Origin of the sequence: Sphingomonas phyllosphaerae FA2 (assembly GCF_000427645.1) — a bacterium.
GTDB lineage: Bacteria > Pseudomonadota > Alphaproteobacteria > Sphingomonadales > Sphingomonadaceae > Sphingomonas > Sphingomonas phyllosphaerae.
The window spans coordinates 2,566,858-2,621,511 of the sequence record NZ_KE386571.1; the positions used below are offsets into that span (position 1 = coordinate 2,566,858).

At 67.1% G+C, this 54,654-nt stretch carries 61 protein-coding genes (2 of these 61 cut by a window edge); 26 read left to right on the forward strand and 35 right to left on the reverse strand.

What is annotated here, in order from left to right:
• From nuoL to SPHPH_RS0112515, 13 genes are all read right to left on the reverse strand, one after another.
• Window positions 1-1,457, reverse strand: partial view of an NADH-quinone oxidoreductase subunit L gene (nuoL, locus tag SPHPH_RS0112455; protein WP_028966973.1) — the 5' portion only. The gene continues 661 nt to the left of window position 1, outside the view; 1,457 of the gene's 2,118 nt are visible here — the first part of the coding sequence; the start codon lies at window positions 1,455-1,457; its stop codon lies beyond the left edge, outside the window.
• Window positions 1,458-1,463: 6 nt separating this feature from the next.
• Window positions 1,464-1,778: an NADH-quinone oxidoreductase subunit NuoK gene (gene nuoK / locus SPHPH_RS0112460; protein ID WP_037489584.1), complete on the reverse strand. Its 315-nt coding sequence runs from the start codon at window positions 1,776-1,778 to the stop codon at window positions 1,464-1,466.
• An 8-nt stretch (window positions 1,779-1,786) separates the two neighbouring features.
• A complete protein-coding gene (locus SPHPH_RS0112465) occupies window positions 1,787-2,398 on the reverse strand; it encodes an NADH-quinone oxidoreductase subunit J (protein ID WP_028966975.1) in 612 nt (203 codons plus the stop codon).
• A gap of 85 nt (window positions 2,399-2,483) precedes the next feature.
• Window positions 2,484-2,969: an NADH-quinone oxidoreductase subunit NuoI gene (gene nuoI, locus SPHPH_RS0112470; protein WP_028966976.1), complete on the reverse strand. Its 486-nt coding sequence runs from the start codon at window positions 2,967-2,969 to the stop codon at window positions 2,484-2,486.
• Window position 2,970: 1 nt separating this feature from the next.
• Entirely contained in the window at window positions 2,971-4,017 is a 1,047-nt protein-coding gene (gene nuoH, locus SPHPH_RS0112475; protein ID WP_028966977.1) for an NADH-quinone oxidoreductase subunit NuoH, read from the reverse strand.
• On the reverse strand, window positions 4,014-6,008 hold the full coding sequence (gene nuoG, locus SPHPH_RS0112480; RefSeq protein ID WP_028966978.1) for an NADH-quinone oxidoreductase subunit NuoG: 1,995 nt from the start codon (window positions 6,006-6,008) through the stop codon (window positions 4,014-4,016). Before nuoG ends, nuoH begins: the two co-directional genes overlap by 4 nt.
• On the reverse strand, window positions 6,008-7,312 hold the full coding sequence (gene nuoF, locus SPHPH_RS0112485; protein ID WP_028966979.1) for an NADH-quinone oxidoreductase subunit NuoF: 1,305 nt from the start codon (window positions 7,310-7,312) through the stop codon (window positions 6,008-6,010). Before nuoF ends, nuoG begins: the two co-directional genes overlap by 1 nt.
• Window positions 7,309-8,004, reverse strand: a complete 696-nt coding sequence (locus SPHPH_RS0112490; RefSeq protein ID WP_028966980.1) for a complex I 24 kDa subunit family protein — start codon at window positions 8,002-8,004, stop codon at window positions 7,309-7,311. Before SPHPH_RS0112490 ends, nuoF begins: the two co-directional genes overlap by 4 nt.
• Complete coding sequence (locus SPHPH_RS0112495) at window positions 8,004-9,284, reverse strand: NADH-quinone oxidoreductase subunit D (protein WP_051272998.1); 1,281 nt, start codon at window positions 9,282-9,284, stop codon at window positions 8,004-8,006. Before SPHPH_RS0112495 ends, SPHPH_RS0112490 begins: the two co-directional genes overlap by 1 nt.
• Window positions 9,281-10,129, reverse strand: coding sequence for an NADH-quinone oxidoreductase subunit C (locus tag SPHPH_RS0112500; RefSeq protein ID WP_028966982.1), 849 nt, complete (start codon window positions 10,127-10,129; stop codon window positions 9,281-9,283). The genes SPHPH_RS0112495 and SPHPH_RS0112500 overlap by 4 nt, the downstream gene beginning before the upstream one ends.
• A complete protein-coding gene (locus tag SPHPH_RS0112505; RefSeq protein WP_404719691.1) occupies window positions 10,126-10,695 on the reverse strand; it encodes a NuoB/complex I 20 kDa subunit family protein in 570 nt (189 codons plus the stop codon). The genes SPHPH_RS0112500 and SPHPH_RS0112505 overlap by 4 nt, the downstream gene beginning before the upstream one ends.
• Window positions 10,686-11,060, reverse strand: a complete 375-nt coding sequence (gene ndhC / locus SPHPH_RS0112510; RefSeq protein ID WP_028966984.1) for an NADH-quinone oxidoreductase subunit A — start codon at window positions 11,058-11,060, stop codon at window positions 10,686-10,688. The genes SPHPH_RS0112505 and ndhC overlap by 10 nt, the downstream gene beginning before the upstream one ends.
• 105 nt (window positions 11,061-11,165) lie before the next feature.
• Window positions 11,166-11,630, reverse strand: coding sequence for an NUDIX domain-containing protein (locus SPHPH_RS0112515; protein WP_238303074.1), 465 nt, complete (start codon window positions 11,628-11,630; stop codon window positions 11,166-11,168).
• Between the two features lie 100 nt (window positions 11,631-11,730).
• Here SPHPH_RS0112515 and dcd point away from each other — a divergent pair, with 100 nt between their 5' ends.
• Window positions 11,731-12,285 carry a dCTP deaminase gene (gene dcd, locus SPHPH_RS0112520; protein WP_028966986.1) on the forward strand — a complete coding sequence of 185 codons (555 nt, stop codon included), beginning with the start codon at window positions 11,731-11,733 and terminating at the stop codon, window positions 12,283-12,285.
• Between the two features lie 224 nt (window positions 12,286-12,509).
• Here dcd and SPHPH_RS0112525 read toward each other — a convergent pair whose 3' ends face one another.
• The 5 genes from SPHPH_RS0112525 to SPHPH_RS0112545 all read right to left on the reverse strand — a co-directional run bounded on the left by SPHPH_RS0112525 (window position 12,510) and on the right by SPHPH_RS0112545 (window position 15,757).
• Complete coding sequence (locus tag SPHPH_RS0112525; protein ID WP_028966987.1) at window positions 12,510-12,860, reverse strand: hypothetical protein; 351 nt, start codon at window positions 12,858-12,860, stop codon at window positions 12,510-12,512.
• A 327-nt stretch (window positions 12,861-13,187) separates the two neighbouring features.
• Window positions 13,188-13,616 (reverse strand): ExbD/TolR family protein, encoded by a 429-nt coding sequence (locus SPHPH_RS0112530; protein ID WP_037488544.1) that lies wholly within the window; start codon window positions 13,614-13,616, stop codon window positions 13,188-13,190.
• Window positions 13,617-13,632: 16 nt separating this feature from the next.
• On the reverse strand, window positions 13,633-14,103 hold the full coding sequence (locus SPHPH_RS0112535) for an ExbD/TolR family protein (protein ID WP_028966989.1): 471 nt from the start codon (window positions 14,101-14,103) through the stop codon (window positions 13,633-13,635).
• A gap of 111 nt (window positions 14,104-14,214) precedes the next feature.
• Window positions 14,215-15,012 (reverse strand): MotA/TolQ/ExbB proton channel family protein, encoded by a 798-nt coding sequence (locus tag SPHPH_RS0112540; RefSeq protein ID WP_028966990.1) that lies wholly within the window; start codon window positions 15,010-15,012, stop codon window positions 14,215-14,217.
• 70 nt (window positions 15,013-15,082) lie between these two features.
• Window positions 15,083-15,757 carry an energy transducer TonB gene (locus tag SPHPH_RS0112545; protein WP_028966991.1) on the reverse strand — a complete coding sequence of 225 codons (675 nt, stop codon included), beginning with the start codon at window positions 15,755-15,757 and terminating at the stop codon, window positions 15,083-15,085.
• Between the two features lie 224 nt (window positions 15,758-15,981).
• Between SPHPH_RS0112545 and SPHPH_RS19740 the strand changes: the two genes are divergently transcribed.
• Window positions 15,982-16,875 (forward strand): hypothetical protein, encoded by an 894-nt coding sequence (locus SPHPH_RS19740; protein ID WP_051272999.1) that lies wholly within the window; start codon window positions 15,982-15,984, stop codon window positions 16,873-16,875.
• Here the strand turns inward: SPHPH_RS19740 and SPHPH_RS0112555 are convergent.
• Entirely contained in the window at window positions 16,850-17,230 is a 381-nt protein-coding gene (locus SPHPH_RS0112555) for a dihydroneopterin aldolase (protein WP_028966992.1), read from the reverse strand. The two genes, SPHPH_RS19740 and SPHPH_RS0112555, sit on opposite strands and share 26 nt — an antisense overlap.
• Window positions 17,227-17,859 (reverse strand): glutathione S-transferase family protein, encoded by a 633-nt coding sequence (locus tag SPHPH_RS0112560; protein ID WP_028966993.1) that lies wholly within the window; start codon window positions 17,857-17,859, stop codon window positions 17,227-17,229. The genes SPHPH_RS0112555 and SPHPH_RS0112560 overlap by 4 nt, the downstream gene beginning before the upstream one ends.
• 90 nt (window positions 17,860-17,949) lie before the next feature.
• Here SPHPH_RS0112560 and SPHPH_RS0112565 point away from each other — a divergent pair, with 90 nt between their 5' ends.
• From SPHPH_RS0112565 to SPHPH_RS0112580, 4 genes are all read left to right on the forward strand, one after another.
• Window positions 17,950-18,450, forward strand: coding sequence for a GNAT family N-acetyltransferase (locus SPHPH_RS0112565; protein WP_028966994.1), 501 nt, complete (start codon window positions 17,950-17,952; stop codon window positions 18,448-18,450).
• A 344-nt stretch (window positions 18,451-18,794) separates the two neighbouring features.
• Complete coding sequence (locus tag SPHPH_RS0112570; RefSeq protein WP_028966995.1) at window positions 18,795-19,355, forward strand: DUF1285 domain-containing protein; 561 nt, start codon at window positions 18,795-18,797, stop codon at window positions 19,353-19,355.
• Entirely contained in the window at window positions 19,352-19,936 is a 585-nt protein-coding gene (locus tag SPHPH_RS0112575) for a CoA pyrophosphatase (protein ID WP_028966996.1), read from the forward strand. Before SPHPH_RS0112570 ends, SPHPH_RS0112575 begins: the two co-directional genes overlap by 4 nt.
• Window positions 19,924-21,120 (forward strand): CCA tRNA nucleotidyltransferase, encoded by a 1,197-nt coding sequence (locus SPHPH_RS0112580; RefSeq protein WP_028966997.1) that lies wholly within the window; start codon window positions 19,924-19,926, stop codon window positions 21,118-21,120. Before SPHPH_RS0112575 ends, SPHPH_RS0112580 begins: the two co-directional genes overlap by 13 nt.
• On the opposite strand, the gene SPHPH_RS0112585 is transcribed toward SPHPH_RS0112580, so the two are convergent.
• From SPHPH_RS0112585 to gcvA, 3 genes are all read right to left on the reverse strand, one after another.
• On the reverse strand, window positions 21,090-22,757 hold the full coding sequence (locus SPHPH_RS0112585) for an EAL domain-containing protein (RefSeq protein ID WP_028966998.1): 1,668 nt from the start codon (window positions 22,755-22,757) through the stop codon (window positions 21,090-21,092). The two genes, SPHPH_RS0112580 and SPHPH_RS0112585, sit on opposite strands and share 31 nt — an antisense overlap.
• A 129-nt stretch (window positions 22,758-22,886) precedes the next feature.
• Entirely contained in the window at window positions 22,887-25,136 is a 2,250-nt protein-coding gene (gene parC, locus SPHPH_RS0112590) for a DNA topoisomerase IV subunit A (RefSeq protein ID WP_028966999.1), read from the reverse strand.
• 52 nt (window positions 25,137-25,188) lie between these two features.
• Entirely contained in the window at window positions 25,189-26,094 is a 906-nt protein-coding gene (gene gcvA / locus SPHPH_RS0112595) for a transcriptional regulator GcvA (protein ID WP_028967000.1), read from the reverse strand.
• A gap of 84 nt (window positions 26,095-26,178) precedes the next feature.
• Here gcvA and SPHPH_RS0112600 point away from each other — a divergent pair, with 84 nt between their 5' ends.
• The 8 genes from SPHPH_RS0112600 (at window position 26,179) to SPHPH_RS0112635 (ending at window position 32,508) form a co-directional block, all read left to right on the forward strand.
• On the forward strand, window positions 26,179-26,340 hold the full coding sequence (locus SPHPH_RS0112600; RefSeq protein WP_156026009.1) for a hypothetical protein: 162 nt from the start codon (window positions 26,179-26,181) through the stop codon (window positions 26,338-26,340).
• A 280-nt stretch (window positions 26,341-26,620) separates the two neighbouring features.
• The gene (locus SPHPH_RS19745; RefSeq protein WP_051273000.1) at window positions 26,621-27,778 is read left to right on the forward strand and encodes an OpgC family protein; all 1,158 of its coding nucleotides are present in this window, start codon (window positions 26,621-26,623) and stop codon (window positions 27,776-27,778) included.
• A complete protein-coding gene (locus SPHPH_RS0112610; protein WP_238303076.1) occupies window positions 27,757-28,653 on the forward strand; it encodes an alpha/beta hydrolase in 897 nt (298 codons plus the stop codon). The genes SPHPH_RS19745 and SPHPH_RS0112610 overlap by 22 nt, the downstream gene beginning before the upstream one ends.
• 108 nt (window positions 28,654-28,761) lie before the next feature.
• Window positions 28,762-29,541: a phosphoribosylaminoimidazolesuccinocarboxamide synthase gene (gene purC, locus SPHPH_RS0112615; RefSeq protein WP_028967003.1), complete on the forward strand. Its 780-nt coding sequence runs from the start codon at window positions 28,762-28,764 to the stop codon at window positions 29,539-29,541.
• 46 nt (window positions 29,542-29,587) lie between these two features.
• Window positions 29,588-29,818: a phosphoribosylformylglycinamidine synthase subunit PurS gene (gene purS, locus SPHPH_RS0112620; RefSeq protein WP_028967004.1), complete on the forward strand. Its 231-nt coding sequence runs from the start codon at window positions 29,588-29,590 to the stop codon at window positions 29,816-29,818.
• Window positions 29,815-30,483: a phosphoribosylformylglycinamidine synthase subunit PurQ gene (gene purQ / locus SPHPH_RS0112625; protein ID WP_028967005.1), complete on the forward strand. Its 669-nt coding sequence runs from the start codon at window positions 29,815-29,817 to the stop codon at window positions 30,481-30,483. The genes purS and purQ overlap by 4 nt, the downstream gene beginning before the upstream one ends.
• A 165-nt stretch (window positions 30,484-30,648) precedes the next feature.
• The gene (locus tag SPHPH_RS0112630; protein WP_028967006.1) at window positions 30,649-31,656 is read left to right on the forward strand and encodes a glycosyltransferase family 4 protein; all 1,008 of its coding nucleotides are present in this window, start codon (window positions 30,649-30,651) and stop codon (window positions 31,654-31,656) included.
• A gap of 108 nt (window positions 31,657-31,764) precedes the next feature.
• Entirely contained in the window at window positions 31,765-32,508 is a 744-nt protein-coding gene (locus tag SPHPH_RS0112635) for a MauE/DoxX family redox-associated membrane protein (protein WP_028967007.1), read from the forward strand.
• A 135-nt stretch (window positions 32,509-32,643) separates the two neighbouring features.
• Here SPHPH_RS0112635 and SPHPH_RS0112640 read toward each other — a convergent pair whose 3' ends face one another.
• On the reverse strand, window positions 32,644-33,174 hold the full coding sequence (locus SPHPH_RS0112640; protein ID WP_028967008.1) for a response regulator transcription factor: 531 nt from the start codon (window positions 33,172-33,174) through the stop codon (window positions 32,644-32,646).
• Window positions 33,171-34,469: an ATP-binding protein gene (locus SPHPH_RS0112645; protein ID WP_051273001.1), complete on the reverse strand. Its 1,299-nt coding sequence runs from the start codon at window positions 34,467-34,469 to the stop codon at window positions 33,171-33,173. The genes SPHPH_RS0112640 and SPHPH_RS0112645 overlap by 4 nt, the downstream gene beginning before the upstream one ends.
• 116 nt (window positions 34,470-34,585) lie before the next feature.
• Between SPHPH_RS0112645 and SPHPH_RS0112650 the strand changes: the two genes are divergently transcribed.
• On the forward strand, window positions 34,586-35,353 hold the full coding sequence (locus SPHPH_RS0112650) for a helix-turn-helix domain-containing protein (RefSeq protein ID WP_028967010.1): 768 nt from the start codon (window positions 34,586-34,588) through the stop codon (window positions 35,351-35,353).
• 63 nt (window positions 35,354-35,416) lie between these two features.
• Here the strand turns inward: SPHPH_RS0112650 and SPHPH_RS0112655 are convergent, their stop codons facing one another.
• Genes SPHPH_RS0112655 through cyoA form a run of 5 tightly spaced genes read right to left on the reverse strand, consistent with a single transcriptional unit; the run spans window position 35,417 to window position 40,307 of the window.
• A complete protein-coding gene (locus SPHPH_RS0112655; RefSeq protein WP_156026011.1) occupies window positions 35,417-36,106 on the reverse strand; it encodes an SURF1 family protein in 690 nt (229 codons plus the stop codon).
• Window positions 36,106-36,516, reverse strand: coding sequence for a cytochrome o ubiquinol oxidase subunit IV (gene cyoD / locus SPHPH_RS0112660; protein WP_028967012.1), 411 nt, complete (start codon window positions 36,514-36,516; stop codon window positions 36,106-36,108). Before cyoD ends, SPHPH_RS0112655 begins: the two co-directional genes overlap by 1 nt.
• Window positions 36,516-37,148 carry a cytochrome o ubiquinol oxidase subunit III gene (cyoC, locus tag SPHPH_RS0112665; protein WP_028967013.1) on the reverse strand — a complete coding sequence of 211 codons (633 nt, stop codon included), beginning with the start codon at window positions 37,146-37,148 and terminating at the stop codon, window positions 36,516-36,518. Before cyoC ends, cyoD begins: the two co-directional genes overlap by 1 nt.
• A 5-nt stretch (window positions 37,149-37,153) precedes the next feature.
• Window positions 37,154-39,154, reverse strand: a complete 2,001-nt coding sequence (cyoB, locus tag SPHPH_RS0112670) for a cytochrome o ubiquinol oxidase subunit I (RefSeq protein WP_028967014.1) — start codon at window positions 39,152-39,154, stop codon at window positions 37,154-37,156.
• A 7-nt stretch (window positions 39,155-39,161) separates the two neighbouring features.
• Window positions 39,162-40,307, reverse strand: coding sequence for a ubiquinol oxidase subunit II (gene cyoA, locus SPHPH_RS0112675; RefSeq protein WP_051273002.1), 1,146 nt, complete (start codon window positions 40,305-40,307; stop codon window positions 39,162-39,164).
• Window positions 40,308-40,422: 115 nt separating this feature from the next.
• On the opposite strand from cyoA, the gene SPHPH_RS0112680 reads away from it, so the two are divergent.
• Window positions 40,423-41,751, forward strand: a complete 1,329-nt coding sequence (locus tag SPHPH_RS0112680; protein ID WP_028967016.1) for an MFS transporter — start codon at window positions 40,423-40,425, stop codon at window positions 41,749-41,751.
• A 290-nt stretch (window positions 41,752-42,041) separates the two neighbouring features.
• Here the strand turns inward: SPHPH_RS0112680 and grpE are convergent, their stop codons facing one another.
• Window positions 42,042-42,593: a nucleotide exchange factor GrpE gene (gene grpE / locus SPHPH_RS0112685; RefSeq protein WP_028967017.1), complete on the reverse strand. Its 552-nt coding sequence runs from the start codon at window positions 42,591-42,593 to the stop codon at window positions 42,042-42,044.
• Window positions 42,594-42,628: 35 nt separating this feature from the next.
• Window positions 42,629-43,672: a heat-inducible transcriptional repressor HrcA gene (gene hrcA, locus SPHPH_RS0112690; protein ID WP_037489605.1), complete on the reverse strand. Its 1,044-nt coding sequence runs from the start codon at window positions 43,670-43,672 to the stop codon at window positions 42,629-42,631.
• Between the two features lie 114 nt (window positions 43,673-43,786).
• On the opposite strand from hrcA, the gene SPHPH_RS19750 reads away from it, so the two are divergent.
• Window positions 43,787-44,140 carry a hypothetical protein gene (locus SPHPH_RS19750; protein WP_037488557.1) on the forward strand — a complete coding sequence of 118 codons (354 nt, stop codon included), beginning with the start codon at window positions 43,787-43,789 and terminating at the stop codon, window positions 44,138-44,140.
• Between the two features lie 155 nt (window positions 44,141-44,295).
• Here the strand turns inward: SPHPH_RS19750 and SPHPH_RS0112700 are convergent, their stop codons facing one another.
• On the reverse strand, window positions 44,296-44,793 hold the full coding sequence (locus tag SPHPH_RS0112700) for a DUF6438 domain-containing protein (RefSeq protein WP_028967019.1): 498 nt from the start codon (window positions 44,791-44,793) through the stop codon (window positions 44,296-44,298).
• Between the two features lie 79 nt (window positions 44,794-44,872).
• Here SPHPH_RS0112700 and rph point away from each other — a divergent pair, with 79 nt between their 5' ends.
• Entirely contained in the window at window positions 44,873-45,586 is a 714-nt protein-coding gene (gene rph / locus SPHPH_RS0112705) for a ribonuclease PH (RefSeq protein WP_028967020.1), read from the forward strand.
• A complete protein-coding gene (rdgB, locus tag SPHPH_RS0112710) occupies window positions 45,583-46,209 on the forward strand; it encodes an RdgB/HAM1 family non-canonical purine NTP pyrophosphatase (protein ID WP_028967021.1) in 627 nt (208 codons plus the stop codon). The genes rph and rdgB overlap by 4 nt, the downstream gene beginning before the upstream one ends.
• 130 nt (window positions 46,210-46,339) lie before the next feature.
• Here the strand turns inward: rdgB and SPHPH_RS0112715 are convergent, their stop codons facing one another.
• Window positions 46,340-46,891 (reverse strand): CAP domain-containing protein, encoded by a 552-nt coding sequence (locus tag SPHPH_RS0112715; protein ID WP_028967022.1) that lies wholly within the window; start codon window positions 46,889-46,891, stop codon window positions 46,340-46,342.
• A gap of 110 nt (window positions 46,892-47,001) precedes the next feature.
• On the opposite strand from SPHPH_RS0112715, the gene hemW reads away from it, so the two are divergent.
• Window positions 47,002-48,189 carry a radical SAM family heme chaperone HemW gene (hemW, locus tag SPHPH_RS0112720; protein ID WP_037489608.1) on the forward strand — a complete coding sequence of 396 codons (1,188 nt, stop codon included), beginning with the start codon at window positions 47,002-47,004 and terminating at the stop codon, window positions 48,187-48,189.
• 141 nt (window positions 48,190-48,330) lie between these two features.
• Here the strand turns inward: hemW and SPHPH_RS0112725 are convergent, their stop codons facing one another.
• Entirely contained in the window at window positions 48,331-49,491 is a 1,161-nt protein-coding gene (locus tag SPHPH_RS0112725; protein WP_028967024.1) for a Gfo/Idh/MocA family protein, read from the reverse strand.
• 115 nt (window positions 49,492-49,606) lie between these two features.
• Between SPHPH_RS0112725 and SPHPH_RS0112730 the strand changes: the two genes are divergently transcribed.
• The 6 genes from SPHPH_RS0112730 to SPHPH_RS0112755 form a co-directional block, all read left to right on the forward strand.
• The gene (locus SPHPH_RS0112730; RefSeq protein WP_028967025.1) at window positions 49,607-49,987 is read left to right on the forward strand and encodes a c-type cytochrome; all 381 of its coding nucleotides are present in this window, start codon (window positions 49,607-49,609) and stop codon (window positions 49,985-49,987) included.
• Window positions 49,988-50,001: 14 nt separating this feature from the next.
• Window positions 50,002-51,045, forward strand: coding sequence for a sugar phosphate isomerase/epimerase family protein (locus SPHPH_RS0112735; protein ID WP_028967026.1), 1,044 nt, complete (start codon window positions 50,002-50,004; stop codon window positions 51,043-51,045).
• Between the two features lie 101 nt (window positions 51,046-51,146).
• Window positions 51,147-52,412 (forward strand): MFS transporter, encoded by a 1,266-nt coding sequence (locus tag SPHPH_RS0112740; protein ID WP_028967027.1) that lies wholly within the window; start codon window positions 51,147-51,149, stop codon window positions 52,410-52,412.
• Window positions 52,409-53,317 (forward strand): hydroxypyruvate isomerase family protein, encoded by a 909-nt coding sequence (locus tag SPHPH_RS0112745; RefSeq protein ID WP_028967028.1) that lies wholly within the window; start codon window positions 52,409-52,411, stop codon window positions 53,315-53,317. The genes SPHPH_RS0112740 and SPHPH_RS0112745 overlap by 4 nt, the downstream gene beginning before the upstream one ends.
• 34 nt (window positions 53,318-53,351) lie before the next feature.
• Complete coding sequence (locus SPHPH_RS0112750; protein WP_028967029.1) at window positions 53,352-53,927, forward strand: gluconate 2-dehydrogenase subunit 3 family protein; 576 nt, start codon at window positions 53,352-53,354, stop codon at window positions 53,925-53,927.
• Window positions 53,924-54,654 carry the 5' portion of a sugar phosphate isomerase/epimerase family protein gene (locus tag SPHPH_RS0112755; RefSeq protein WP_028967030.1) on the forward strand. Its footprint extends 106 nt past the window's final position, so the window shows 731 of its 837 coding nt (coding positions 1-731); it begins with the start codon at window positions 53,924-53,926; its stop codon lies beyond the right edge, outside the window. Before SPHPH_RS0112750 ends, SPHPH_RS0112755 begins: the two co-directional genes overlap by 4 nt.

The following is a 54,654-nucleotide window of genomic DNA, read 5'->3' on the forward strand; positions in this document are numbered from 1 at the left end:
CCGTGCGCATGCGCGTCGCCATGGTCGTGCGCGTGATCGTCGTGGCCATGTCCGTGCGCGTCATGGAGCGCGTGCTGGATATGCTCCGATGCCGCCCAGCGCGGTTCCCCCCAGAAGGTGAGGAACATCAGACGCCACGAATAGAAACTGGTCAGCAGCGCCGCGAACACGCCGACCATCGACGCGACCGGCGATCCGGCAGCCCATGCCACCTCGATGATCGCATCCTTGGAGTGGTAGCCCGCGAACCCGCCGATACCGTAGAGGCCGACGCCGGTGATCGCGAGCGTCCCCAGCAGCATCGCCCAGAAGGTGACCGGGATCGCCTTCCGCAAGCCGCCGTAGAACCGCATGTCTTGCTCGTGGTGCATCGCATGGATCACCGAGCCGGCACCGAGGAACAGCAGCGCCTTGAAGAAGGCGTGCGTGAACAGGTGGAACATCGCCGCGCCATAGGCGCCGACGCCCGCCGCAAAGAACATATAGCCGAGCTGCGAGCAGGTCGAATAAGCGATCACGCGCTTGATGTCGGTCTGCGTCGTGCCGATCGTCGCCGCGAACAAGCAGGTCGCCGCGCCGATGAAGGTCACGAAGCCCATCGCGGTCGGCGAGGTCTCGAACATCGGAGACAGGCGGCACACCATGAACACGCCCGCGGTCACCATCGTCGCGGCGTGGATCAGCGCCGACACCGGGGTCGGGCCTTCCATCGCGTCGGGCAGCCAGGTGTGCAGCCCGAGCTGCGCCGACTTGCCCATCGCGCCGACGAACAGCAGCAGGCACAGCACCGTCATCGTGTCGGCGCGGAACCACAGGAAGCCGATCGTCGATCCGGCCATCGACGGCGCGGCGGCGAGGATCGCCGGGATCGAAACCGTGTTGAAGACCAGATAGGTGCCGAAGATCCCGAGCATGAAGCCGAGATCGCCGACGCGGTTGACAACGAACGCCTTGATGGCCGCGGCATTGGCGCTCGGCTTGCGAAACCAGAACCCGATCAGCAGATAGCTGGCGAGGCCGACGCCTTCCCAGCCGAAGAACATCTGGATCAGATTGTCGGCGGTCACCAGCATCAGCATCGCGAAGGTGAACAGCGACAGATAGGCGAAGAAGCGCGGCTGATCCGGGTCCTCGCTCATATAGCCCCAGCTATAGAGGTGGACGAGCGCCGAGACGCTGGTGATCACCACCAGCATCACCGCGGTCAGCGCGTCGACGCGCAGCGCCCAGGACACGTCGAACGTGCCCGAGGTCATGAAGTGCAGCACCGGCGTCACCGATGCCTCGCTGCTACCCATCAGGAAGCCGATGAACACCGGCCACGACAAAGCGCACGACAGGAACAGCCCACCGGTGGTGATCGCCTTGGGCAGCGTCGCGCCGAACGACTTGTTCGCGAACCCGGCGACGATCGCCGCGACGAGCGGGACGAAGACGATGAAGAGGATCGAATGCACCGGAATTTACCCCTTCATCCGGCTGGGATCGTCGACCGAGATCGAGCCGCGGCCGCGGAAGAAGATGACGAGAATGGCGAGCCCGATCGCCGCCTCACCGGCGGCGACGGTCAGCACGAACATCGCGAACACCTGCCCGACGAGGTCCTGCAACGCCGCCGAGAAGGCGACGAGGTTGATGTTCACCGCCAGCAGGATCAGCTCGATCGCCATCAGGATGACGATGATGTTCTTGCGGTTGAGGAAGATCCCCAGCACGCCCATCGTGAACAGGATCGCCGCGACGACGAGATAATGGACGAGGCCGACGCCCCCCGACATGGCCGCGTTCACAGCTGCACCCCCTGCCCGATTTCCGGCCGCACGTTGCGCGTCGCGTCCTGCGGACGGCGCGCATTCTGCCGCGCGATATTCTGGTAGCGCGATCCCGACCGCTCGCGGTGGGTCAGCACGATCGCGCCGATCATCGCGACCAGCAGCACCAGCCCCGCGCCCTCGAAGATGAAGAGATAGCGCGTGTAGAGCAGGTTGCCGATCTGGACGATGTTCGGGACAACATGATCGGTCGGCGCCGCACGCCGCGCGAGATCGATCCCGCCCGCGCTCCACGCGCCGACCCCGATCAGGATCTCGGCGACCAGCGCCACCGCGAGCACGAGCCCGATCCCGAAATAACGGACGAACCCGGCGCGCAGCTCCGCGAAGTCGATGTCGAGCATCATGACCACGAACAGGAACAGCACCGCGACCGCGCCGACATAGACGATGACCAGCAGCATCGCGATGAACTCGGCGCCGACCAGCACCATCAGCCCGGCGGCGTTAAAAAACGCGAGGATCAGCCACAGCACCGAATGGACCGGGTTGCGCGACGAAATCGTCATCGCACCGGACACCAGCACGACGAGCGCGAACAGATAGAAGGCGATGGCCTGGATCATAGCGCCTTCCCCGCGTCCGCACGCCCGCGGCGCGCGCTGAATGAAACCGTCAAAATCATCTCGACCCCTGATGTCACGCGAGCGCCTACCGGTACGGCGCGTCGGCGGCAAGGTTCGCCGCGATCGCGCGCTCCCACCGGTCGCCGTTGTCGAGCAGCTTGGCCTTGTCGTAGATCAGTTCCTCGCGCGTCTCGGTCGCGAAATCGAGGTTCGGTCCCTCGACGATCGCATCGACCGGGCACGCTTCCTGACACAGGCCGCAATAGATGCACTTTGTCATGTCGATGTCGTAGCGCGTCGTACGGCGGCTGCCGTCGTCGCGCGGCTCGGCCTCGATCGTGATCGCCTGCGCCGGGCACACCGCCTCGCACAGCTTGCACGCGATGCAGCGCTCTTCCCCGTTGGGATAGCGGCGCAGCGCATGTTCGCCGCGAAAGCGCGGGCTCAGCGGGTTCTTTTCGTACGGATAGTTGATCGTCGCCTTCGGCTTGAAGAAATACTTCAGCGTCAGCGCATGCGCCTTCACGAACTCGTAGAGCGTGAACGCCTTGATCGTCTGCGCGATACCCATCTTACACTCCCACGCGCATGAACATCAGCACGCCCGACACCAGGAACACCCAGAACAGCGACAACGGCAGGAACACCTTCCAGCCCAGCCGCATCAGCTGGTCGTAGCGGTAGCGCGGCACCGTCGCCTTGATCCACGAGAAGACGAAGAAGAAGAACAGGATCTTGGCGAACAGCCAGATGATCCCCGGCACGACGTACAGCGGCGCCCAGTCGAACGGCGGCAGATAGCCACCCCAGAACAAGGTCGCATTCAGCGTACACATCAACAGCACGTTCGCATATTCGCCCAGCCAGTAGAGCGCGAACGCCATCGACGAATATTCGGTCTGATAGCCCGCGACCAGCTCGCTCTCCGCCTCGGTCAGGTCGAACGGCGCGCGCTGCGTCTCCGCCAGCGACGAGATCAGGAACACGACGCTCATCGGGAACAGCAAGGGGTTGAACCCGAAGCCGTTGATGAAGCCGTAGAGCCCCTTCTGCGCCTCGACGATCGTCGTCAGGTTGAACGAGCCCGCCCACATCACCACCGAGATCAGCACGAAGCCGATCGCAACCTCATAGCTGACCATCTGCGCCGCGGCGCGGATCGCCGAGAAGAACGGATATTTGGAGTTCGACGACCAGCCGGCGAGGATGATCCCGTACACGCCCAGCGACGACGCCGCGAGCACGTAGAGCAACCCGACGTTGATGTTCGCGAGCACCACGCCCGGCTGGAACGGCACCACCGCCCAGACGATCAGCGCGACCGTGAAGGTGATGATCGGCGCGAGCAGGAACAGCCCGCGGTTCGCCGCCGACGGAACGATCGTTTCCTGAAGGAAGACCTTCAGCCCGTCCGCGAACGACTGCAACAGCCCGAACGGCCCGACGACGTTCGGCCCGCGCCGCAACGCCATCGCCGCCCAGATCTTGCGGTCGGCATAGATGATCATTGCCACTGACAGCATCAGCGGCAGCGCGATCGCCAGAATGCCGACGATCGTCGCGAGGAACCACGCCCAGCCATAAGGAAGGCCGACGGTATGATTGAAGAAGTCGGTCACTCCGCCGCCTCCGCGAAGCTCTCGCCATGCACCAGTTCGGCCGAGCAGCGCTGCATCGTCGGCGACGCCCGGCAAATGGCGTTGGTGAGATAGAAGTCCTTGATCGGATAGCCTTCGAGCACGCCCTCGGCGACGGTACCGAGCGCCGGCGCGCTCCACGCGAAGGTCTTGAGCCCCAGCGTCGCCAGCTCCGGACAGTCGAGCGCCATCGCCGCGCGCAGCTCGTCGATCGTGTCGAACGGCAGCGTCTGGCCGAGCCGCTCGCTCAGCGCGCGGAAAATCGTCCAGTCCTCGCGCGCGTCACCCGGCGGGAACACCGCGCGCTCGCCGCGCTGGACGCGACCCTCGAGGTTGACGAACGTCCCGGACTTTTCGGCATAGCTCGCGCCCGGCAGGATCACATCCGCATGATGCGCGCCGCGGTCGCCGTGATGGCCGACATAGACCTTGAAGCCGGTGAAGCGCGCATGATCGCACTCGTCGGCACCGAGGAAGAAGGTCAGCTTCGCGTCGTACAGCGCCGAAATACCGGCCGGTTGTGCATAGCCGAGCATCAGCCCGCCCATCCGCGACGCTGCCATGTGGACGACGTTGAAGCCGTTCCACCCGTCCTTCACCAGGCCAAGCGTCTCGACCAACCCGAGCGCCGCGCCATGCGCGCCCTTGAGCGCCGCACCGCCGACGATCACCATCGGCTTCGCGGCCTTGCCGAACGCCTCGGTCACGCGCTCGGGCAAATTGCCGAGCACCGACAGATCCGCGCCGAGCCACTCGACCTTGTAGGTCAGCTCGGTTTCCGGGCCGATCGCGAAGACCTTCGCGCCCTTCTTGATCGCCTTGCGTATGCGCGTGTTCACCAGCGGCGCTTCCCAACGCAGGTTGGTGCCGACCAGCAGGATCGCGTCCGCCTCTTCGGTGCCTGCGATCGTAGTGTTGAAGTTCACTGCGGCGAGGCTGGACGTATCATAGTCCATGCCGGTCTGCCGCCCCTCGAGCAGCGACGAGCCGAGCCCCTTGAGCAGCGCCTTGGCCGCGAACATCGTCTCGCAGTCGACCAGATCGCCCGCGACCGCCGCGACCGATCCGCCGTGTTCGACCGCCGCAATCGCCGCGAACGCCTCGTCCCACGTCACCGCGTGCAACTTGCCGTCGCGGCGCACATACGGCCGGTCGAGCCGCTTGCGGACCAACCCGTCGACCGCGTGGCGGGTCTTGTCGCTCGCCCATTCCTCGTTGACGTCGTCGTTGACGCGCGGGACCGCGCGCAGCACCTGCCGCCCGCGGCTGTCGAGCCGGATATTGGTGCCGACCGCGTCCATGACGTCGATCGTCAGCGTCTTGCGCAGTTCCCACGGGCGCGCTTCGAACGCATAGGGCTTGCTGGTCAGCGCTCCAACCGGGCAGAGGTCGACCACGTTGCCGCTCAATTCGCTGCTGACCGCTTCCTCCAGATAGGAGGTGATCTGCATGTTCTCGCCGCGATAGATCGCGCCGATCTCCTCGACGCCCGCGACTTCCTCCGCGAAGCGGATGCAGCGCGTGCACTGGATGCAGCGGGTCATGACCGTCTTGACGATCGGCCCCATATACTTCTCGGTGACCGCGCGCTTGTTCTCGTCGAACCGCGAATGGCCGCGGCCATAGGCGATCGACTGGTCCTGCAGGTCGCACTCGCCGCCCTGATCGCAGATCGGGCAGTCGAGCGGGTGGTTGATCAGCAGGAATTCCATAATGCCCTCGCGGGCATGCTTCACCATCGGCGTGTTGGTGAAGATCTCCTGGTTTTCCGCAGCCGGCAGCGCGCAGCTCGCCTGCGGCTTGGGCGGTCCGGGCTTCACCTCGACCAGACACATCCGGCAATTGCCGGCGATCGACAGCCGCTCGTGGTAGCAGAAGCGCGGGATCTCCTTGCCGGCCAGCTCGCACGCCTGCAGCACGGTGGCGCCCTGCGGCACCTCGATCTCGACTCCGTCGACTTTGACCTTGGGCATTATTCAGCAGCTTCCTGCATCGGGGCGACGTTGCCGCCACGCTCGTTGATGCGGCGTTCCAGCTCAGGGCGGAAGTGGCGGATCAGGCCCTGGATCGGCCACGCCGCCGCATCGCCCAACGCGCAGATCGAATGGCCCTCGACCTGCTTGGTCACCTGCTGGAGCATGTCGATCTCGCCGATCTCGGCATCACCGGTGCGCAGCCGCTCCATCACGCGCCACATCCAGCCGGTGCCCTCGCGGCACGGCGTGCACTGGCCGCAGCTCTCGTGCTTGTAGAAGTACGACAGCCGCGCGATCGCACGGACGACGTCGGTCGACTTGTCCATGACGATCACCGCCGCGGTGCCAAGCCCGGAGCCGACCGCCTTGAGGCCGTCGAAGTCCATCGGCGCGTCCATGATGTCTTTCGCAGGCACCAGCGGCACCGACGACCCGCCCGGGATCACCGCGAGCAGATTGTCCCAGCCGCCGCGGATGCCGCCGCAATGCTTCTCGATCAGCTCGCGGAACGGGATGCTCATCGCTTCCTCGACCACGCACGGCGTATTCACATGGCCGGAGATCTGGAAGAGCTTGGTGCCCTTGTTGTTCTCCGCGCCGAAGCTGGAGAACCACGCCGCACCGCGCCGCAGGATCGTCGGCGCGACCGCGATCGATTCGACGTTGTTGACCGTCGTCGGGCAGCCATACAGCCCCGCGCCGGCCGGGAACGGCGGCTTGAGCCGCGGCTGGCCCTTCTTGCCCTCGAGGCTTTCGAGCATCGCTGTCTCTTCGCCGCAGATGTACGCGCCCGCGCCGCGGTGGACGAAGACATCGAAGTCATAGCCTGACCCGCAGGCGTTCTTGCCGACGAGACCCTTGTCATACGCCTCGGCGACCGCAGCGAAGAGCACCTCGGCCTCGCGGATATACTCGCCGCGGATGTAGATATACGCAGCCCGCGCGCGCATCGCGAACCCCGCGACCAGCGCGCCCTCGATCAGCTTGTGCGGATCGTGGCGGATGATCTCGCGATCCTTGCACGACCCCGGTTCGGACTCGTCGGCATTGATGACGAGGAAGTTCGGACGATCCGGCTTCGGCTCCTTGGGCATGAACGACCATTTGGTGCCGGTCGGGAACCCTGCCCCGCCACGCCCGCGCAGCCCCGACGCCTTGATGACGTCGATGATCTTGTCCTGGCCGAGCGCCAGCAGCGCCTTGGTATTATCCCAGTCGCCGCGCGCCATCGCCGCGTCCAGCCGCCACGACTGATAGCCGTAGAGGTTGGTGAAGATGCGGTCCTTGTCGAGCAGGCTCATGCGTCCGCTCCCTGCGCCGCGACGTTCCACTCGTCGCGGTAGTCATGATTTTCGGTCACCATCGCGGTCAGCGAGGTCGGCCCGCCCTTCGGCTCGACCGTGTGGCGCCCCGGTTCCTGCGTCCCCGGCTTCGGCGCGCCGCCGTTGGCTAGCGTCTCGAGGATCGCGATCGTGCGATCGTAGTCGAGGTCTTCGTAATTGTCGTCGTTGATCTGCACCATCGGCGCCGAAGAGCAATTGCCCATGCACTCGACCTCGGTCAGCGTGAACAGGCCGTCGGGCGTGGTCTTGCCCTTGATGAGGCCCTTGTTCTTGCACGCCGCCAGCACGTCGTCCGACCCGCGCAACATGCACGGCGTCGTCCCGCACACCTGCACGTGGAAACGCCCGACCGGCGCGAGGTTGAACATCGTGTAGAAGGTCGCGACCTCGTAGACGCGCATGTACGGCACGCCGATCTCGCGCGCGACGAACTCGATCACCGGGACCGGCAGCCAGCCCTGCGTCTGCGTTTCGGCCCCGACCTGACGCTGCGCCAGATCAAGCAGCGGGATCGACGCCGATTGCTCGCGCCCGGCCGGATAGCGCGACAGGATCGCATCACGCTTCGCCTTGCTGTCGTCGTTCCACTGGAACGCGCCCCAGCGTGCGCGGACCTCGGCCTCGTCGGGAATGATAGGTGCGTCAGCCATCAGCGGTCACATTCGCCAAAAACAATATCCATCGCGCCCAGGATGGCGGTGGTGTCCGCCAGCATGTGCCCGCGGCTCATGAAGTCCATCGCCTGCAGGTGCGAAAACGCGGTCGGACGGATCTTGCAGCGATACGGCTTGTTGCTGCCGTCGCTGACCAGATACACGCCAAACTCGCCCTTCGGACTCTCGGTCGCGACATACACTTCGCCCGCCGGGACGTGATAGCCCTCGGTATAGAGCTTGAAGTGGTGGATCAGCGCCTCCATCGAGCGCTTCATCTCCGCGCGCTTCGGCGGCACCACCTTGCGGTCGAGCGACGCGATCGGCCCCTCCGGCATTTCGGCGAGGCACTGCTTCATGATCCGCGCCGACTGGCGGACCTCCTCGACGCGCACCATGAAGCGGTCGTAGCAATCGCCACGCGTCCCGACCGGCACGTCGAAGTCCATCTTCGCATAGACGTCGTACGGCTGCGACTTGCGCAGATCCCACGGGATGCCCGCGGCGCGGATCATCGGGCCGGAGAAGCCCCACTTGATAGCGTCCTCGCGGCTCACCGTCGCGATGTCGACGTTGCGCTGCTTGAAGATGCGGTTGTCGGCGACGAGGCTGATCGCATCCTCGAACAGCCGCGGCAGCCGCGTATCGAGCCAGTCGGCGATGTCGGTCAACAGCTTCAGCGGCACGTCCTGATGCACACCGCCGGGACGGAAGTAATTGTGGTGCATCCGCGCGCCGGTCGCACGCTCGAGAAAGCCGTAGCAATCCTCGCGAATCTCGAACAGCCACAGGTTCGGCGTCATCGCGCCGACGTCCATGACGTGTGACCCAAGATTGAGCATGTGGTTCGAGATGCGCGTCAGTTCAGCGAAGAACACCCGCAGATACTGCGCGCGGATCGGCACTTCGAGATCGAGCAGCTTCTCGATCGCGAGCACGAAGGTGTGCTCCATGCAGGCCGGCGAGCAATAATCGAGCCGGTCGAAATACGGGATCGCCTGCGCATAGGTCTTGTATTCGATCAGCTTCTCGGTGCCGCGATGCAACAGCCCGACGTGCGGATCGATCCGCTCGATGATCTCGCCGTTCAGCTCCATGACGAGCCGCAGCACGCCGTGCGCCGCGGGATGCTGCGGGCCGAAGTTGATCGTGTAATTCTGGATCGCCACGTCGCCCTCGGTCGGGTGCGAAGCGTCGGTCGCGTGCAGGATCTTCTCGATCGCGGGATCGACCTCGCGATCGACCGCCTGCTCCTTATGGACGTACGTATCGGTCATTGATTCTGCCCTCCGCCCTTCGACGGCACGACATCAGGGTCGGCCGGCCTCGGCTCGGCATCGCTTTCGGCACGGCCCGCGCCGGTCTCGGCGGTGCTGGTCGTGTCCTTCTTGGCATAAGGCTGGCTCGGCGCCGGTGCGTCCTGCCTCGGCGTCTGCGCGACACCCGCCTTCTGCACCTCGGTCGCAGTCGCCGGAGTCGGCGCGCCCTTCGCTTCGGGCAGCTTCGCCTTCTCGTCACCCGGCAGCACGTATTCCGCGCCTTCCCACGGGCTCTCGAAATCGAAGGTGCGGAAGTCCTGCGCCAGCTTCACCGGCTCATAGACGACGCGCTTCTGCTCTTCCGAATAGCGCAGCTCGACGAACCCTGTCAGCGGGAAGTCCTTGCGGAACGGATACCCGCGGAAGCCGTAATCGGTCAGGATGCGACGCAGGTCGCGGTTGCCCGAGAACAGCACGCCGTACATGTCGTACACCTCGCGCTCCAGCCAGCCCGCGACCGGCCATATGTCGGTCACCGATGGCACCGGCGTATCCTCGGTCGCGCCGACATGGACGTGCAGCCGATGGTTGCGGGTCAGCGACAACAGGCAATAAACGATCTCGAACCGCTCGGCGCGGTCCGGATAGTCGACGCCCGCGATCTCCATGAGCTGCTGATATTCGAGCCCAGGCGTGTCGCGCAGCGCGATCAGCGCCGCGACCAGCCCGTCGCGCGTGACGTGCAGCTGCACCTCGCCGGCGATCTCGACCGCGTCGAGCAACGCGCCACCGATCGCGGTGCGCGCCGCGCCGATCGTCGCATCGTTGAGCTGCGCCGCCCAGGCAGGAGCCGGCGCCCTCACCGTTCGATGCTCCCGGCGCGGCGGATCTTCCGCTGCAACTGCATCACGCCATAGAGCAGCGCCTCGGCGGTCGGCGGGCAGCCGGGAACATAGATGTCCACCGGCACCACGCGGTCGCAGCCGCGCACGACGCTGTAGCTATAGTGATAATAGCCGCCGCCATTGGCGCACGAGCCCATCGAGATGACGTACTTCGGCTCCGACATCTGGTCATAGACCTTGCGGAGTGCCGGGGCCATCTTGTTGCAGAGCGTGCCCGCGACGATCATCACGTCCGACTGGCGCGGCGACGCACGCGGCGCGGCACCGAACCGCTCCATGTCGTAGCGCGGCATATTGACGTGGATCATCTCGACCGCGCAGCAGGCGAGCCCGAATGTCATCCACCACAGGGAGCCGGTACGCGCCCATTGGAACAGGTCCTCGGTCGAGGTGACGAGGAAGCCCTTGTCGTTCAGCTCGCCGTTGAGCCCATCGAAAAAGCCCTGGTCGGGCGCAATCACGCCACGGCCCGGCTCGGGATTGTTGACGAGCCCGATCGGCCCGGAGTGTGCTTCTACTCCCACTCCAGCGCTCCCTTCTTCCACGCGTAGACAAGGCCGAGGGCGAGTTCGGCGATAAAGATCATCATCGAGAACCATGCGGTCCAGCCGAGCGAAAAAACGCTGACTGCCCAAGGATATAGGAACGCCGCTTCGAGATCGAAGATGATGAACAGGATGGCGACCAGATAGAATCGCACATCGAATTGCGAACGGCTGTCCTCGAACGCGGGGAAGCCGCATTCATATTCGGCCAGCTTTTCGGGCGTGGGTTTGGCCGCGCCGGTCAGCTTGGCGACCGCCATCGGAAGAAAAACGAACGCACTCGACAGAGCGAGCGCCACCCCCAGGAACAGGAGGATCGGTAGGTATTGCGACAGATCGACCACTATGTCTCTCTCGCCTCTCTCGCAGGTGCGAACGGAACCGGCACGCTCTAGACCCCCGCCCCCGGAGGGGCAAGGCCGTGGGGAGTGAGAATGAATCGCAAGGACCTACCAGTCCTTGCTACGCTCCCGGGCGCCGTTCCATTCCTCGATCCGCCGCCGTGTCGCTGGTGACAATGTGGCCGGCAGATCGCCAAGCGGATGAAACGCCGCCTCGGCCAATTCGCGGCCGTCCGGCACCGGCGTGTCGTCGGTCTGCGCGGTAAAAAGGAAGACGGTGTCACGTCGCCCTTCGGTTCGCGATTCGTATCGCGCCACGATTCTCAGCCCACGGGCGATGCAGCCAGTCTCCTCGCGCAGCTCGCGGGCAGCCGCCGTCTCCGGCGTCTCGGCACGCGCAATCCCACCGCCGGGCAGCATGTGCAGGTCGCTACGGCCATAGCGGTGCCGGGCCAGTAACACGCGTCCGTCGCGGTCGAACACCAGCAGCTTCACCCCGCGCGTCCGCCAACGCAGCAGCGCCATCGCGCAGCGACGCACCCGGTAAGCCAACGGCAGGATCAGGCGCAGCATGCGCGCGACAATAGCGTTATGGATGGCACCGGAACAGCGATGCGCCTTGCACCGCGCGCGTTCAGCCGCGAAAGCGCGTACGTTCGAGGGGAATTGCCGTATGTCCGTCATGTCCGACCGCTGGATTCGCGACCGTGCGCTTGCCGACGGGATGATCGAGCCGTTCGTCGAGTCGCAACGCCGCGACGGCTGCATCAGCTACGGGCTGTCGAGCTACGGCTATGACGCGCGCGTGGCGGACGAGTTCAAGATCTTCACCAACGTCGACAACGCGCTGGTCGACCCGAAGGATTTCGCGGCGAACAGCTTCGTCGACCGCAAGACCGACGTGTGCATCATTCCGCCCAACAGCTTCGCGCTGGCGCGGACGGTCGAATATTTCCGCGTGCCGCGCGACGTGCTGGTGATCTGCCTCGGCAAGTCAACCTATGCGCGCTGCGGAATCATCGTCAACGTCACCCCGCTCGAACCCGGCTGGGAGGGGCATGTGACGCTTGAATTCTCGAATACGACGCCGCTGCCCGCCAAGATCTACGCTAATGAGGGCGCCTGCCAATTCCTGTTCTTGTCCGGCAACGAGCCGTGCGAGACGAGCTACGCCGATCGGGCCGGCAAATACATGGGCCAGCGCGGCGTGACCTTGCCGCGACTCTGACGTCGGGTCGCGTTGCTGCGGGTGCGCAGGCGTGACCGGTGCCTTGAGAGGAAGCCACTCGTGGATTCGAGTGCTCGGGCGAGATAGCGATCATCGCGGGCTATGTCCGGCGATGCGACCAACTCTGTGAATGCCGAAGCCACGTCCGAACCTCGGATGGTGGCCGACCTGTCAGGCCGTGTCGCTAGGGCAACATTAGTTGCCTTAGGAACACGATAGGCTCCTCAGCGCGTTGCCATCGCTGTGGTCAGACGCGCCATGCCAGTCCGGGCCAGTTGATGCGACGTCCGCACGCTGCCGTCCGCCAGATCCATCGCCACCGCGTCGCGATCGAGCACATCGGCATAGAGCGCGCGCGCCTGCGCCTCGCGCCCGGTACGCGCGTAAACTGCCGCCAAATTCAGCATCAACTCAGGACGTTCCGGAAAAATCGCGCGCTCAGCCGTGATCGTCTGCTCGGCTTTGGCGAGACTGCCCGCCGCAATCGCCTGATAGCCGACACGGTCTTTGGCGACCGCCGGGGTCGCCATCGCGGTGGCCAGCACCACTGCCGAAAGCATCAACTTGCTGCCCATATCACCCTCCTATGAAGCCGCCGCGTCGATGAGCGCGTTACGGTTTTATGACATGAAGGTGTCATTTAATTGACATGATCGCAAGTAGGTTTTGCAAAGTAAGGACGAGCCATCGGGATGGCTGAACGCTTAATGATGCGAGGCTCGGGCTTGGGCCGCTCCTTCTCGCACAACGTGATAGCCGCGTGAGTCACACCAGCAAGCGTCCGCAAGGGACGGATTGCCGTAGCCGTCCGGCCCGATGATCTCAGCCAAGGAATCGCAACGAAAAAGGGCGGCCCCGCAGGACCGCCCATCATCGTTCAGAATGACCGATCGCCGCGGCGATCAGAAATCCTTGTAATATTGCTCGTTGCCGACGAAGCCGAGCTTCGTGACGTTCGAGCGCTTGATGTCCGCCAGCGTCTGGTCGACCACGTCATAGCGGGTCGCCGGATCGGGCTGGAACTGAAGTTCCGGCTCCGGGCTCATCGCCGCCGATTGATCGAGATACTGGCGCAGCACGGTCGAATTGACCGGCGTGCCGTTCCAGGTGATCCCGCCCGCGGCGTCGATCGCGATCTTGTTCTTGATCGGATCGACCGGTGGCTTCTGCGCCTTCGGATCGTTGACCGGCAGGTCGACCTTCACCGCATGCGTCGGGACCGGGAGGGTGATGATGAACATGATGAGGAGCACGAGCATGACGTCGATCAACGGCGTCGTGTTCATGTCCATCATCGGCTCGCCGTCATCGCGGCCTGCACTCATTGCCATGTCAGCTACTCCTCGCTCAGGCGCCGCCGCCCTTGGGCTGCGAAATGAACCCGACCTTGGCGAAGCCGGCCATCTGCATGTTGTAGATCGTACCGGCGACACAGCGCCACGGCGTGCCGACGTCGGCGCGGACATGCGCCTCGGGCAGTTCGAGGTCCGGGTTGCCCGGGCCGCCCTGACGATCGATCTCGGTCTTCAGCTTGGCAACCGCGCGGTCCAGCAGTTCCTGATGGGTCACCGGGGTAATACCCCAATAGACCTGGCAGGTGCCGTTGTTGCCCATCACCGAAAGCGAGACGTTCTCGGGCTTGGTCGTGGTCGGGTCGAAGACGACGCTGGGCAGCTTGATGCCCTTCACCGTCTGGATGGCGACCGGCACCGCGATCAGGAAGATGATGAGGAGCACCAGCATGACGTCCACGAGGGGCGTCGTGTTGATGTCCGACATCGGGGATTCAGCGGAATCTCCGCCAACGCTCATCGCCATCAGGCTATCCTATTCTCTCGTTCCGCCGGGCCGGGCCGCGGGGCGCGGGACCGGTACGGCGGCAGGTGATCGACGGGGCCGCCGTACGACGGCCCCGCGTATCCCTTCGCCTTACGGGCGGGTCTGCACGCCACCGGTCTGGCCGGCGGTCGTGGTCGCCCCGACCGGCTTGGCCGGCGCCTTGGCGGTGGTGGTCGTCGCACCGATCGACGGGCGGACCGCACCGTTCGAGGCGAGGAAGCCCAGCACGTCGTTCGAGAAGGCCGACAGGTCTTCCGCAATCGACTTGTTGCGACGCTGCAGCCAGTTGTACGCCAGCACCGCCGGGACCGCGACGACCAGGCCGAGCGCGGTCATGATGAGCGCCTCACCGACCGGACCCGCGACCTTGTCGATCGACGGATCGCCCGACGCACCGATCTTGATCAGCGCGCGGTAGATGCCGACGACGGTACCGAACAGACCGATGAACGGCGAGGTCGCACCGACGGTCGCGAGGAACGCCAGACCGCCGCCGAGCTTCGAGTTGATCGCCGCTTCCGAACGCGCCAGCGAACCGTGCAGCCAGTCGTGCGCCTCGACCGGATCGGTCAGCTTCGAGTGCTGCTCCTGCGCCGCCAGGCCGTCGTCGACCAGCTGCTTGTAGGCGGAGTTCTTCTCCAGCTTCGCCGAGCCCTCGCGCAGCGAGGTGCTGTTCCAGAAGTTCGACCGGACGCGCTTCGCCTGGTTGATGATCTTCTGCTGCTCGAACAGCTTCGAGAAGAGGATGTAGAAGGACACAACCGACATCACCACCAGGATGGTGAAAACCGACTGCGAGATGATGCCGCCTTCCTTCAGCGCCTGCTGCAGGCCGAACTGGTTCTCGGCTGCCGCGGTCCCACCCGCGGCGAGGATGTTGATGATCATTCGGTGTCTTCCTTAAGCCAGATAAGTTGTCGGCCGGCGATTTTGGTCCGCGCGGCCAGGGTCACGCGGATCAATTCTGTGGCAGCACCCATCGCACCGGCAGCGTGTAGCTGGAGACGATCGGGTTGCCGCCCGCATCCTGCGCGGGCGAGAAACGCACGCGGCTCTTGGCGATGCGGCAGGTCGCCTGGTCGAGCGCCGAGGAGTTGCTCGACGTGGTGACCACGCAGTCGGTGACGCGCCCGTCGGTGCCCACCGTCAGCTTCGCGACGACACGCCCCTGCTCCTCGGCGCGGATGGCCGAAGGCGGATAGTTGTCGGCACCGAAGAACTGGCCGGGGTTACCCTTCAGACCGGCAGCCTTGCTGACCGCAGGCGGAGCCGGCGGAGCGGGCGGCGCTGGCGGAGCGGGCGGCGCGACCGTCGGCGTGGCCACATAGACCGGCGGCGGGGTCGGCACCGTCGCGACCGTCACGGGCGGCGGATTCGGATTCTGCACGATCGGCGGCGGCGACACCACCGGCGGCGGCGTCATCGGCGTGTCGGGCGGCGGGGGCGGCGGCTCCTCCGGCGGCGGGGGCGGTGGCTCCTCGACGTCGAACGTGTTCAGCTTCTCGACCTGCTTCTTGACGAAATTCGTCGCGAGGCCGGTTATGAAGGCATAGCCAAGGGCAACGTGGATCAGCGCGACGATTACCAGCGCGCCAACCTTGCCCCCGCTCATCTTCTGGTCAGAATAGGCCATTCAGCAACGAAACTCCCTCATCCTGCGGCCCGTGGCGTGACCGGATCGGAATCCGGCCGGGTTGTTTACCTTTCCGTAGCGCCCAATAGGCTACCACAGACACACAAGTCCTATCGCGCGCCTTTTGGGAGCGCAAACGCTTTGTCGGACGCAACAAACGTACAGCCGGACTGCGACGTTTTTATTTCTGTATCGTTTGCGCGCCCGCGTCTATCCCATGCGTTATGACGAAGCGCATTTTTTTCCTGTTTTCCGCCGCCGCGCTGCTGGCCCCCGTGATCGCGCCCGGCGCTTCCCTAGCGCAGCAAACGCCTATTGCCGCGCCGGTTGCACCGGAGCTGGGCTATGCTGACCTCGCCGATCTGGTGATCGCCAGCCCGCTGGTCGTGGACGCCACGATTCGCTCAGCGTCGCGAATCAAGGGCGCAGAGGCGGCCGGCCTGGCTGCGGGCAAGACGCGCTTCTACGTCGAGGCGGATGTGACGACCCTGGTGCGCGGCGCCACCGCGATCCCGGCCAGGGTCGGCTGGGTGGTCGATGTAGCGCCGGATTGGCGCGGCCGCGTGCCGTCGCTCAAGAAACGCCGCGTGCTCGCCTTTGCACGTCCCGTTGCGGGACAGGCGGGTCAAATCCAGTTGGTCGAACCCGGCGCGCAACATGACTGGAGTCATGCGCTGGAGCAGCGCGTGCGTGCCGTCGCATCCGAGATCGCCGCGCCGGACGCGCCGCCGATCATCACCGACGTCGGCAATGCGTTCCATGTCCCGGGCGCACTCCCCGGGGAGGGCGAGACGCAGATCTTCCTGCGCACGCGCGACAATCGGCCGGCGGCCCTGTCGATCCTCCGCCGCCCCGGCGAGCAGCCACGCTGGTCGGTTGCGCTAAGTGAGATCATCGACGATTCGGCCCCGACGCCGAAGCGCGACACCTTGCTCTGGTATCGCCTGGCCTGCGCGCTGCCAGCGACGCTGCCGGAGCGCAGCACCGCCTCGCTGGGGCCGGAGGATGCGACGCAGGCGCAGGCCGATTACGCCTATGTGATCGAGCAGCTCGGCCCCTGCCGCGCCGCGCCGCCGGCTGCCGCAGCACCGGTCAGCGGCGGTGCCGGACCAATGTGACGCCGATCGCCTCGCTCGCCTCGGCGATGGCGAGCTTGATGATCTTCACTTTCACCCGCCGGACACGCTGATCCTGAAGGAACAGCGTCTCGGCGATATGATCCGCCACCGCCTCGATCAGCGTGAAATGCCCGGCTGTCGACAGCGCGTCGGTCGCGGCATATTTGAGATCGAGGTAATTCTTCGATGCCGACAGCGGCGTGTCGGGCGCATAATGCGCCGGCGCGTCCAGCAGAACTGTCAGCGAGATTTGCAGCGGCTGCGGCAGGTGCGTCTCTTCGGAATAGATGCCGGTCAGCACCTGCACCTCAAGGTCGTGAACCTCGAGTTCGAGCGTGTCGGGAGCAAAGCTCATGCCGCGGCACTCGGTCGCGCGGTGGCCGCCTCGTACCAGCGCTGCGCATGAACCGCCTCGTCCGGTAACGCTAGCTTCGCGGCACGCGCGAAATCGACCGTCACCAACGCCGTGATATCGGCGAAGCTGTAGCGATCCCCCGCCAGCCACTCGCTCTCCGCCAGTCGTGCATCCAGCGTGTCGACGAACGTCCGCCACATCAGCCGCCCGCGCTCGGCAAGCGCCGGAATCTGTTCGAGCCGCGGCCAATGTCCTGCCTCGGCATGGCCGTGAAAGCGCGCGGCCGTATTGCGCAACGCATAGACGACGCCGGTATAGCCCTCCGACTCGACACGGCGCGTCCACGCCGCCACCCGCGCGATCTCCACCGGGCGGGTGCCGAACAGCGGCGGCTCGGGATGGAGCGCCTCGAAGAATCGGCAGATCGCGGTCGAATCGCCGATCACCTCGCCATCGTCCAGCTCCAGCGCAGGCACCGTTCCGCGCGGATTGATCGCCAGAAACGCCGGCGCCAGATGCTCGCCCGCCTGCAGGTCGACGGCGACACGCTCGACGGAGATCGCCTTCTCGGCCAGATAGATGCGCACCCTGCGCGGGCTGGGCGCGCGCTCGGTGTCGTAAAGCTTCATTCGGTCAACCCGGTTGCGTTCGATCGCCACCCCGCTAAAGCGCCCGCGCCCGGGCGTCCACCTCGATCGCGGGCAGGAGGAAGCGCAGGCGTGATCCAGATGGTGCCGATCGCCGCGGTTGCCGATGCGGCCGTGGAGCAATTGCTCGACCGCGCGTTCGGCCACGACCGGCACGCGCGCACCGCCTATCGCCTCCGTGCCGGAACGCAGGCGATCCCGGAGCTGAGCTTCGCGCTGATCGAGGGCAACGTCCTGCTCGGGTCGATCCAATGCTGGCCGGTTCAGCTGGAGGGCGACGATGGCGCCGTGTGGCCGCTGGTGCTGGTCGGTCCCGTCGCGATCGTTCCAGAACGGCAGCAGGAGGGGCTGGGCCGGCGGCTGATGGAGGCCGCACTGGCGGCCGCTGCGGATGGGCCGCCGCTGACGCTGATCGGAGACCCCGAATATTACGGCCGCTTCTTCGGCTTCGATGCGGCGGCGACCGCCGCGTGGCGGCTGCCCGGCCCGGTCGAGCGCCATCGCCTGCTCGCGCGCGGCTTGAGCGTCCCCGCCGCCGGCCTGCTCGGCCCCCGTCGCCACGCACTCGCCTGACCTTTACCCCACGCCACCCGCACCCTAGGGTCTATACTCGATCGCAACAAGGATCGTGATCGCCCGTGGAAGGCCGCCCACGAGGAGCGCGGCGCAGTCGGGTAGCAGAGCTACCCGCAAGCAAGCGACGAAGCTGGGCGGCCTTCCACGGGCGACCGCTCCGCGGCAGGCGGATTTTGGTGCCATGCTGCGTCGGGGCTCCCCGCAAAGTACTACTTTGCGGGGGCCCGGCCGCGCATCGGTCACGATGCGAGAGCATCGCTCCCTCCTTGCTCCTTGCCTGGCGCCAAAATCCGCTCCGTCACGACCTTGTTGCGATTGAGTATAGACCCTAGGTGAACGCGATGCCGATGGCACCGCCTCCCGACTTCGACACGCTGACCATTGCCGACATCGCGCGGCTTGCGGACGGCGACCGGCTCCCGCCGATGGAGCGCTGGCATCCACAGCATTGCGGCGACAGCGAGATGCGGATAGCGCGCGACGGGACATGGTACCATCAGGGCGCACCGATCACGCGGCCCGCGATGGTCCGCGCGTTCAGCCGTATCCTGCGTCGTGAGCCGGATGGCGGTTATGTGCTGGTCACGCCGGTCGAAAAGCTCGACATCGTGGTCGAGGACGCACCGTTCGTCGCGCTGGAACTGAAGGCGGAGGGCGAAGGCCGCGACGCGACGCTCGCGTTCCGGCTCAACACGGGCGAGGTCGTCACCGCCTCCGCGGCACATCCGCTGCGTTTGGAGGAACGGGATGACGGCCCCCATCCCTACGTGCACGTGCGCGGCGGGCTGGAGGCGTTGATCGCGCGGCCGGTCTTCTACGAACTCGCCGAGCGCGCGCTGGCCGGCGATGACGCCGCACCGGGTGTGTGGAGTGCCGGCACGTTCTTCGCGCTGCAATCGTGACGTTGGCCGAGCGGCTGGCCGCAGCGCTGACCCGCGATTCGGCAGCGGCAGTGACGGGGGACGACCACGATCATCCCGCCGGTGCGGTGCTCACCCCGGCTGCGGTGCTGGTCGCGATCACCGACCGACCCGCCCCCGGCGTGCTGCTGACCCAGCGCACCGAGACGTTGCGCCGCCACGCCGGCCAGGTCGCCTTTCCCGGTGGGCGACTCGACCCCGGCGAGGATGCCGTCACCGCTGCGCTCCGCGAGGCCGAGGAGGAAATCGCGCTGCCGCGCGCGGCGGTGAACGTGATCGGCATCGCCGATCCGTATCGCACCGGTACCGGCTATGCTATCACACCGGTCGTCGGGATCGTCCCGCCCGATCTGCCGCTCGTGGCTAGCGAGGCGGAAGTCGCCGCGGTGTTCGAGGTCCCACTGGCCTTCCTGCTCGATCCGGCAAACCAGCGCGCGGCGCATGCCGTCTATCAGGGGCGCGAGCGCCGCTTCGTGGAGATGATGTGGAACGATTGGCGTATCTGGGGCGCGACGGCGGGGATGATCGTGAACCTGTCGCGGCGGCTGCAATGGCCGGCATGACGCTGCCCGACGCACCGTGGCGCGCGCGCCCGGGGCTCGACCGGCTGATCGCGGCGCTCGACGGTGCGGGCGGCATGGCGCGCTGGGTCGGCGGTGCGGTGCGCGACTCGCTGCTCGAGCTGCCGGTCGCCGACATCGATCTGGCGACGCGCTTCGCGCCCGAAGAGGTCGTGCGACGGCTGGAAGCGGCGGGAATCAAGGCAGTGCCGACCGGAATCGCGCACGGCACCATCACGGCGGTCAGCGACCGGACCGTCGTCGAGGTCACGACGCTGCGCCGCGACGTCGCCACCGACGGGCGACACGCGGTGGTCGCCTTCTCCGACGACTGGCGCGAGGATGCGGCGCGGCGCGACTTCACGATGAACGCGCTCTACGCCGATCCGCTGACCGGCGAGCTGTTCGACTGGTTCGGCGGGCTCGCCGATCTCGCCGCGCGCCGCGTGCGCTTCATCGGCGATCCGTATCGCCGCATCGCCGAGGATCACCTGCGCATCCTGCGCTTCTTCCGCTTCCACGCCCGCTTCGGCGATGCGATCGACGCCGAGGGGCTGGAGGCGTGCGTCGCGCGCGCCAACGACCTGATGGCGCTGAGCCGCGAACGGATCGCCGCCGAGTTGCTCAAGCTGCTGGTCGCGCCCGCCGCGGTTCAGGTAGTCACCCTGATGGAAGCGCGCGGCATCTTCCGCCCCGTTCTGCCCGAGATCGATGCCTTGGGTGTCGCGCGGCTGACCGAACTGGCCGCACGCGAGGTGGCGGCGGGGGTTGCCCCCGATGCGATCCGGCGGCTCGCCGCGCTGGTCGCGCCCGCGACGGCCGAGGCGGTGGGCGCCCGGCTCAAACTGTCGAACAACGATCGCAAGCGGCTGATCCAGGCCACGGCCGGGCCGGGTGATGAGGGTGCACGCGCGCTCGGCTACCGCGCCGGGATCGAAAGCGCGATCGACCGGCTGCTGCTCGCCGGTGCCGATCCTCGCGACCTCCTCGGCTGGGACCGCCCACCGCTGCCGATCGGCGGCGGCGCTTTGGTCGCGCGCGGGCTGGCGAAGGGACCGGACGTCGCGCGGACGCTGCGCGCGGTCGAGGATCGCTGGATTGCGGAAGGCTTTCCGGGGGTCGACCGCGCCGCCGCGATCGCCGACGAGGCCGTCGATCAGGCGTTGCGTTCGCGCAGAAACGCGTAAGCAGCGCCGGGCTCCAGCGGCCGGGCGTAGGCATAGCCCTGCCCGAAGGTACAGCCGAGCGCGGCGAGCGTCTGGCCCACGTCGATGCCCTCGATCCCCTCGGCCACTGTCTCCATCCCCAGCGCTTGGGACAGGCCGAGGATCGCGCGGACGATCGCCACCTTGTCCCGGTCGGTCAGCAACCCGGTCACGAAGCTGCGATCGATCTTCAGGATGTCGATCGGCAGTTTCTGAAGCGAGGCGAGATTCGAGAATCCGGTCCCGAAATCGTCCATCGCGATCGTGACGCCGGTCTCCTTCAACCCGGTCAGCACGCGCGCGATCTGGTCCGGATCGTTGATCAGCGCGCTTTCGGTGATCTCCAGCTTCAGTCGCGCACCCGCCAACCCCGAATCTTGGAGCGCACACCGCACGACCTCCGCGATCGCATCGCGCTGCAACTGGATCGGCGACAGGTTCACCGACACCGTCACGCCGCAATAGCCCCCGGAACGCCGATCCCAATCGGCCAGCGTGCGCAGCGCGCTGTCCAGCGCCCAGCGGCCCAGTGGCACGATCAGCCCCGATTCCTCGGCGACCGGGATGAAGCGGCTCGGTTCGTGGCGGACGCCGTGTTCGTCGGTCCAGCGCGCCAGTGCCTCGAACCCGCTGACGCGCCCGGTCTGCAGATCGCAGATCGGCTGATAAACGAGGTTCAACTGCTCGCTCTCGATCGCGCGGCGTAGCGATGTCTCCATCGCGAACTCGGCGCGCGCCGAGTCGAGTGCGCGCGTCTGGTACGATTCGGCGTTCTTGGTCGCCTTGGACTTCTTCATCGCCACTTGCGCGTGGCGGATGACGTCCTCGGCATCGGTCACCTCGGCGTCGCCGAATGCGATCCCGATCGCGCACGAGACGCGCAATTCGTATTCGCTCAACCGGAACGGCGTGGCCAGCGCGTCGCGGATGCGCCGGGCGACCTGATCGGCCTCCGAGCGATCCGAATCGATCGTCAGCAGCACGCCGAACTCGTCGCCGCCGGTGCGCGCCAGCGTGTCGCCGCTGCGCAGCGCGCCCTTGATCCGCCGCGCCACGGTGATCAGCAATTCGTCCCCGGTCAGCGATCCAAGGCACGCATTGAAGCGGCTGAAGCGATCGAGATCGACCATCAGCACCGCCCAGCAGGCGTTGCCCTGCACGATGCTCGCCTCCAGCGCGTCGGTGAAGCCGCCACGATTGGGCAGCCCGGTCAGGCTGTCGGTCGACATCTCGCGGCGCAGCGTCTCTTCGGTGCGCACCTCGGCGGTCTGGTCGACGAACGAAGCGATGCACGCCTGATCGGCACGATGCGGCAGCCGTGACAGCGTCAGGCGGTAATGCCGTCGTTCGACCACCGCCCCCGTCTGCCAGTCGCGCTCCTCATTCTCGGCCCCGGAGGCGAGAAACGCTTCGACGATCGGCTTCAGGTTTGGCTCGTCGATCAACCGCGCCCGGGTGAAGGCGCGATTGAACGTCTCGAACCGTGCGCCCCCCTTGCTTAACGACATCAGCGCGAGGGGGATCGGAACCAGCTCCAGCGACCCCTGATTCGCGATCACGTCGGCCGACTCGGGCAGAGTCACCAGGTGCCGGGTCAGCCATGTCGCACGCGTTGCCATCGCCGACCCGACTAAGGCCGAAGAGTTAAGGTCGGCTTTAAGACCACTCCGCTGCGCCCTGGCGATCGATACGCCACCGATACGATCATACTCATCGACGGTGATCGGATGGTTAACGCTACCGCAGGGTCAAAAACGATTGTCTCGCGGAAAGCCGTTGGGTGGCATCCGCCCCGCCGCGCCGCGTGCCGTGCGCCATTGCGACAGGTCCGTCTCAGTCCGCGTCCGCCCGCTGTCGCCGCCCATCGCCCAGCTCAGCCCCTCGGCGAACACCAATGTCCGCGCATCCGCCAGCCCGCCATCGCGATAGCGTTGCAATTGCACCCCCTGCCCGCGGGTCATCTCGGGCAGGTCGGCGATCGGGAACAGCGCCAGCTTGCGATTGTCGCCGATCACCGCGACATAATCGTCGGCGGGCGCGACCGGGCGGACCACCGCCAGCGTCGCGCCGGCACGCGGCGTCACCACCGTCTTGCCCTTGCGCGTTTCCGCGATCACCTCGCCAACCGGCACGATGAACCCGCGCCCGTCGCTCGCCACCACCAGCAGCCGCGCCGCACGCGTCGCGCTCAGGAACGCGACGATCGGCACGCTGCCGTCGAGATCGATCGACGCGCGCACCGGCTCGCCGAACCCGCGCCCGCCCGGCAATTTGTCGGCCGCAAGCGTGAAGAACCGCCCGTTCCCCGCCGCGAGCAGCAATTTGTCGGTCGTCTGCGCATGGAAGGCGAAGGCCGGGCCATCGCCCTCCTTGAACTTCAGCGTCTCGGGCGCGGACAGGTCGACATGCCCCTTCATCGCGCGGATCCAGCCGCGCGCCGACAGGATCACGCTGATCGGCTCGCGTTCGATCATCGCCTCCAGCGGGATGTCGCGCGCCACCGCCTGTTCGCGCAGCTCGGTCCGCCGCTTGCCGAGCGCGGTCTCGGGCCCGTAACGGTCGCGCACCTTGCGGAAATCGGCCTTCAGCCGCGTGCGCTGCTTCGCTTCCGAACCGAGCAAGGCGGTCAGCGTCGCCTGCTCCTTCTCCAACGCCGCCTGCTCGCGCTTCAGCTCCATCTCCTCCAGCCGTCGCAGCGAGCGCAACCGCATGTTGAGGATCGCCTCGGCCTGCCGGTCGGTCAGCTGGAATTCGGCGATCATCACCGCCTTGGGCTCGTCCTCGGTGCGGATGATCTCGATTACGCGGTCGAGATTGAGGAACGCGACGATGTAGCCGCCGACCAGCTCAAGCCGGTCGGCGATCTTGCCCAGCCGGTGCTCGGTACGGCGTTGCAGCACCACGAATTGATGCTCGACCCACGCTGCCAGTGCGGCGCGCAGCGACATGACGCGCGGCGTCCGCTCCTTGTCGAGCACGTTGAGGTTGAGCGGGACGCGGGTCTCCAGATCGGACAGCCGAAACAAGCCGTCCATCAGCACCTGCGCATCGACGGTGCGGCTGCGCGGCTCCAGCACGATCCGCACCTGCTCGTCCGATTCGTCGCGGACGTCGGCGAGGATCGGCAGCTTCTTGTCCTCAATCAGCGCCGCCAGCTGCTCGATCAATTTGCCCTTGGCGACGCCGTAAGGAATTTCCGAGACGACCAGATGCCAGCCGCCGCCCTTTTCGGCGATCTTCTCGATCCGCGCGCGCACCCGGAACGCGCCGCGCCCGGTCGCATAAGCCTCGGCGATGATCGCGGGCGCGTCGACCAGCAGCCCGCCGGTCGGAAAGTCCGGTCCCTTCACATGCTCGAGGATCGCCGCATCGTCGGCGTCAGGCCGGTCGACCAGCAGGATCGCGGCGTCCATCAGCTCGGCGGCATTGTGCGGCGGGACGCTCGTCGCCATCCCGACCGCGATCCCGCTCGCCCCGTTCGCGAGCAGATTGGGGAAGGCGCCGGGGAACAGCTCGGGCTCCTGCTCCTCGCCATTATAGGTCGGGCGAAACTCGGTCGCATCCTCGTCCAGCCCGTCCATCAGGTCGATCGCGACCTGCGTCAGACGCGCCTCGGTGTAGCGATAGGCCGCGGCGTTATCGCCGTCGATGTTGCCGAAATTGCCCTGCCCGTCGACCAGCGGGTAACGGAGCGCGAAATCCTGCGCCAACCGCACCATCGCGTCATAGACCGACTGGTCGCCGTGCGGATGGTATTTACCGATCACGTCACCGACGACGCGCGCGCACTTCTTGTACCCCGAGGCCGGATCGAGCTTGAGCAACCGCATCGCCCACAGCAGCCGCCTGTGCACAGGCTTCAGCCCGTCCCGCACGTCGGGCAGCGACCGCGCGGTGATCGTGGACAGCGCATAGACGAGATACCGCTCGCTCAGCGCGCTGTCGAACGGCGCGTCGAGGATGCCGATCGGGGGATTGTCGGAAAGGTCGGTGGCCATGTCGCCTGGGGTGGTAGCAGCGCGAGGCGACGTTCCACAACCGTTCCGCGCGTCAGCCCGGCGAATCCCCGAGCGTGGCGAGCAACCATTCGCGGAAGCGCTTGATCTTGACCACCTTCGTCCTCGCCTCGGGATAGACCAGCCAATAGGCCTCGCCATCGCTGCCTACATGCGCGAACGGCTGCACCAGCCGCCCGGCGGCGAGATCGTTCTGCCAGAACAGCGGCGTCAGCATCGCGACCCCCTGCCCCGCGACCGCCGCGCGCCCTTCATGCGCCTGCGAATCGAGACGGATACCGGTATGCCGCGCCGCGACCACGTCGAGGCCCGCATCGCGCAACCACGTCGCCCACCACGGATCGTGCGCGCTGATCAGCGGCAGCTGGAGCAGATCGGCAGGCGCGATCGCCCCGCCGTGTCCGGCCAGAAACCCCGGCGAGCACATCGGCGTGAAATCGAGCGCCATCAGCCGATGCGTCACCAGCCCGGGCCACGGGCCCGCGCCCGAGCGGATCGCGACATCGACCTCCTCGGTCACAAAATCGGCGAGGCGGTTGTCGGTCAGCATCCGTACCGCGGTGTCGGGATGCGCGAGCTGGAACCCGCCGAGCCGCCACGCCAGCCACAGGTTGGCGAACGTGTTGGTGGTCGACACGGTCAGCACCGCCTCATCTTCCGCACGCAGCCCGGCAAAGGCCGCATCGATCGAGTCGAACGCCGCGGTAAGCTGCGACGCCGTCCTTCGCCCCGCCTCGGTGAGCAACACGCGCCGTCGTTCGCGGCGGAACAACGGCAAACCCAATCGCTCTTCGAGCAGCCGGATCTGATAACTGACCGCCGCCTGCGTCATTTCCAGCTCTACCGCCGCAGCGGTGAAATTCTCGTGCCGCGCCGCCGCCTCGAAGACGCGAACGGCAGCGAGCGGCGGCAGGTGACGCATCTCCAAAGGATAAGGCATGCTTATCATCTTCGTCCATCGCTTTGTTGGCGCGGATCGGTGCTGCCCCGCATCTTCCACCATGCCCAGCGAAGGAGCATGGACATGAACGCCGACTTCGACAGCGACGCCTACGTCACCCACCGCCGGCATTTCACCCGCACGGTCCACCGGTTCGTTCAGCGTACATTGGCCGGGATGGCGCGGCTACAGCGACGCCAGTTCGCCGCACCGTGGCAGCCTGCGCCCCGCGCGTGCCACGATTAGTGCCGATCACGCCCTCCTTTTTAGTCGCCCCGGACTTGATCCGGGGGCCCGCTTCTTCTTTGCGGCCGAGGTAAAAATTCCCTTGCGACCGAGGTAAAAAGAAGCGGGATCCTGGATCAAGTCCGGGATGACGTCGGTGCACCGGGACGTGGCGGCACGAAAAAGCGGCAGGGCGTGCGCGACGGGTTCGCGCCGGCAGCGCGGGCCGCTATTACGGCCATGCTGCACTGCACCGCAGCCGCGCCCACCCGTTATCCGCAACAGCCCTGGAGCCTGCCGTTTGCCACGTTACGGATTGATCGACGGGCTCCGCGGCTTTTTCCTCGTGTTCATGCTGATCAACCACCTGGTCTTCACCGGGGGTTATTGGATGCAGAACATCAACCACAACAAGCTGGCGTTCGTCGAGGACGCGCAGGGCTTCGTGTTCCTGTCCGGGCTGATGATCGGGCTGGTTTACGGCCGCAAGATGCTCAAGCTCGGCTATGACGAGGCACGACGGCAGATCTGGAAACGCGCGTTCCAGCTGTACCGCTACGCAATGGGCATCGTCGTCGCGGTGCTGATCGCGCGCGCGCTGCTGCCCGGCGCACCGCAGGCGTGGGGCAATTGGCTCGGTCATACCAGCCTGACCGACGACCCCCTGCGGCTTGCGGCAGTCGCGACCTTCCTGTTCCAGCCAACCGTCATGGACATCCTGCCGCAATATGTCCTCTACATGCTGGTCGCGCCGCCGCTGGTGCGCTGGTGCCTCGACGGGCGCGTCGTGCCGGTCGCGACCGCGTCCGTCATATTGTGGATTGCCGGACAGCTCGCGATGCAGCGCTTTGTCACCGATCCGGTCGGCCAATGGGTGACCGCCAGCGACGGGCAGGGGCTGCGCGCCAGCTTCAACCTGCTTGGCTGGCAGCTCGTGTTCTTCTCCGGCATGATCGCCGGCGCGCTGACCGCCGACGGGCGAGTCGACTGGCAGCGCGTGTTCCGCGCCGATTTCGCCACTCCGGCAAAGGTCGCGTTGGCGATCTGCCTGTTCTTCGCGCCGCTGCGGCTGCTCAGCGCGTATGGGATGCTGCCGCAATGGCTGATCGAGAAGATCGACCTGCTCGGCATCCGTGGCGACTTCGGGCCGATCTACCTTATCAACTTCGTCGCCGTGACCACCGGGCTGACGTGGCTGCTGATCGCCGGAAAGGACCACCCCCGCTCCGGCGTGCGACGAGTCGCGGAATGGGCGCGCAGGCTTTTCTCGCTGTCGTTCCTGCGTCTGCTCGGTCGGCACTCGCTGCACGTCTATGTCTGGCACGTCGCGATCGTCTATGCGGTCTATTATGTCGACCAGACTCAGGGGCCGTTCGCGACATGGCTGAAGACCGCAACCGCACTGGCGGGAATCGCGCTACTGGCGTTGCCCGCGGTGTGGCGCGAGCGCCGCAACTGATCGCGCTTGCCGCGGCGTTGCTCGCCACGGCATGTACGACGGCGATGCCGCCAAAGCCGCTCACCTGGGCCGACCTCACCGCACGCCCGCGCGCCACGCCCGACGCCACGATCGCCTATGGCGACGACGCGCTGCAAAAGGTCGACGTCTGGCTGCCCGCGGGACCTGGACCGCATCGTACCGTGTTGATGGTCCACGGCGGCTGCTGGCAGACCGAGATCGCCGACCGCCGGCTGATGGACTGGATCGCCGACGACCTGCGCCGCAGCGGCTATGCGGTGTGGAACATCGACTATCGCGGCGTCGACCGTAGCGGCGGCGGCTATCCCGGCACCTTCGCCGATGCCGCGGCGGCGGCCGACGCACTGCGCACCCATGCCGCGCGCTTCAGGCTCGATACGTCGCACGTCGTCGCGGTCGGCCATTCGGCGGGCGGGCACCTCGCGCTGTGGCTGGCGGCCCGCCCGCGCCTCCCCGCGACCAGCCCGCTCGCCACCCCCGACCCGCTGAAGATCGCGCACGTCATTAGCCTCGGCGGCCTCCCCGATCTCGAAGCCACCGCCACCAGCCCCGACAATGGCTGCGGCACCGAGGTGGTAGCGAAGCTGGTCGGCACCGACCGCGCCGATCCTTATGCCGACACCTCTGTCCCCCGGCTCTTCCCGCTCGGCGTGCCGCAAGACCTCGTCAACGGCCGCGCCGACCGCATCATCCCCTTCCGCATGGCAACCGACTATGTCGCGAAGGCGCGCGCCGCAGGCGACCCCGCAACGGTGCATGAAGTGCCGGACACCGGCCATGTCGAACTGGTCACGCCGGGAACCGCGGCATGGGCAGAGACGAAGCACTTGATCGCGGCAGCATTCGGCCGGTGACGCTGCCGATTTGCAGCCACCGCCCCCTTCCCCTATAGCCGCGACTGATTCCCCGCCCCGGCCGTCCGCAAACCCGCGCCGCCGGGGCGCTTCTTTTCGAGGGCAAGCATGGCACGCAGGCGGCAGATCTACGAAGGCAAGGCGAAGATCCTCTACGAGGGTCCCGAGCCCGGCACGCTGATCCAGTATTTCAAGGATGACGCCACCGCCTTCAACGCCCAGAAAAAGGGCACGATCAACGGCAAGGGCGTGCTCAACAATCGTATCTCCGAGCATATCTTCACGCTGCTCGATCATATCGGCGTGCCGACGCACTTCATCCGTCGCCTCAACATGCGCGAGCAGTTGATCCGGCAGGTCGAAATCGTCCCGATCGAGGTCGTCGTCCGCAACGTCGCCGCCGGCTCGATCAGCAAGCGGCTCGGGATCGAGGAAGGCGTCAAGCTGCCGCGCACGATCCTCGAATATTATTACAAGGACGATGCGCTCGGCGATCCGATGATCTCCGACGAGCATATCGCGGCGTTCGGCTGGGCCAGCCAGGAGGAGATGCACGACATCGCCGATCTGGCGATTCGCGTGAACGACTTCCTGTCGGGGCTGTTCGCGGGCGTCGGCATCCGGCTGGTCGACTTCAAGCTGGAGTTCGGCCGGATCTGGGACAATGACTACGGCCGCATCATCCTCGCCGACGAGATCAGCCCGGACGGCTGCCGGCTGTGGGACATGGCCTCGAACGAGAAGCTCGACAAGGATCGCTTCCGCCGGGACATGGGCGGCGAGGTCGAGGCCTATCAGGAAGTTGCGCGCCGGCTCGGCCTGTTGCCGGAAGGCGGCGACACCGCGGTGCTCGACCTCGAAGAGCATCGCAAGAGCCGCGGCAAGTAACCGCCACGCTTGCCCCGGCGCGCGCGCCGGGGCATAGCGCGCGGCCATGAAACTTCGCATCTACGTGACGCTCAAGCCCGGCGTGCTCGACCCGCAGGGCAAGGCGATCGAACACGCCCTTTCGGGGCTCGGCTTCTCGGGCGTCGATAGCGCGCGGGTCGGCAAGCTGATCGAGCTGGAGGTCGCCGACGACACCGCCGATGCGGACGTCGACGCGATGTGCCGGCAGCTGCTCGCCAACACCGTCATCGAAAATTACCGGATCGAGCGCGCGTGAAGACCGCGGTCATCGTCTTCCCCGGCTCCAACTGCGACCGCGATATCGCGGTGGCGCTGGAGCAGGCGACCGGCACCGCGCCGCACATGGTGTGGCACCGCGACACCGAGCTGCCCGCCGGGATCGGCGTGGTGGCGGTACCCGGCGGCTTCTCCTACGGCGACTATCTGCGCTCCGGCGCGCTGGCCGCACGCTCGCCGATCATGACCGCGGTGCGCGAACAGGCGGCGCGCGGGCTGAAGGTGCTGGGCGTCTGCAACGGCTTTCAGGTGCTGACCGAGGCCGGGCTGCTGCCCGGCGCGCTGATGCGCAACGCCGGGCTCAACTTCGTCTGCCGCGACGTCGCGCTGACCGTCGAGAATGCCGGCACCGTCTTCACCCGCGGCTACACGGCCGGCGAGCAGGTCCGCTTCCCGGTCGCGCACCATGACGGCAATTACGTCGCCGACCCCGAAACGCTCGACCGTCTGGAGGGCGAAGGCCAGGTCGCGTTCCGCTATGCCGAGCCGGTCAACGGCAGCGCGCGCAACATCGCCGGGATCGTCAGCGCCGACGGCAATGTGCTCGGCATGATGCCGCACCCCGAGCGTCGCATCGAACCCGCGCACGGCGGCGACGATGGCAAGCGGATGTTCGCCGGACTGCTGGAGGCGGTGGGGGCATAAGCCTCCCCGCCGCCCCGGCCCCTGCGACCAGCGCCGGAGTGCGTTGATCGGAAGCCCGGCCTTTCATCTGCGGTTCGCTTGCTCTCGCTGGACCGCCGAGCGAAATCGGGTCGTTCGGCTCCGGCCGCTTCCGCGGCGCACCTACGAACGACAGGATCACCGCCGATGAAGATCGCCATGCTCGCCCCGATCGCGTGGCGCACCCCGCCGCGCCATTACGGTCCGTGGGAACTCGTCACCCATCTGCTTACCGAGGCGCTGGTCGAACGCGGCGTCGACGTCACGCTGTTCGCGACGCTCGACAGCATCACCGCTGCCACGCTCGACGGCGTCGTCCCCGCCCCCTACTCCGAAGACCCGCGCATCGACGCGAAGGTGTGGGAATATCGCCACCTCAGCCACCTGTTCGCACAGGCGGACCGGTTCGACCTGATCCACAATCAGGCCGATTTCCCCGCGCACGCCTTCGCGCCGCTGGTCGACACGCCGATGGTGACGACGATCCACGGCTTCTCGTCGGATCGCATCCTGCCGATGTACGCACCCTTTCAGGACCGCGTGCATTATGTCGCGATCAGCGATGCCGACCGGCACCCCGACCTGCGGTACGCCGCGACGATCCACCACGGCATCCCGCTCGACGATTTCCGCTTCGACCCCATCGGCAGCGACGACCTGCTGTTCTTCGGCCGGCTTCATCCCGACAAGGGCGCGGCGGAGGCGATCGCGGCGGCGCGCGCAGCGGGGCGCGCACTGAACCTCTACGGGATCGTGCAGGATCAGGGCTATCACGACCGCGCGGTCGCCCCGGCGCTCGACGATCGCATCCGCTATCACGGCGCGGTCGGGGGCGAGGCGCGCGTCGCGGCGCTGGGCGAGGCGCGCGCGCTGCTCCACCTCATCAACTTCGACGAGCCGTTCGGCCTGTCGGTGATCGAGGCGATGGCGTGCGGGACGCCGGTGATCGCCACGCGTCGCGGCTCAATGCCAGAGCTGATCGAGGACGGCGTCACGGGCTTTCTGGTCGACACGCCCGAGCAAGCGGTCGCCGCGATCGAACGCACGAGCGACATCGATCGCGCCGCCTGCCGCCGGGCGGTCGCTGAGCGGTTCAGCGTCGCGCGGATGGCCGACGAGTATATCGCGCTCTACCGAAATATTCTGGGACGCTAACCTACCTTCGTCATTGCGAGCGCAGCGAAGCAATCCAGTGCTGGCGCGCGGAACACTGGATTGCTTCGCTGCGCTCGCAATGACGGCAACTCGGCCTATCTTCGTGGCATGATCCCGACGACCGACAAGCGCGCCACGCTCTACCGGATGGTAATGCCCACGCACACCTGTCCGTATGGCGTGAAGGCCAAGGACCTGTTGCAGCGGCGCGGCTATGCGGTCGACGATCATTGGCTGCGCACCCGCGAGGAAACCGACGCCTTCAAGGCCGAGCATGGCGTCAAAACCACGCCGCAAACCTTCATCGATGGCGAGCGGGTCGGCGGCTATGACGACCTGCGCCGCTTCTTCGGCCTCCATGTGCCCACGCCCGGCGAGACGAGCTACCGCCCGGTGCTGGCAGTGTTTGCGATGACCGCGCTGATGTCGCTCGCGGCGAGCACCGCCGAGTTCGGGACGCCGTTGACGATCCGGGCCGCGGAATGGTTTATCTCGTTCAGCATGTGCGTGCTCGCGCTGCTCAAGCTGCAAGATGTCGAAACCTTCTCGACGATGTTCCTCAACTACGATCTGCTGGCAAAACGCTGGGTGCGTTACGGCTACGTCTATCCGTTCGCCGAAGGGCTGGCGGGGGTGCTGATGACCGCGCATGTCGCGAACTGGCTGTCGGTGCCGGTCGCGCTGTTCATCGGGACGGTCGGCGCGGTGTCGGTGTTCAAGGCGGTCTACATCGACAAGCGCGAACTCAAGTGCGCCTGCGTCGGCGGCGCGACCCGCGTACCGCTGGGGTTCGTGTCGCTCACCGAAAACGTCATGATGATCGCGATGGCGGCGTGGATGGTCGCCGCATAGCCGTCGCCCCTGCGCAGGCAGAGGCCCATGGCTGTGTCGTGCCGCGGTAAGCCTGACACACGAGAGACATCCCTGTGTCAGACTTGACGCGACATTCGACAGACATAGGCCCCTGCCTCCGCAGGGGCGTCGGGGCTACAAATGCCGCTTCCCCAGCTTCCGCGCCAGCGTCCGCCGGTGCATCCCCAGCCGCCGCGCCGCTTCCGAAACGTTGAACCCGCAATCCGCCAGCGTCTGGTGGATATGCTCCCATTCCAGCGTCCGCAGCGAGGTGGGCGGCGCGACCAGTTCGACGCTGGCGTCGCCCTCGCCGCTCGCCTGGAACGCCGCCTCGATGTCATCGGAATTGGCCGGCTTCGACAGATAGTTCGTCGCCCCCAGCTTCACCGCCTCGACCGCGGTCGCGATGCTGGCGAAGCCGGTCAGCACCACGATCCGCATCTCCGCGTCGCGCGCATGGAGCCGCGCGACGCACGTCAGCCCGGAGGCATTGCCAAGCCGCAGGTCGACCACCGCATGATCGGGCTTCAGCGCATCCACCGCCGCGTCGAGATCGTCGGGATCGGTGATCGCGCGGACCTGATAGCCGCGCCGCTCGAACGACCGCGCCAGCGTCCGCGCGAACACCTCGTCATCCTCGACGATCAACAGCCGCCGCTCGCTCATGCGCCTTCCTCCGGGATCGAGATCGCCGCGATCGGCAGCGTCAGCGTCACCTCGCCCCCGCCCCCTTCGCGGTTGCGCGCCGACACGGTGCCGCCCAGCGTCCGCAACACGTTGACCGCCAGGAAAAGCCCCAGCCCCGCGCCGCGCCGCGTCTTGGTGCTCATATAGGGCTTGCCGAGCCCGTCGAGGATCGCTGGCGCGAACCCGCGCCCGTCGTCGCGCACCGACAGCACCAGCCGGTCGCCGTCCCACCACGCGCACAGCGCGATCGTGCGCCCGCCCGCCTCCAGCGCATTGTCGAGCAAATTGGTGATCGTCTGCGCCAGCGCCTTGTCGGCGACGATTCGCGGGTCGCCGGTCATCAGATGCTCATAGGCGGCGGCGACCTGCGTCTTGCCGCGCCAGTCGCCGACGATCCCCGACAGGAAGGTCTTGAGCGTGGTGCGCACCGGCCCCATCCCGCGCACCTCGCCCGAGGCGAGCAGCACCTGGCTGAGAATGTCCTTGCAGCGCGTCACCTCGGTGCGCATGTCGTCGAGATCGGCGAGCAGCGCCGGCGAGGCGGCGATCGCGGGTTCGCGCCGCCAGTCGCCCAGCATCACCGCGATCGACGACAACGGCGTCCCCAGTTCATGCGCTGCGCCGCTGGCGAGCAGCCCCATGCGGACGATATGCTCCTCCTCGGCGGCGCGCTGACGCAGCGCGGCGAGCCGCGCGTCATGTTCGGAGACGTTGCGGACGATCCGCGTCACGAACAGCGCCAGCAAGGTGGCGGTGAGTGTGAAATTGAACCAGCTTCCCGCGACATAGGGGGTCGATAGCGTCGAGGCCCAGCCGCGCGGCAGTGCGAACGGTGGTGCGGCGTGCGCCAGCCATGCGAACAGGGCGCTGCTGAGCGCGACCATCGCCCAGCTCGCATGATCGCGCAGCAGCAGCGCGGCGATCACGACTTGCAGCAGGAACAAGGTGACGAACGGATTGCCGACCCCGCCGCTGAGATACAGCTGCGTCGTCAGGCACGCGACATCGACCAGCAGCGTCGCGAACAGCGCGCCATAAGTGATCGGCCGCCGCCCGACGATCTGCGCGATCGCGAGATTGAGCGCGACCAGCACGGCGACCGCGCCCAGCATCGGCACCAGCGGCAGGTGCACCCCGACGACGAAATGGACGAGCAGGATCGTCGCGAGCTGCCCGCCGACCGCCAGCCAGCGCAGGATCGACAACAGCCGCACGTTGCGCCGCCCGGCGTCCTCGCGCAGCCCGGTTCCGGCGATGATGTCAGACGCGGCCATCGCCGCTCCATAGGGCGGATCGGGTCGGGAGCGCCATTGGTCAGATCGTCTCGATGGTGGAACCGCACGCGTGTCGGTCGTAGGAGACGGTCGGGGAAATTACCGCCGACAAGTCCATGCAAAGCCGCATCCAGACGCTCACCGACCGGGAAAAGCAGACGCTCAGGCTGCTGCTGAAGGGCCATGACGCGAAGTCCATTGCGCGGACGCTCGACCTGTCGGTGCATACCATCAACGAACGACTGCGCGGCGCCCGCCGAAAATTGGAGGTCGCCAGCAGCAGGGAAGCCGCGCGACTGCTGGCGGAGACCGAGCAGGCGCGCCCCCAGGAATTGGGGGACGACACTTTCGGGGTAACCGACTCCGCAACGAACGTGCTTTCCGCCGCTCCACCAGACCGAGCGGGCAGGACGCTTCGCTTCGCCTGGCTGAGTGGAGGGATGTTCGTCATGTCGCTTTTGATCGCCGCCTTTGCCGTCGTCGCCGTCATCAACACCGAAGCGCCTCCGCAAAGTGCGAGCCCCACGTCAGCGGCCACCGCACCATCGCCGGCGTCCGATCCGGCGGTGCAAGCGGCGGCGCTCAACTGGCTGGCGCTGATCGACCAATATCGCTGGACTGACAGCTGGAGCGCCGCCGCGGCGCTGTTCCGGGCGCAACTGAGTGCCGCGCAATGGGAAGCGATGGTCCAGCCGATAAGAAAGCCGCTCGGCGCACCCACGTCGCGCACTTTCCTGAGCGCGACGCACACCACCTCGCCGCAGGGCAGCTATGAGGTGGTGCAGTTCCGTACCGACTTCGCCAAACAGCGCGGTACCGTCGAGACGGTGACGATGGCCCGCGACGGTGACGGGTGGCGGACGGTCGGATATTTCATCAAGTGACCGATCGTTGATGTCCGCCACGACGCCGCTTCCTCGCCTACAACCTGGAAGCGGCAACCGGGCCTAGACGCTCGCCTCGCTCCGTCCGCGCGCGACGCGCCATGCGAAATACGCCATCATCGCCGCGAGCCCGAACCACGTCAGCGCGTAGACGAGGTGATTGTTGCGGAACCGCACCACCGTCAGCCCGCCGCGCGGCCATTGCGCGCCCGGTACCGCGTCAGCATCAATGAAATAGGGTGCGACCGGCCCCAACCGGCGCGCGCGGGCAATGGCGGCGGTGTCTCGTGAATACCAGCGGTCGGCGGCGGGCTCGTTGTCGCGGAGGAAGCCACCGTCAGGCTCGGTGACCCGCAGTAGGCCGGTGACGCGCGCCGGGCCGCTCGGCCGAGCGATCGCCTTGCGATCGCCGGCGGGCACGAAGCCGCGGTTCACGAGAATCGTACCGCTCGCGGTCTCGAGCGGCGAGAGCACCCAGTAACCCGCGCCATAATCGGTGACCGCCTGCGTGAACACCGGCGAGACCGCGCGCCATGTGCCGGCGGCGGTGATGCGACGGTAGGCGTCGTCGTCGGTGATCGTCGCCCAGCGCGCACGCGGCGGCGCGGGCTGCGCAGGCGCGGCGAGTCGCGCCTCGACACGGTCGATCAGCGCGAGCTTCCACGCGCGCCGCTCGACCTGCCACACACCAAGCCCCGCCAGCACCGCCGCGAGCAGCAGCGCGACGCCGGCAAGGGCCCAGCGCGCGCGCATCACATGCCGCCGCTTGACATCTCTCCGCCCATGCCCGGCATCATGTTGAGGTTCATGTGGTACATGACCCACAGCGACCCGGCGATCACGATCAGCACGATGATCGCGGTGAAGATCAGCGCCAGCATCGTCCAGCCGTTCTCGGACTTGGTGTTCATGTGCAGGAAGTAGATCATGTGGACGAAGATCTGCACCATCGCCAGCGCCATCACGATCCCGGCGGTGACGCGCGGATCGGAGATCACGCCGGTCATCACCAGCCCGAAGGCGGGCGCGGTCAGCAGCACCGAAAGGATGAAGCCGATCCAGTACTCGCGGCGCGAGCCATGCGCGGCACCGCCGTGATGGTCGTGCGCGTCGTGGTGGCCGTGACCGGCATCGTGGCCGTGGCCGTGCGTATCGGCGCTCATCAGCGGAGCACTCCCAGCAGATAGACGAAGGTGAAGACGCCGATCCAGATGACGTCGAGGAAGTGCCAGAACAGCGACAGGCACTGCAGGCGGCGCAGGTTGGCCGGCTCCAGCCCGCGGCGCGCGACCTGCACCATCAGCGTCACCAGCCAGATGATGCCGAAGGTGACGTGCAGGCCGTGCGTGCCGACCAATGTGAAGAACGACGACAGGAACGCCGACCGCCACGGGCCCGCGCCCTCGTGGATCAGGTTGCTGAACTCGTACAGTTCGATCGACAGGAACGCCGCACCGAAGACACCGGTAATCGCAAGCCAGCGCAGGGTCGCCGCCTTGTTCTGCTCGTCGGCGTTGATCATCGCAAAGCCATAGGTGATCGACGACAGCAGCAGCGCGGTCGTGTTCACCGCCACCAGCGGCAGCTCGAACAACTCCTTGGGCCCCGGCCCGCCGGCATAGCTGCCGCCGTACACGCCATAGGCCGCAAACAGCATCGCGAAGATGAGGCAGTCGCTCATCAGGTACAGCCAGAACCCCAGCATCGTGCTGGCGCCGGGCGGATGCTCGTGCTCGTCCAGATCGTAATAGGACGGGGCCGCGGTGCCCGGGGCCGTCTGCGTCGTCGTGCTCATCTCGCTCACACCCCCGCCTGCTGGAGCGCGCGGGTGCGCGCATCCTCGCTGTTGACGACATCCTCGGCGGGAATGTGGAAGTCGCGGTCATAGTTGAAGGTGTGCCCGATCGCGGTCGCGATCAGCGCGACGAACGCCACCGCCGCCAGCCACCAGATGTACCAGATCATCGCCACGCCGAAGACCGTCGACAGCCCGGCCAGGATCACGCCGGCGCCGGTGTTCTTCGGCATGTGGATCGCACGGAACCCGGTGGTCGGCCGCTCGGCCTTCTTCGACTTCATGTCGTGCCACGCGTCGAGATCATGGACGACCGGCGAGAAGGCGAAATTATAGGCCGGCGGCGGCGACGAGGTCGCCCACTCCAGCGTGCGCCCGTTCCACGGATCGCCCGTGAAATCGCGCAGCTTCTCGCGGTCGCGGATGCTGACGTAGAATTGCATCAGCATGGCGCCGATCCCGGCGGCGATGATCAGCGCACCGATCGCGGCGATCACGAACCAGATCTGCAGCGACGGGTCCTCAAAGGCGCGCAGGCGGCGGGTGACGCCCATCAGCCCCAGCACGTAGAGCGGGGTGAACGCGACCCAGAAGCCGACGACCCAGCACCAGAAGCTGATCGTGCCCCAGAACTTGTCGAGCTTGAACCCGAACGCCTTGGGCCACCAGTAATTCACGCCCGCGAACATCCCGAACAGCACGCCGCCGATGATGACGTTGTGGAAGTGCGCAATCAAGAACAGCGAATTGTGGAACTGGAAGTCGGCCGGCGGCACCGCGAGCATCACCCCGGTCATCCCGCCGATCACGAAGGTCAGCATGAACGCGATCGCCCACATCATCGGCAGCTCGAAGCGGATCCGGCCACGATACATCGTGAACAGCCAGTTGAAGATCTTCGCGCCGGTCGGGATCGAGATGATCATCGTCGTGATGCCGAAGAAGCTGTTGACGCTGGCGCCCGAGCCCATCGTGAAGAAATGGTGCAGCCACACGAGATACGACAGGATGCAGATGACGATCAGCGCGTAGACCATCGACGTATAGCCGAACAGCCGCTTGCCCGAGAAGGTCGAGACGACCTCCGAGAACACGCCGAACGCCGGCAGGATCAGGATGTACACCTCCGGGTGGCCCCAGATCCAGATCATGTTCACGTACATCATCGGGTTGCCCCCGCCGGTGTTCGTGAAGAAGTTGGTGCCGACGTAACGGTCGAGGCTGAGCATCGCGAGCACCGCGGTCAGCACCGGGAAGGCCGCGACGATCAGGACGTTGGTGACCAGCGCCGACCAGGTGAAGATCGGCATCTGCATCAGGCTCATGCCCGGCGCGCGCATCTTGATGATCGTCGCCAGCAGGTTGACGCCCGACAGCAACGTCCCGACACCCGCGATCTGCAAGGCCCAGATATAATAATCGACGCCGACATCGGGCGAGTAATCGAGCCCCGAGAGCGGCGCCATCGCCAGCCAGCCGGTCCGCGCGAACTCGCCGACGAACAGGCTCATCATCACGGTCACCGCGCCGCTGACCGTCATCCAGAAGCTGAAATTGTTCAGGAACGGGAAGCTGACGTCGCGCGCGCCGATCTGGAGCGGGACGACATAGTTCATCAGCCCCGTGACGAATGGCATCGCCACAAAGAAGATCATGATGACGCCGTGCGCGGTGAACACCTGGTCATAATGGTGCGCGGGCAGGAAGCCTTCGCTGCCGTTGAAGGCGACCGCCTGCTGCGCGCGCATCATCAACGCGTCGGCAAAGCCGCGCAGGAACATGATGAGCGCCAGCACGATGTACATGATGCCGATCTTCTTGTGATCGACGCTGGTGAACCACTCCTTCCAGAGATAGCCCCAGAGCTTGAAATAGGTGAGCGCGCCCAACACCGCCGCGCCGCCGATCGCGACCATGATGAAGGTCCCGACGAGGATCGGCTCGTGGATCGGAAAGCTCTCGAGCGTCAGCCGCCCGAAGATCGTCTTGATGAGGTCGTCCGACATGATGTCCTCAAGCCTCCTTGGAGGCGTTGGCGCGCCGCAGCGCGGGAATTTCAGGCCCGGATTTATCGAGCATGGTCATATCGCGGTTGCCCGCGCCCGGATCGTTCGATCCCGGTGCCGCGCCCTGAGGCGCGGTCGAGTGCGGACTCTCGCCCTTCTGCGAAGGATCGCGGGTCAGCGCACCCTCGGGTTCGTCACTGCGTTGCGGCCGGTCGTTCACCGCCGGGCCGGCGTGCGACATGTTTTCCATGCAGTTCGTGCCCGGCTTCGTGCACATCGCGACGACGCGCTTGAACAACGCCGGGTCAACCGACGCGAAGCCAATCGGGCGCACCTTCTCGCTCGGCTTGGCCAGCTTCAGATAAGTGGCGTTGTCGAGCTGCCAGCGGTTGAGCTTCACGCCCGCGACCCATTGGTCGAAGCGCGCCGGGGTCACCGAATGCGTCCAGAACGTCATGTGCGAGAAGCCGGCGCCCGAATAGTTGCCAGAACGGCCCTCGAACTTGCCCGTCCGGTTCAGCACACCGTGTAGCACCGTCTCCATCCCCGGCATCGTGTAGATCATGCCCGCCATCGCCGGCACCCAGAGCGCGTTCATCACGCTCGACGAGGTCATGGTGAACTTCACCGGGCGGTCGACCGGCACGACCAGCTCGTTGACCGTCGCCACGCCCTGTTCGGGATAGATGAACAGCCATTTCCAGTCGAGCGCGACGACCTGCACCTCCAGCGGCTTCACGTTCGCCGCCACCGGCTTGCCCGGCGCGGTGCGCGCCAGCGGGCGATACGGATCAAGCGTATGCGTGCCGACCCAGGTCAAGGCGCCGAGCGCAATGATGATGAGCAGCGGCGCGGACCAGATCACCAGCTCCAGCCCGGTCGAGTGATCCCAGTCCGGCTCGTAGCTCGCCTCGGTGTTCGACTCGCGATACCGCCATGCGAACACCACCACCAATGCCATCACCGGCACGATGATCAGCAGCATCAGCACGACCGACCACACGATCAGGCTGGATTCCTGCACCGCAACATCGCCCGCGGGGCGCATCACAACGGTGTTGCACCCGCCGAGCGCGGCCAGCGCGGCCGCGGCGGCGAGGTGACGGACGAAGGGCGTGCGGCCGGGCGCACGTCTGGCGGGACGACGGGTCATGCGGCGCGAGCTAGGCTTTGCTGCGGCGCAGCGGAATAGGACATTTTGTCCCATCCACGCGCGGAATGGTTTAGGGTAGGGCTCCGCCGGAAACCGTCCGTCCGACCGATCGGGAATGAATATGGCCACCGCTTCGTCCACGTCGCTAGAGCAGGATGCTCGCGCTCTTCATAGCAGAGGGGATCACGATGTGCGCCCCGGTGAGATCGCGATCGGCGTCATTATCGGGCGCACGTCCGAGTTCTTCGACTTTTTCGTCTATGCGATCGCCTCGGTGCTCGTCTTCCCGGCGGTGATCTTCCCGTACATGCAGCCGATCGCCGCGACTTTGTGGTCCTTCGCGCTGTTCCCGCTGGCGTTCATCGCACGCCCGATCGGGACGCAGATCTTCATGAAGCTCGACCGCCGTTATGGCCGCGGCACCAAGCTGACGATCGCGTTGTTCCTGCTGGGCACCTCGACGGTGCTGGTCGCCTTCCTGCCTGGTTATGCGACGATCGGCACGTCGTCGGCGGTGCTGCTGGCGCTGTTCCGGGTCGGTCAGGGGATCGCGCTCGGCGGCGCATGGGACGGCCTGCCGTCGCTGCTGGCGCTCAACGCCCCGGAAAAGAAGCGCGGCTGGTGGGCGATGGTCCCGCAGCTCGGTGCCCCGCTCGGGCTGATCGTGGCGAGCGCGCTGTTCGCCTTCTTCCTGTCGGTGCTGCCGGCCGAGGACTTCATTTCGTGGGGCTGGCGCTATCCCTTCTTCGTGGCGTTCGCGCTGAACGTCGTGGCGTTGTTCGCGCGGCTGCGCATCGTCGTCACGCCGGAATATAGCGAGCTGTTCCATAGCCGGGAGCTGACCCCGTCGCGCGTAACCGCGACCGTCAAAGCCCAGTGGCGCAACATCATCATCGGGGCGTTCGCGCCGCTGGCGAGCTTCGCCATGTTCCACATGGTCACGGTGTTCCCGCTGTCGTGGGTGGCGCTGTACACTCGCGAGGATATCTCGACCTTCCTGATGATCGAGGTGCTGGGCGGCGCCGTGGGGCTTGGCGCGATCGTGCTGTCCGGGTTGCTCGCCGACCGGATCGGGCGGCGCAGCGTGCTCGGCTATACCGCCGCCGGGATCGCGGCGTTCAGCGGCTTCGCACCGCAGCTGCTGAGTGGCGGGCGCGCGGGCGAAATCCTGTTCATGGTGATGGGCTTCCTGCTGCTCGGTATCTCGTTCGGCCAGTCGTCGGGCGCGGTGACCAGCAACTTCCCGAAGCGTGCGCGCTACACCGGCGCGGCGCTGACCTCGGATCTGGCGTGGCTGTTCGGCGCGGGCTTCGCGCCGCTCGCCGCGCTGGCGCTGACGCAGGCGTTCGGGCTGGTCGCGGCGGGCGGGTACCTGCTGTCGGGCGCGCTCGGCACGCTGATCGCGCTGGGGCTGAACGTGGAGCTGGCACGCCGACTCGACTGAGGCGCGGCGGCTTCGGCCACGAAAAGGGCGGGTCGCGAAAGGATCGCGACCCGCCCTTTTTTGTCCCTGTGCCCTCCTCCAAACCGTCATCCCCGCGAAGGCGGGGATCCAGACGCGCAGGTCTGTCGATGAAGTCGCAACGTTAGAGGTTCTGGATTCCCGCCGACGCGGGAATGACGGTCTTCCTACGTCGTCGCCCCGGACTTGATCCGGGGCCCCGCTTCTTCACCACGTCCAGAAAAAGGAAGAAGCGGGATCCCGGGTCGAGCCCCGGAATGACAGGAATTCGCTCAATCCGGCTTCTTCGCCACGCCGACCAGCGCCGGGCGAAGCAGGCGGTCCTTGATCATCCAGCCCGACTGCATCTCCTGCACGATCGTGCCCGGTTCGGCATCGCTCGGCATCTCGACCATCGCCTGATGCTTGTTCGGGTCGAGCGGCTTCCCCAGCGCCTCGATCTTGGTCAGCCCGTGGCGGCCAAAGACATTCGCCAGTTCGCGCCCGGTCGCCTCGAGCCCGGTCACCAGCCCCTTGAACTTCTCGTCCTCGCGCAGGCTCGCCGGGATCGCGGCCAACGCGCGCTCCAGATTGTCGGCCACCGACAGCACGTCGCGCGCGAAGCCGGTCGCGGCATAGGCGCGCGCATCGGCAGCGTCCTTTTCGGCGCGGCGGCGGACGTTCTGGATATCGGCCTGCGCGTACAGCGTCTCCTGCCGCGCGGTGGCGAGCTGCTCTTCCAGCTCGGCGATGCGGGCGGTCGTGGCGTCGTGCTCCGCGACCTCGGGAGCGGCCTCTGCGGTTTCTTCCCGAAGGTCGTCGGCAGGGGTGGCGTTGTCGGTCATATCCGTCCTGTTCTTCTACGTCGAAAAACCGCGCCTCACCCGAGCAGCCGGGTGAGCGTCGCGGCCGTGAAATCCACCATGGGCACGACGCGCGCGTAGTTCAACCGCGTCGGCCCGATCACGCCGACCACGCCGACGACGCGCCCGTCGCGGCCACGGAACGGCTTCGCGATCACCGAGGAGCCGCTGAGCGTGAACAATTTGTTCTCCGCGCCGATGAAGATGCGCGTCGCATCGCCGGCGCGCGCCGAGTCGAGCAGCGCCGCGACCTCCTGCTTCCCGTCGAGATCGTCGAGCAATGCGCGCACCCGCTCCAGATCGGCTGTCGCGGCATCGTCGAGCAGCCGCCCGTGCCCGCGCACGATCAGCACCGGGCGGCGCGCGCCATCCTCGCTCCACACCGCCAGCCCGCGCTCCACCAGCGCACGCGCCGCCGCGTCGAGCGCCGAGCGCCCCTGCGACAGTTCGTGCTCCAGCCGCGCGCGCGCCTCGCCGAGCGTCAGCCCGGCGAGCGTCGCGGTCATGAAATTGCCCGCCTCGACCAGCGCACCCGGCGCAATCCCGCCCGGCAGGTCGATAACGCGGTTCTCGACCGCACCGTCCTCGCCCACCAGCACCGCCAGCGCCTGCGTGCCCCCAAGCGGCACGAAGCCGATCGAGCGCAACACCGCCTCGCGCTTGGGCACCATCACCAGCCCGGCACACGCCGACAGCCCCGAAAGCGCCGCGGTGGTCGCCGCCAGCGCTTCCTCGACCGGCCCGCCGGTCCCGGCGCGCGCCTCGATCTGCTGGCGTTCCTCGTCGCTCGGCGCGTGCGCCTGCATCATGCCGTCGACGAACAGCCGCAGCCCGCGCTCCGTCGGCATCCGCCCCGCCGAGGTATGCGGCGCGGTGAGCAGCCCCGCCAGCTCCAGCTGCGCCAGCACGCCGCGGATCGACGCGGGCGACAGGTTGAGCCCCGCCTGCGCCAGCGTCCGCGAGCCCACCGGCTGCCCACTCTCCAGATAGCCGTCGACCACGCGCCGAAAGATATCGCGGGCGCGGTCGGTAAGCTCGGCGATGGGCGGCGAACGGGTCACGCGCGCAGATGTATGCGCCCGCGCCGCGTGGCTCAACCGTCTTGGACAACCCTCGGAAGCTCCTTCATCTTCCGGTAATTGCTCTGGCGCATGGTGGCACAGCGAGGAGCAGCAATGCCATATAGTCTATTTTTCGACAGCGAGCTGCATTTGCTGGTCGTGCGTTGGGATCGCATCTTCACGACCGAGGAAGCCGTGGATTACGGGCATGTCTACATGCGCGGCTTCCTGAACGCCGGGTTTCGCCCGGGCTATCGCCTGCTGATGGACATGACACGCTGCGATGCGCAACCGCAGGCCACGCTGGCCGAGCTGGAAAATCACATGCGCAAGATCCCGAAGGCGAGCCGGATTGCGGTGGCCGCCACCGCGCCGCTGCTCCGCAATCAGGTGCGCCGGGTAATGACGCAGCCGTATATGCGATTGTTCGACGACACCGCCGCGGCGCGCGGCTGGGTGGTGAGCTGACCGCGCCACAAACGCCGTCGCCCCTGCGCAGGCAGGGGCTCATGCCTGTATCGTCCGGGTAGTCGGCTGACACAGACGCCGACACCGCCGTGACTGGCCGCTCGCGAAACGACAAAGACATAGGCCCCTGCCTGCGCAGGGGCGACGGACCCGTGTCAGCGTTTCCCGATGAACCCCGCAATCGGCAGCAGAGCCGGCGCGTCCTGCAGTGCCTTGGCCATTGCCGCATTGCCGACCCGGCACCCGTAATAGAAGTGCAGATGCCCTGCCCCGCCGCTCGCCATCGCCCAAGTGACGTCGACACTCGGCATGTCGGTCGGCGCGGGGCCGCAATCGGGCGAGCCCATCTCCACCCGCCGTTCGCCATCGGGTCGATACGGTTCGAGCGCCGCAGCGAAGCGGCGATAGTCGGCCGGGGCGACCCGGAACGCCCGGCTACCCGACACCGCCGTGAATCGCTCGCCCTCGAACGTGCCGGTACCGTCCGCGCGGACCGTCACCTTATAGACCGGGCAGGTCCCATAGCACGGCTTCGTCGCATAGCTGACCGACTCGCCCTCGATCGCCACCGGCGCACCGGCTGCCGGGGATCGCAGCTCGACGGGCGTACACCCCGCCGCCAGCACCAACACCATCGCCATCATCACCCGCATCGCATCCTCCCGTTAGTCGCTGGCGTCGCCGCACCAACCCCGCTAGGGGCGTGGGCGATCCGACCTTGAGGAGAGTTGAATGCGCCCCAGCGGCCGCACCCCCGACCAGATGCGCCCGATCACGATCGAGCCGCGCTTCACCCGCCACGCCGAAGGTTCGGTGCTGATCGGCTTCGGCGATACCAAGGTGCTGGTCACCGCCTCCGTCGAGGAGCGCGTGCCGCCGTTCCTGCGCGGCAAGGGTCAAGGCTGGGTCACCGCCGAATACGGGATGCTCCCGCGCGCCACGCATACGCGCGGCAGCCGTGAAGCCGCCAAGGGCAAGCAGTCCGGGCGCACGCAGGAGATCCAGCGGCTGATCGGGCGCAGCCTGCGCGCGGTCACCGATCTGACGTTGCTGGGCGAGCGGCAGATCACGCTCGATTGCGACGTGATCCAGGCCGATGGCGGCACGCGCACCGCGTCGATCTCGGGCGCGTGGGTCGCGCTGCGGCTGGCGGTCGACGGGCTGCTCGCGTCGAGCAAGCTGACTGCCGACCCGATCAAGCAGAAGATCGCGGCGGTGTCGTGCGGCATCTATCAGGGCAATCCGGTGCTCGACCTAGATTACGACGAGGATTCGAACGCCGACGCCGACGCCAATTTCGTGCTGCTCGAAAACGGCCACATCGCCGAGGCGCAGGCGACCGCCGAGCACGCCACCTATGACGAGGAAGCGCTGCTGCGCCTCCTCCGCCTCGCGCGGATCGGCTGCAACGAGATCTTCGCCGCGCAGGCGCGCGCCGTCGCATGAGCGGTGAGGGAAAGGAGCCGCAGGCGATCCGCAAGCTCCAGCCCGGCAAGCTGGTGATCGCCAGCCACAATGCCGGCAAGGTGCGCGAGATCGCGGCGCTGCTGGAGGGCCGCGGGCTCGACGTCATTTCGGCGGGCGCGCTCGACCTGCCCGAGCCCGAGGAAACCGGCACCACCTTCGTGATGAACGCCGAGCTGAAGGCGCGCGCGGCGGCGGACCTGTCGGGTCTGCCCGCGCTCGCCGACGACAGCGGCTTGTGCGTCGATGCGCTGGGCGGCGATCCCGGCATCTTCTCGGCGCGCTGGGGCGGGCCGGAGAAGGACTTCGGGCATGCGATGCGGCTGATCGAGGACAAGCTCGCCGAAACCCCCGACGCGCCCCGCGACGCGCACTTCGTCTGCGCGCTGGCGCTGGCGTGGCCCGACGGGCATGTCGAATGGTTCGAGGGGCGCGTCGACGGCACGCTCGTCTGGCCACCTCGCGGCGACAAGGGGCATGGCTACGACCCGGTGTTCCAGCCGGTCGGGCACGACGTGACCTTCGGCGAGATGGACGAACCCGCCAAGAACGAGATCAGCCATCGCGGCGACGCGTTCCGGCAAATGGTCGCGGCGGTGTTCTGAAGCTAGACCGTCATTCCCGCGCAGGCGGGAATCCAGAACCTCTGACGCTTGTGGCTCTTACGCTGACCTGCGCGTCTGGATTCCCGCCTGCGCGGGAATGACGGCTGAGGGACGGGCCGCCCTCAATCCCTCAATACGCCCGCCGCCCCGACAACTCGCCGCCGGGATTGTAGCGGCAGACCAGGAAATCCTGCGTTTGCCCGCTCTCCATCGCGCATCCGACCTCGGTGGTCGTGCGCCACACGATCTGCGCGTAATGCGCCGCATCCTGCCAGCGCCCCGTGCGACTAAAGCCCGGGCTCGGGCGATTGCGGAAGTTGCGCCGCTCCTCGATCCAGTACCGCGCCATCTCGCCGTAATCATAGCCGTCGCGCGTGCCGGCGAACAGATTCTCGCCCTGCCACCCCGCGCCCGCCGGCTGGTCGGCGTGGAACAATCGGCCACTGCGCGCCAGCACCTGCGCATGCCGCGCGGCGGCCGCTGCGAGCGACGGGCTCCACGCCAGCGGCGCCAGCCCGACCGCCACTCGTGCACGATTGTGCACGTCGAGCATCGCGCGCTTGAGCGACACCACATCACGGGAGGGGGTGGCACGCTGGATACGGAACTCGACCCCGGCGGCCACAGCGGGCGCACAGGACGTAACGGCAAGCAACAACGCGACGAATCGGCGAACAAGCATCACCAACCTGGATGTCAAAGTCGTTGCGCTACGGCAACATGGCGCAGATCCGGCATGCGGCGACGGTGGCGTTTGCTGCGACGAACCGCCATATGCGCGCGATCATGGGCATGATCGACCTCGTCTCCCCCGACGCCGCGGCGGCGCAGGACCGCGCCGCGCGCGCCGCCGCGCCGCTCGCGCTGTACATCCACTGGCCGTTCTGCGTCTCGAAATGCCCCTATTGCGACTTTAACAGCCATGTCCGCGCCACCGTCGACGAGGCGGCGTGGCACGACGCGCTGCTCGCCGATCTCGCGCACGAGGTGGCGTTGCTGCCCGGCCGGCGGCTCGGGTCGATCTTCTTCGGCGGCGGCACCCCCTCGCTGATGCCGCCCGCCACCGTCGCCGCGCTGATCGAGGCCGCGACCCGCGCATGGACGCCGGTCGGCGATGTCGAGATCACGCTGGAGGCCAATCCGTCGTCGGTCGAGGCGGCGCGCTTCGCCGATCTCGCCGCAGCCGGGGTCAATCGCGTCTCGCTCGGGCTACAGGCGCTCGACGACGAAGCGCTGCGATTCCTCGGCCGCGCGCACGGCGTCGACGAGGGGCTCGGCGCGTTCGCCGTCGCACAGCGCCATTTCGCGCGGGTCAGCTTCGACCTGATCTACGCGCGTCCCGGCCAGTCGCTCGATGCGTGGGACGCCGAGCTGGCGCGCGCGCTGTCGTTCGGCACCGAACATCTGTCGCTGTATCAACTGACGATCGAGCCCGGCACGCGCTTCGCCACCGAGGCCGCGGCGGGGCGGCTGACGATCCCCGATGGCGACAGCGCCGCCGACCTGTTCGAGCTGACCCGCGCGCGCACCGCGGCGGCGGGGTTGCCCGCCTATGAAATCTCCAACCACGCCCGCGCCGGGGCGGAGAGCCGCCACAATCTCGCTTACTGGCGCTACCGCGATTACGCCGGCATCGGCCCCGGCGCGCACGGCCGCCGCGACCATCTCGCGACATTCCGCCGCAAGAAGCCCGAGAACTGGCTCGCCGCGGTGGCGCGCAACGGTCACGGGCTGGAGAGCGAGGAGCCGCTGGATGCCCCGACCCGCGTCGGCGAGGCGTTGCTGATGGGGCTGCGGCTGCGCGAGGGCGTCGACGTCGCGGCGATCGCGGCGGCAGGCGGGATGGGCGTCGAGCAGATCGTCGACCTCGCCGCGATCGCCGCGCTGCCGGATCTGATCGTCCACGAGGGCGAGCGGCTGCGCGTCACCGACGCAGGCATGATCCTGCTCGACGCGATCCTGCCGAAGGTGGTGCGCTAGGGAGCCACACCCTCCCCGTCGCCCCGGACTTGATCCGGGGCCCCGCTTCTTCTTGGCGACCGACGTAAGAAGCAGGATCCCGGATCAGGTCCGGGATGACGGGATGAGGCAAGTGGCTGGCACAACCAGAAACACGGGCACCTATCCCGCCAACCCGCTCCACTTCTGATCCGACCCGGCATTGGCAACCACTGCCTCGACGAACGCCATCGTCCGCACGCCGTCGCCGGTGCCCGGGAACCACGCCGCCGCGCCGCGCTCGGCGACCGCATCACCACCGCGGATCGTCGCCGCCACCGCGCGATAGAGGTTCGCGAACGCCTCGATATAGCCCTCCGGGTGCCCCGCGGGCGTGCGGATGCGCGCCAGCGTGGTGTCGGCCATCCCCGGCCCGCCGGTGCGCACGATCTCGCCCGGCTTGTCGAGCCAGCGTAGCGTCAGCGTATTGGGCTCCATCTGCGCCCAGTCGAGCCCGCCCTTCTCACCGTGGATGCGCAGCCGCAGGCCGTTCTCGTCGCCCGCCGCCACCTGCGTCGCCTTCAGCACGCCGCGCGCGCCGCCGTCGAAGCGCAGCAGTACGCTGACGTCGTCGTCGAGTCGCCGCCCGGGCACGTGCGTCGTCAGGTCGGCGCACAGCGACTCGACCTGCAACCCGCTGACATGCTCGGCAAGCTGGAACGCATGCGTCCCGATATCGCCAAGGCACCCGCCCAGCCCGGCGCGCGCCGGGTCGGTGCGCCACTCGGCCTGTCGATTGCCTTCGCGGTCCAACGCGCTGCTCAGCCACCCTTGCGAATATTCGACCTGCACCAGCCGGATCGCGCCGAGGTCGCCACGCGCCACCCGCGCGCGCGCTTCCTCGACCATCGGATAGCCGCTGTAGGTGAAGGCCAGCGCATAATGCCGCCCGCTCCGCTCGGCCGCGGCGGCGATCGCCTTGGCTTCGTCGAGGTTCAGCGACATCGGCTTTTCGCAGATGACGTGGAAGCCCGCGTCGAGCGCCGCGATCGACATTGGCGCATGCAGGTGATTCGGTGTCACGATCGCCACCGCGTCGATCCGTTTGCCCTCCGGCAGCGCACGCTCGGCCGAAAGCAGCTCGTCAATCGAGCCATAAACGCGTCCCGCATCCATCCCGAGCAGCTCGCCGGTGCGCGTATTGCGGCCGGAATCGGTGCTGAACGCACCCGCGACCAGCCGCCAGTCGCCGTCGACGCCCGCCGCCATCCGGTGGACCGCACCGATGAACGCGCCTTCGCCGCCGCCGACCATACCGAGCTTAAGTGGTTCTACCCGCGCCATTCATCCTCCCGTCATCCGCATACCGGCATTACGAAGACCGTAACGTCAGCCGCCTTGCTATCGCCCGGTTTAGCGGTAAACTGGCGGCAATCAATTCGGGTTTGGAGAGTATGCGATGAAGTTGATCGCCGGTCTGGCCACCGCGCCAGTCGCCGCCATTGTCGCGCTGGTCGTTTCGGCCCCCGCGCCGGCGCAGCAGAACGGGCAGCAGGCATTCGCCGCGTGCAAGGCGTGCCACACGCTCCACAAGGGCGAGCGCAATGGCATCGGCCCGAACCTCGCCGGGCTGTTCACGCGCGCGCCGGCCTCCGCGCCGGGCTTCAACTATTCGGCCGCCTTCAAGAAGGCGCAGCTGAAGTGGAACGACGCGTCGCTCAACGAATATCTCGCCGCGCCGCAGAAGAAGGTGCCGGGCACGCGGATGCCGATCTCGACCCCCGATCCCGCCAAGCGCGCCGCGATCATCGCCTATCTGAAGTCCGAGACCGCCAAGTGAGCGGCGGCGGCACCATGCGCGGCCCGGGCGTCTTCCTCGCGCAGTTCATGGGTGACGCCGCGCCGTTCGACACGCTTGACAACGCCGCGCGCTGGATGGCCGAGGCCGGTTACGAAGGCGTGCAGATCCCGACCCGCGACGAGCGGTGCATGGACCTGAAACTCGCCGCCGAGAGCCAGGATTATGCCGACGAGCTGGTCGGACGTTGCCGCGAGGCGGGCGTCGCGATCACCGAATTGTCGACCCACCTGCAAGGCCAGCTCGTCGCGGTCCACCCCGCCTATGACACCGCCTTCGACGTGTTCGCGCCGGAAGAATTGCGCGGCAAGCCCGCCGAGCGGCAGGCATGGGCGGTCGACCAGCTCAAGCTCGCCGCCAAGGCGAGCCGGCGGCTCGGGCTCGACGCGCATGCCACCTTCTCGGGCGCGTTCGCATGGCCGTTCGTCTATCCGTGGCCGCAACGCCCGGCGGGGATGGTCGAGGACGCGTTTGCCGAACTCGGCAAGCGCTGGACCCCGATCCTCGACACGTTCGAGAACGAAGGCGTCGACCTCTGCTTCGAGCTGCACCCCGGCGAGGACCTGCACGACGGCACCACCTTCGAGCGATTCCTGGACGCGGTCGGCGGGCACCAGCGCGCCAATATCCTCTACGACCCCAGCCACTTCGTGCTGCAGGCGATGGATTATCTCCAGTTCATCGACTTCTACCACGAACGAATCCGCATGTTCCACGTCAAGGATGCGGAGTTCAACCCGACCGGCAAGGCGGGTGTGTACGGCAGCTATTCGGACTGGGTCGACCGCCCGGGCCGCTTCCGCTCGCTCGGCGACGGACAGGTCGATTTCGGCGGCATCTTCTCGAAGCTGACGCAATATGGCTATGCCGGCTGGGCGGTGCTGGAATGGGAATGCTGCCTGAAGCATCCCGAGGACGGCGCACGCGAAGGCGCACCGTTCATCGCCGCGCACATGATCCGCCGCCCCGAGCGCGCCTTCGACGATTTCGCGGGCGGCTCCGATCCGGCCGCGAACCGGCGCTTGCTCGGGCTCGACTGATTGGCCAGACTGTAAAAATCAGATAAAAGAATCGCGCGATCATAAAGGGGTAGAGGGTGCAGACAGAGGCAGCGGCGTTTACGGGACAGCATCGGTCCCGCTTGTTCTGGCTGAGCGTGCTGGCGCTGACCACCGCGGCGGTCAGCGCGTCGCTGCGCGCGGCGATCGCCAGCAGCCTGAAGGCGCAGTGGATCGACCCGATCGCCCCGGTCGAGGCCGGCGAGCTGATCGGCGCGGCGCTCGGCTCCGCGTTCCTCGGCTTCGCGATCACGCTGTTCGTCGCCAGCGCGCTGCTCGACAAGATCGGCGCCAAGCGGATCGTGATCGGCTCGGGCGTCTGCTTCATCCTCGGCACCGCCTTGATCGTCGGCGCGGGCGCGATCGCGACCGGCATGACGATCTATTCGCTGGTGTGGCTGGGCATGATGCTCAGCGGGATCGGCTGGGGTCTGGCCGAATCGTCGATCAACCCGCTGACCGCGCGCCTCTATCCCGAAGAGACCACGCACCGCTTAAACGTGCTCCACGCTTGGTATCCGGGCGGGCTGATCATCGGCGGGCTGGCGGGCGTGTTCCTCGCCAACGTGCTGCCGTGGCAGGCGATCATGGGGCTGGTGTTTCTGCCCGCGATCGGGGTCGTCATCATCGGCGCGACCACCACCTTCCCCCCTGCCCCCGCGGCGGTCGAGGGCGAGAGCTTCGGCACGATGATCGGCGAGGTGTTCCGCCGCCCAAGCTTCTTCGTCTGGTTCGGCGCGATGTTCCTGACCGCCTCGTCGGAGCTGGCGCCGGGTCAGTGGCTCGACGTCGCGCTCACCAACCGCGTGGGCATGCGCGGCATCCTGCTGCTCGTCTATGTCAGCGCGCTGATGTTCGTGTTCCGCCACTTCGCCGGGCGGCTGGCGGGCAAGCTGTCCAATCCGGGCTTGCTGTGGATCTCCAGCCTGCTCGCCGCAATTGGCCTGTTCCTGCTGTCGCGCGCGCAGTCGCCGGTTGCGGCGCTGGTCGCCTCGACCGTCTGGGGGCTGGGCGTGTGCGCGATGTGGCCGACGATGCTCGCCTCGGTCGCCGAACGCTATCCGCGCGGTGGGGCATGGGCGCTCGGGCTGGTCGGCTCGGCCGGCGCGCTCGCCAGCTTCTTCGTGCTTCCGGCGCTCGGCGGGATGTTCGACGAGGCCAAGGTGCGGCTCGCGGGTGGGCCGGAGGCCTTCAAGCAGCTGACCGGCGAGGCGCTGCGCCAGGTCGAGGACGCCGCCGCATCGCAGTCGTTCGCCAAGCTCGCGCTGGTGCCGATCGTGCTGCTGTTCGTGTTCGGTGCGATCTGGCTGTCCGAGCGTCGCCGCCGCGCGACGGTCGCTGCGGCATGACCCCGTCGCGCCGCACGGTTCTGGCAGGGGCCGCCGCCGCGGCGCTGTCGTCGTCGGCGCAGGGGCAAGCACGCGTGAGCAACGCAGCGACCTTCTCGCTCAACTACGCGCCCCACGAAGGCAGTTTCGCGAGCCGCGGCAACCGGATCGAGCAGATCGCCTTCGCCGCCGACCAAGGCTTCCGCGCCTGGGAAGACAATGAGGCGCGCAGCCGCAGCGTCGCCGAGCAGGACGCGATGGCGAAGGCGCTGCAACAGCGCGGGATGACGATGGGCGTGTTCGTCGCGTCGATGCCGAAATGGTCGGCGTTCCGCCCGGTTTTCGGCAGCGACGACGGCGCGGAGCGCGAGGCGTTCCTCGCCGACGTCCGTGCCTCGGTCGAGGTCGCCAAGCGGCTGAACGCGAAGCACATGACCGTCGTCACTGGGTTCGTCGACCACAAGGTGCCGATGGAGATGCAGACCGGGCGCGTCATCGACCTGATGCGCCGCGCCGGCGACATCCTCGCGCCGCACGGTCTGGCGTTGGTCATGGAGCCGCTCAACACGCGCACCGACCATCCAAACGTCTATATGCAGTCGTGGGCGGCCGGCTATGCGGTGGCGCGCGGCGCGAACAGCCCGGCGGTCAAGGTGCTCGCCGATTGCTATCACGAGCAGATCCAGTCCGGCAATTTGATCCGGTCGCTCGGCATGATCTGGGACGAGATCGGCTATATCCAGTTCGGCGACAACCCCGGCCGCAAGGAGCCTGGGACCGGCGAAGTCAATTACAACAACATCGTGCGCTTCCTGCGCGAGCGTCGCTATCGCGGCGTGATCGGCATGGAACATGGCACATCGCAGCCGGGACGTGCGGGCGAGGAGCGGCTGATCGCCGCTTACCGCGCGATCGACGCGGCATGAGCCGGCGCAGCATCAGCATTACGGGAGAGGGTGAGTGATCGACAGACGACAAGCCTTGGGCGGCATCGCCGCCATGTTCGGGGCGTCCTTGTACGCACCGCTGGCACGCGCGGCGACCGCCGCGGCGGCAAAGGGTGGCGGCATCCCCGTCATTAGCGAGGGACCGCCGAGCACGCAGGTGTTCACCGCGCCGCAGCGCGCGTTGATGAGCGCGCTCAGCGACCGGGTGATCCCGACCACCGACACGCCGGGCGCGATCGCCGCGGGCGTGCCGGACTATATCGAGAAGCTGCTCGCCGACTGGTCGACCCCTGACGATCGCGTGCCGATCATCGCCGGGCTCGACGCGATCGCGGCGCGCGCGCAGACCGACTACAAGAAACCCGCCGCACAGCTCACGCCCGCGCAGCACGACGCGCTGCTGACGCTGGCGATGGACGACAAATTGCCCGGCGGCAAAGCGTTCTTCGAGCCGTTCCGCCAGATGGTGATCGCCGGTTACTATACGTCGGAGATCGGCATCACGCAGGAGCGCGAATATCTGCCCGTCCCCGGCAGCTATGACGGCGCCTTCCCCTATACCAACGTCAACAAGGTCTATTCCTCATGATCGCCAACCGTCGCAACGTCCTCGCCGGTGCCGGCGGCCTCGCCGCGCTCGGACTGTTCGGGGTTTCGGCGCAGGCCGCACAGCTCGGCGCGATCGGGCTCCAGCTCTACACGATCCGCGAGATCTTCGGGCCGGATCCGATGGGCACGCTCGAGAAGGTCGCCAAGATCGGCTATCGCGAGATCGAATATGGCGGTGGTGGCTATGACAAGATGGACCATGCCGCGCTGCGCCGCACGCAGGACCGCCTCGGGCTGAAGGCGCCGTCGGTCCACGTTCCCTACGAATGGCTGCTCGCCGACTTCAACGCGGTCGTGAAGATGGCCAAGACGCTGGGTGCGGATACGATCATCCTGCCATACATGACCGACCAGCATCGCAACGAGGCTGCCTGGAACACCGCGCTGAAGGATTTCAACCGCTTCGCGCGCGATCTGAAGAAGGTCGGGCTGGCGTTCGCCTATCACAACCACGATTTCGAATTCACCGTGAAGCCCGGCGGCGTGTCGCTCTATGACCGGTTGCTCAAGGAGACCGACCCGGCGCTGGTCAAGCTCGAGATCGACCTGTTCTGGGCGATCACCGCGGGGCAGGACCCGGCCGCGATGATCCGGCAGCATGCGGGGCGCATCTACGCCTATCACGTCAAGGACAAGCGCGCCGACGGCAGCATGTGCGCGGTGGGTGAAGGCAAGATCGACTTTGGCGCGATCTTCAAGCTGAACCG

Excerpts from the sequence above, each read along its gene's own strand:
- nuoK (WP_037489584.1), bottom strand. The coding sequence starts at position 1,778 with ATGTCGGGGGGCGTCGGCCTCGTCCATTATCTCGTCGTCGCGGCGATC.
- SPHPH_RS0112465 (WP_028966975.1), bottom strand. The coding sequence starts at position 2,398 with ATGATCCAGGCCATCGCCTTCTATCTGTTCGCGCTCGTCGTGCTGGTG.
- nuoI (WP_028966976.1), bottom strand. The coding sequence starts at position 2,969 with ATGGGTATCGCGCAGACGATCAAGGCGTTCACGCTCTACGAGTTCGTG.
- nuoG (WP_028966978.1), bottom strand. The coding sequence starts at position 6,008 with ATGCCCAAGGTCAAAGTCGACGGAGTCGAGATCGAGGTGCCGCAGGGC.
- nuoF (WP_028966979.1), bottom strand. The coding sequence starts at position 7,312 with ATGAGCCTGCTCGACAAGGACCGCATCTTCACCAACCTCTACGGCTAT.
- SPHPH_RS0112490 (WP_028966980.1), bottom strand. The coding sequence starts at position 8,004 with ATGGCTGACGCACCTATCATTCCCGACGAGGCCGAGGTCCGCGCACGC.
- SPHPH_RS0112495 (WP_051272998.1), bottom strand. The coding sequence starts at position 9,284 with ATGACCGATACGTACGTCCATAAGGAGCAGGCGGTCGATCGCGAGGTC.
- SPHPH_RS0112515 (WP_238303074.1), bottom strand. The coding sequence starts at position 11,630 with ATGCTGCGCCTGATCCTGCCGTTGGCTTACCGGGTGCGTCGCTGCGCG.
- dcd (WP_028966986.1), top strand. The coding sequence starts at position 11,731 with ATGTCCGTCATGTCCGACCGCTGGATTCGCGACCGTGCGCTTGCCGAC.
- SPHPH_RS0112525 (WP_028966987.1), bottom strand. The coding sequence starts at position 12,860 with ATGGGCAGCAAGTTGATGCTTTCGGCAGTGGTGCTGGCCACCGCGATG.
- SPHPH_RS0112530 (WP_037488544.1), bottom strand. The coding sequence starts at position 13,616 with ATGGCAATGAGTGCAGGCCGCGATGACGGCGAGCCGATGATGGACATG.
- SPHPH_RS0112535 (WP_028966989.1), bottom strand. The coding sequence starts at position 14,103 with ATGGCGATGAGCGTTGGCGGAGATTCCGCTGAATCCCCGATGTCGGAC.
- SPHPH_RS0112540 (WP_028966990.1), bottom strand. The coding sequence starts at position 15,012 with ATGATCATCAACATCCTCGCCGCGGGTGGGACCGCGGCAGCCGAGAAC.
- SPHPH_RS0112545 (WP_028966991.1), bottom strand. The coding sequence starts at position 15,757 with ATGGCCTATTCTGACCAGAAGATGAGCGGGGGCAAGGTTGGCGCGCTG.
- SPHPH_RS19740 (WP_051272999.1), top strand. The coding sequence starts at position 15,982 with ATGACGAAGCGCATTTTTTTCCTGTTTTCCGCCGCCGCGCTGCTGGCC.
- SPHPH_RS0112555 (WP_028966992.1), bottom strand. The coding sequence starts at position 17,230 with ATGAGCTTTGCTCCCGACACGCTCGAACTCGAGGTTCACGACCTTGAG.
- SPHPH_RS0112560 (WP_028966993.1), bottom strand. The coding sequence starts at position 17,859 with ATGAAGCTTTACGACACCGAGCGCGCGCCCAGCCCGCGCAGGGTGCGC.
- SPHPH_RS0112570 (WP_028966995.1), top strand. The coding sequence starts at position 18,795 with ATGCCGATGGCACCGCCTCCCGACTTCGACACGCTGACCATTGCCGAC.
- SPHPH_RS0112580 (WP_028966997.1), top strand. The coding sequence starts at position 19,924 with ATGGCCGGCATGACGCTGCCCGACGCACCGTGGCGCGCGCGCCCGGGG.
- SPHPH_RS0112585 (WP_028966998.1), bottom strand. The coding sequence starts at position 22,757 with ATGGCAACGCGTGCGACATGGCTGACCCGGCACCTGGTGACTCTGCCC.
- parC (WP_028966999.1), bottom strand. The coding sequence starts at position 25,136 with ATGGCCACCGACCTTTCCGACAATCCCCCGATCGGCATCCTCGACGCG.
- gcvA (WP_028967000.1), bottom strand. The coding sequence starts at position 26,094 with ATGCCTTATCCTTTGGAGATGCGTCACCTGCCGCCGCTCGCTGCCGTT.
- SPHPH_RS0112600 (WP_156026009.1), top strand. The coding sequence starts at position 26,179 with ATGAACGCCGACTTCGACAGCGACGCCTACGTCACCCACCGCCGGCAT.
- purC (WP_028967003.1), top strand. The coding sequence starts at position 28,762 with ATGGCACGCAGGCGGCAGATCTACGAAGGCAAGGCGAAGATCCTCTAC.
- purS (WP_028967004.1), top strand. The coding sequence starts at position 29,588 with ATGAAACTTCGCATCTACGTGACGCTCAAGCCCGGCGTGCTCGACCCG.
- SPHPH_RS0112630 (WP_028967006.1), top strand. The coding sequence starts at position 30,649 with ATGAAGATCGCCATGCTCGCCCCGATCGCGTGGCGCACCCCGCCGCGC.
- SPHPH_RS0112635 (WP_028967007.1), top strand. The coding sequence starts at position 31,765 with ATGATCCCGACGACCGACAAGCGCGCCACGCTCTACCGGATGGTAATG.
- SPHPH_RS0112640 (WP_028967008.1), bottom strand. The coding sequence starts at position 33,174 with ATGAGCGAGCGGCGGCTGTTGATCGTCGAGGATGACGAGGTGTTCGCG.
- SPHPH_RS0112645 (WP_051273001.1), bottom strand. The coding sequence starts at position 34,469 with ATGGCCGCGTCTGACATCATCGCCGGAACCGGGCTGCGCGAGGACGCC.
- SPHPH_RS0112650 (WP_028967010.1), top strand. The coding sequence starts at position 34,586 with ATGCAAAGCCGCATCCAGACGCTCACCGACCGGGAAAAGCAGACGCTC.
- SPHPH_RS0112655 (WP_156026011.1), bottom strand. The coding sequence starts at position 36,106 with ATGCGCGCGCGCTGGGCCCTTGCCGGCGTCGCGCTGCTGCTCGCGGCG.
- cyoD (WP_028967012.1), bottom strand. The coding sequence starts at position 36,516 with ATGAGCGCCGATACGCACGGCCACGGCCACGATGCCGGTCACGGCCAC.
- cyoC (WP_028967013.1), bottom strand. The coding sequence starts at position 37,148 with ATGAGCACGACGACGCAGACGGCCCCGGGCACCGCGGCCCCGTCCTAT.
- cyoB (WP_028967014.1), bottom strand. The coding sequence starts at position 39,154 with ATGTCGGACGACCTCATCAAGACGATCTTCGGGCGGCTGACGCTCGAG.
- cyoA (WP_051273002.1), bottom strand. The coding sequence starts at position 40,307 with ATGACCCGTCGTCCCGCCAGACGTGCGCCCGGCCGCACGCCCTTCGTC.
- SPHPH_RS0112680 (WP_028967016.1), top strand. The coding sequence starts at position 40,423 with ATGAATATGGCCACCGCTTCGTCCACGTCGCTAGAGCAGGATGCTCGC.
- grpE (WP_028967017.1), bottom strand. The coding sequence starts at position 42,593 with ATGACCGACAACGCCACCCCTGCCGACGACCTTCGGGAAGAAACCGCA.
- SPHPH_RS19750 (WP_037488557.1), top strand. The coding sequence starts at position 43,787 with ATGCCATATAGTCTATTTTTCGACAGCGAGCTGCATTTGCTGGTCGTG.
- SPHPH_RS0112700 (WP_028967019.1), bottom strand. The coding sequence starts at position 44,793 with ATGCGGGTGATGATGGCGATGGTGTTGGTGCTGGCGGCGGGGTGTACG.
- rph (WP_028967020.1), top strand. The coding sequence starts at position 44,873 with ATGCGCCCCAGCGGCCGCACCCCCGACCAGATGCGCCCGATCACGATC.
- rdgB (WP_028967021.1), top strand. The coding sequence starts at position 45,583 with ATGAGCGGTGAGGGAAAGGAGCCGCAGGCGATCCGCAAGCTCCAGCCC.
- SPHPH_RS0112715 (WP_028967022.1), bottom strand. The coding sequence starts at position 46,891 with ATGCTTGTTCGCCGATTCGTCGCGTTGTTGCTTGCCGTTACGTCCTGT.
- hemW (WP_037489608.1), top strand. The coding sequence starts at position 47,002 with ATGATCGACCTCGTCTCCCCCGACGCCGCGGCGGCGCAGGACCGCGCC.
- SPHPH_RS0112725 (WP_028967024.1), bottom strand. The coding sequence starts at position 49,491 with ATGGCGCGGGTAGAACCACTTAAGCTCGGTATGGTCGGCGGCGGCGAA.
- SPHPH_RS0112730 (WP_028967025.1), top strand. The coding sequence starts at position 49,607 with ATGAAGTTGATCGCCGGTCTGGCCACCGCGCCAGTCGCCGCCATTGTC.
- SPHPH_RS0112735 (WP_028967026.1), top strand. The coding sequence starts at position 50,002 with ATGCGCGGCCCGGGCGTCTTCCTCGCGCAGTTCATGGGTGACGCCGCG.
- SPHPH_RS0112745 (WP_028967028.1), top strand. The coding sequence starts at position 52,409 with ATGACCCCGTCGCGCCGCACGGTTCTGGCAGGGGCCGCCGCCGCGGCG.